Annotated in this window: 48 protein-coding genes and 1 tRNA gene; 26 read left to right on the top strand and 23 right to left on the bottom strand. The window is 63.1% G+C overall.

Features of this window, described 5'->3' with window-relative positions; genetic code table 11:
* A partial coding sequence (locus EOB49_RS15645) for a GTP-binding protein (RefSeq protein WP_164781690.1) occupies nt 1-549 on the bottom strand: 549 nt, incomplete at its 3' end.
* 196 nt (nt 550-745) lie between these two features.
* Here EOB49_RS15645 and EOB49_RS15640 point away from each other — a divergent pair.
* Nucleotides 746-1,477 carry an intradiol ring-cleavage dioxygenase gene (locus EOB49_RS15640; RefSeq protein ID WP_127381481.1) on the top strand — a complete coding sequence of 244 codons (732 nt, stop codon included), beginning with the start codon at nt 746-748 and terminating at the stop codon, nt 1,475-1,477.
* Here the strand turns inward: EOB49_RS15640 and EOB49_RS15635 are convergent.
* A complete protein-coding gene (locus EOB49_RS15635; RefSeq protein ID WP_127266502.1) occupies nt 1,441-1,626 on the bottom strand; it encodes a hypothetical protein in 186 nt (61 codons plus the stop codon). The two genes, EOB49_RS15640 and EOB49_RS15635, sit on opposite strands and share 37 nt — an antisense overlap.
* Before the next feature lie 66 nt (nt 1,627-1,692).
* Between EOB49_RS15635 and EOB49_RS15630 the strand changes: the two genes are divergently transcribed.
* Complete coding sequence (locus EOB49_RS15630; RefSeq protein ID WP_127319448.1) at nt 1,693-2,163, top strand: MarR family winged helix-turn-helix transcriptional regulator; 471 nt, start codon at nt 1,693-1,695, stop codon at nt 2,161-2,163.
* Nucleotides 2,164-2,187: 24 nt separating this feature from the next.
* Here the strand turns inward: EOB49_RS15630 and EOB49_RS15625 are convergent, their stop codons facing one another.
* Nucleotides 2,188-3,057 carry an AraC family transcriptional regulator gene (locus EOB49_RS15625; protein WP_127381480.1) on the bottom strand — a complete coding sequence of 290 codons (870 nt, stop codon included), beginning with the start codon at nt 3,055-3,057 and terminating at the stop codon, nt 2,188-2,190.
* 48 nt (nt 3,058-3,105) lie between these two features.
* On the opposite strand from EOB49_RS15625, the gene EOB49_RS15620 reads away from it, so the two are divergent.
* The 6 genes from EOB49_RS15620 (at nt 3,106) to EOB49_RS15595 (ending at nt 8,039) form a co-directional block, all read left to right on the top strand.
* Nucleotides 3,106-3,513, top strand: coding sequence for a DUF2000 family protein (locus EOB49_RS15620; protein ID WP_127331396.1), 408 nt, complete (start codon nt 3,106-3,108; stop codon nt 3,511-3,513).
* Between the two features lie 192 nt (nt 3,514-3,705).
* Nucleotides 3,706-4,590, top strand: a complete 885-nt coding sequence (locus EOB49_RS15615) for a DMT family transporter (protein ID WP_164748949.1) — start codon at nt 3,706-3,708, stop codon at nt 4,588-4,590.
* A 77-nt stretch (nt 4,591-4,667) separates the two neighbouring features.
* Complete coding sequence (locus EOB49_RS15610; protein ID WP_081738944.1) at nt 4,668-5,690, top strand: LacI family DNA-binding transcriptional regulator; 1,023 nt, start codon at nt 4,668-4,670, stop codon at nt 5,688-5,690.
* Nucleotides 5,687-6,670 carry a 2-hydroxyacid dehydrogenase gene (locus EOB49_RS15605; protein ID WP_127381479.1) on the top strand — a complete coding sequence of 328 codons (984 nt, stop codon included), beginning with the start codon at nt 5,687-5,689 and terminating at the stop codon, nt 6,668-6,670. Before EOB49_RS15610 ends, EOB49_RS15605 begins: the two co-directional genes overlap by 4 nt.
* A 147-nt stretch (nt 6,671-6,817) precedes the next feature.
* Nucleotides 6,818-7,489: an outer membrane protein gene (locus EOB49_RS15600; RefSeq protein ID WP_127319440.1), complete on the top strand. Its 672-nt coding sequence runs from the start codon at nt 6,818-6,820 to the stop codon at nt 7,487-7,489.
* A gap of 145 nt (nt 7,490-7,634) precedes the next feature.
* The gene (locus tag EOB49_RS15595) at nt 7,635-8,039 is read left to right on the top strand and encodes a hypothetical protein (protein ID WP_127381478.1); all 405 of its coding nucleotides are present in this window, start codon (nt 7,635-7,637) and stop codon (nt 8,037-8,039) included.
* Here EOB49_RS15595 and EOB49_RS15590 read toward each other — a convergent pair whose 3' ends face one another.
* On the bottom strand, nt 8,040-8,813 hold the full coding sequence (locus EOB49_RS15590; RefSeq protein ID WP_127381477.1) for a gamma-glutamyl-gamma-aminobutyrate hydrolase family protein: 774 nt from the start codon (nt 8,811-8,813) through the stop codon (nt 8,040-8,042).
* Between the two features lie 263 nt (nt 8,814-9,076).
* On the opposite strand from EOB49_RS15590, the gene EOB49_RS15585 reads away from it, so the two are divergent.
* Complete coding sequence (locus EOB49_RS15585; RefSeq protein WP_127381476.1) at nt 9,077-10,186, top strand: TRAP transporter substrate-binding protein; 1,110 nt, start codon at nt 9,077-9,079, stop codon at nt 10,184-10,186.
* 84 nt (nt 10,187-10,270) lie between these two features.
* Here the strand turns inward: EOB49_RS15585 and EOB49_RS15580 are convergent, their stop codons facing one another.
* The 4 genes from EOB49_RS15580 to EOB49_RS15565 form a co-directional block, all read right to left on the bottom strand.
* On the bottom strand, nt 10,271-11,299 hold the full coding sequence (locus tag EOB49_RS15580; RefSeq protein ID WP_164781691.1) for a zinc-dependent alcohol dehydrogenase family protein: 1,029 nt from the start codon (nt 11,297-11,299) through the stop codon (nt 10,271-10,273).
* Nucleotides 11,300-11,317: 18 nt separating this feature from the next.
* Complete coding sequence (locus EOB49_RS15575; protein WP_174800303.1) at nt 11,318-13,102, bottom strand: TRAP transporter large permease subunit; 1,785 nt, start codon at nt 13,100-13,102, stop codon at nt 11,318-11,320.
* On the bottom strand, nt 13,099-13,683 hold the full coding sequence (locus EOB49_RS15570) for a TRAP transporter small permease subunit (protein ID WP_127266510.1): 585 nt from the start codon (nt 13,681-13,683) through the stop codon (nt 13,099-13,101). The genes EOB49_RS15575 and EOB49_RS15570 overlap by 4 nt, the downstream gene beginning before the upstream one ends.
* A gap of 186 nt (nt 13,684-13,869) precedes the next feature.
* Complete coding sequence (locus EOB49_RS15565) at nt 13,870-14,775, bottom strand: branched-chain amino acid ABC transporter permease (RefSeq protein ID WP_127381474.1); 906 nt, start codon at nt 14,773-14,775, stop codon at nt 13,870-13,872.
* Between the two features lie 149 nt (nt 14,776-14,924).
* On the opposite strand from EOB49_RS15565, the gene EOB49_RS15560 reads away from it, so the two are divergent.
* The 10 genes from EOB49_RS15560 (at nt 14,925) to EOB49_RS15515 (ending at nt 27,052) form a co-directional block, all read left to right on the top strand.
* A complete protein-coding gene (locus EOB49_RS15560; RefSeq protein WP_127381473.1) occupies nt 14,925-15,536 on the top strand; it encodes a CGNR zinc finger domain-containing protein in 612 nt (203 codons plus the stop codon).
* Nucleotides 15,529-16,065 (top strand): hypothetical protein, encoded by a 537-nt coding sequence (locus EOB49_RS15555; protein WP_127381472.1) that lies wholly within the window; start codon nt 15,529-15,531, stop codon nt 16,063-16,065. Before EOB49_RS15560 ends, EOB49_RS15555 begins: the two co-directional genes overlap by 8 nt.
* 219 nt (nt 16,066-16,284) lie before the next feature.
* Nucleotides 16,285-19,779 carry an indolepyruvate ferredoxin oxidoreductase family protein gene (locus EOB49_RS15550; protein WP_127381471.1) on the top strand — a complete coding sequence of 1,165 codons (3,495 nt, stop codon included), beginning with the start codon at nt 16,285-16,287 and terminating at the stop codon, nt 19,777-19,779.
* Nucleotides 19,780-19,923: 144 nt separating this feature from the next.
* Nucleotides 19,924-22,236, top strand: coding sequence for an EAL domain-containing protein (locus tag EOB49_RS15545; protein ID WP_127267398.1), 2,313 nt, complete (start codon nt 19,924-19,926; stop codon nt 22,234-22,236).
* 150 nt (nt 22,237-22,386) lie between these two features.
* The gene (locus EOB49_RS15540) at nt 22,387-23,166 is read left to right on the top strand and encodes a hypothetical protein (protein ID WP_127267397.1); all 780 of its coding nucleotides are present in this window, start codon (nt 22,387-22,389) and stop codon (nt 23,164-23,166) included.
* A gap of 119 nt (nt 23,167-23,285) precedes the next feature.
* Complete coding sequence (locus tag EOB49_RS15535) at nt 23,286-23,435, top strand: DUF3096 domain-containing protein (RefSeq protein WP_013528205.1); 150 nt, start codon at nt 23,286-23,288, stop codon at nt 23,433-23,435.
* Between the two features lie 210 nt (nt 23,436-23,645).
* Entirely contained in the window at nt 23,646-23,870 is a 225-nt protein-coding gene (locus EOB49_RS15530; protein ID WP_127267396.1) for an aa3-type cytochrome c oxidase subunit IV, read from the top strand.
* An 84-nt stretch (nt 23,871-23,954) separates the two neighbouring features.
* Complete coding sequence (locus EOB49_RS15525) at nt 23,955-25,223, top strand: Re/Si-specific NAD(P)(+) transhydrogenase subunit alpha (RefSeq protein WP_127381470.1); 1,269 nt, start codon at nt 23,955-23,957, stop codon at nt 25,221-25,223.
* Nucleotides 25,220-25,648 (top strand): proton-translocating transhydrogenase family protein, encoded by a 429-nt coding sequence (locus EOB49_RS15520; protein WP_206516855.1) that lies wholly within the window; start codon nt 25,220-25,222, stop codon nt 25,646-25,648. Before EOB49_RS15525 ends, EOB49_RS15520 begins: the two co-directional genes overlap by 4 nt.
* Nucleotides 25,649-25,654: 6 nt before the next feature.
* Nucleotides 25,655-27,052: an NAD(P)(+) transhydrogenase (Re/Si-specific) subunit beta gene (locus EOB49_RS15515; RefSeq protein ID WP_127323044.1), complete on the top strand. Its 1,398-nt coding sequence runs from the start codon at nt 25,655-25,657 to the stop codon at nt 27,050-27,052.
* A 75-nt stretch (nt 27,053-27,127) separates the two neighbouring features.
* On the opposite strand, the gene EOB49_RS15510 is transcribed toward EOB49_RS15515, so the two are convergent.
* The 4 genes from EOB49_RS15510 to EOB49_RS15495 form a co-directional block, all read right to left on the bottom strand.
* Nucleotides 27,128-28,045: a hypothetical protein gene (locus EOB49_RS15510; protein WP_127381469.1), complete on the bottom strand. Its 918-nt coding sequence runs from the start codon at nt 28,043-28,045 to the stop codon at nt 27,128-27,130.
* A 230-nt stretch (nt 28,046-28,275) separates the two neighbouring features.
* Complete coding sequence (gyrB, locus tag EOB49_RS15505; RefSeq protein WP_127381468.1) at nt 28,276-30,747, bottom strand: DNA topoisomerase (ATP-hydrolyzing) subunit B; 2,472 nt, start codon at nt 30,745-30,747, stop codon at nt 28,276-28,278.
* A gap of 161 nt (nt 30,748-30,908) precedes the next feature.
* Nucleotides 30,909-33,527 (bottom strand): caspase family protein, encoded by a 2,619-nt coding sequence (locus EOB49_RS15500; protein WP_127381467.1) that lies wholly within the window; start codon nt 33,525-33,527, stop codon nt 30,909-30,911.
* A gap of 91 nt (nt 33,528-33,618) precedes the next feature.
* Nucleotides 33,619-34,188, bottom strand: a complete 570-nt coding sequence (locus EOB49_RS15495; RefSeq protein WP_127381466.1) for an NADPH-dependent FMN reductase — start codon at nt 34,186-34,188, stop codon at nt 33,619-33,621.
* 205 nt (nt 34,189-34,393) lie between these two features.
* Between EOB49_RS15495 and EOB49_RS15490 the strand changes: the two genes are divergently transcribed.
* Entirely contained in the window at nt 34,394-35,767 is a 1,374-nt protein-coding gene (locus EOB49_RS15490; RefSeq protein ID WP_127270315.1) for a cytochrome P450, read from the top strand.
* Between the two features lie 27 nt (nt 35,768-35,794).
* Here EOB49_RS15490 and EOB49_RS15485 read toward each other — a convergent pair whose 3' ends face one another.
* The 8 genes from EOB49_RS15485 to EOB49_RS15450 form a co-directional block, all read right to left on the bottom strand.
* Nucleotides 35,795-36,772 carry a complex I NDUFA9 subunit family protein gene (locus EOB49_RS15485; protein WP_127322889.1) on the bottom strand — a complete coding sequence of 326 codons (978 nt, stop codon included), beginning with the start codon at nt 36,770-36,772 and terminating at the stop codon, nt 35,795-35,797.
* A gap of 93 nt (nt 36,773-36,865) precedes the next feature.
* A complete protein-coding gene (locus EOB49_RS15480) occupies nt 36,866-37,318 on the bottom strand; it encodes a DoxX family protein (RefSeq protein WP_127270318.1) in 453 nt (150 codons plus the stop codon).
* A gap of 197 nt (nt 37,319-37,515) precedes the next feature.
* Nucleotides 37,516-37,797 (bottom strand): hypothetical protein, encoded by a 282-nt coding sequence (locus EOB49_RS15475; protein ID WP_127270320.1) that lies wholly within the window; start codon nt 37,795-37,797, stop codon nt 37,516-37,518.
* Nucleotides 37,798-38,037: 240 nt separating this feature from the next.
* Nucleotides 38,038-39,039: an Ldh family oxidoreductase gene (locus EOB49_RS15470; RefSeq protein WP_164749058.1), complete on the bottom strand. Its 1,002-nt coding sequence runs from the start codon at nt 39,037-39,039 to the stop codon at nt 38,038-38,040.
* A gap of 132 nt (nt 39,040-39,171) precedes the next feature.
* The gene (locus EOB49_RS15465) at nt 39,172-39,981 is read right to left on the bottom strand and encodes an ABC transporter permease (protein WP_027039831.1); all 810 of its coding nucleotides are present in this window, start codon (nt 39,979-39,981) and stop codon (nt 39,172-39,174) included.
* The gene (locus tag EOB49_RS15460; RefSeq protein WP_206516821.1) at nt 39,981-40,694 is read right to left on the bottom strand and encodes an ABC transporter permease; all 714 of its coding nucleotides are present in this window, start codon (nt 40,692-40,694) and stop codon (nt 39,981-39,983) included. Before EOB49_RS15460 ends, EOB49_RS15465 begins: the two co-directional genes overlap by 1 nt.
* Nucleotides 40,695-40,850: 156 nt before the next feature.
* The gene (locus EOB49_RS15455) at nt 40,851-41,651 is read right to left on the bottom strand and encodes a transporter substrate-binding domain-containing protein (protein WP_023811511.1); all 801 of its coding nucleotides are present in this window, start codon (nt 41,649-41,651) and stop codon (nt 40,851-40,853) included.
* 54 nt (nt 41,652-41,705) lie between these two features.
* The gene (locus EOB49_RS15450) at nt 41,706-42,521 is read right to left on the bottom strand and encodes an ABC transporter ATP-binding protein (RefSeq protein ID WP_127320830.1); all 816 of its coding nucleotides are present in this window, start codon (nt 42,519-42,521) and stop codon (nt 41,706-41,708) included.
* 213 nt (nt 42,522-42,734) lie between these two features.
* On the opposite strand from EOB49_RS15450, the gene EOB49_RS15445 reads away from it, so the two are divergent.
* The 4 genes from EOB49_RS15445 to EOB49_RS15430 all read left to right on the top strand — a co-directional run bounded on the left by EOB49_RS15445 (nt 42,735) and on the right by EOB49_RS15430 (nt 46,718).
* A complete protein-coding gene (locus EOB49_RS15445) occupies nt 42,735-43,607 on the top strand; it encodes a dimethylarginine dimethylaminohydrolase family protein (protein WP_127320829.1) in 873 nt (290 codons plus the stop codon).
* Entirely contained in the window at nt 43,604-44,251 is a 648-nt protein-coding gene (locus EOB49_RS15440; RefSeq protein ID WP_245463571.1) for a TetR family transcriptional regulator C-terminal domain-containing protein, read from the top strand. The genes EOB49_RS15445 and EOB49_RS15440 overlap by 4 nt, the downstream gene beginning before the upstream one ends.
* The gene (locus tag EOB49_RS15435; protein ID WP_127320827.1) at nt 44,248-45,825 is read left to right on the top strand and encodes a 5-guanidino-2-oxopentanoate decarboxylase; all 1,578 of its coding nucleotides are present in this window, start codon (nt 44,248-44,250) and stop codon (nt 45,823-45,825) included. Before EOB49_RS15440 ends, EOB49_RS15435 begins: the two co-directional genes overlap by 4 nt.
* Nucleotides 45,826-46,010: 185 nt before the next feature.
* A complete protein-coding gene (locus tag EOB49_RS15430; RefSeq protein WP_127320826.1) occupies nt 46,011-46,718 on the top strand; it encodes an SDR family NAD(P)-dependent oxidoreductase in 708 nt (235 codons plus the stop codon).
* Between the two features lie 99 nt (nt 46,719-46,817).
* On the opposite strand, the gene rpsA is transcribed toward EOB49_RS15430, so the two are convergent.
* From rpsA to aroA, 3 genes are all read right to left on the bottom strand, one after another.
* On the bottom strand, nt 46,818-48,515 hold the full coding sequence (gene rpsA, locus EOB49_RS15425; RefSeq protein WP_013528183.1) for a 30S ribosomal protein S1: 1,698 nt from the start codon (nt 48,513-48,515) through the stop codon (nt 46,818-46,820).
* 208 nt (nt 48,516-48,723) lie between these two features.
* Nucleotides 48,724-49,374, bottom strand: coding sequence for a (d)CMP kinase (gene cmk, locus EOB49_RS15420; protein ID WP_127320824.1), 651 nt, complete (start codon nt 49,372-49,374; stop codon nt 48,724-48,726).
* A gap of 214 nt (nt 49,375-49,588) precedes the next feature.
* Nucleotides 49,589-50,947, bottom strand: a complete 1,359-nt coding sequence (gene aroA / locus EOB49_RS15410; RefSeq protein WP_127381465.1) for a 3-phosphoshikimate 1-carboxyvinyltransferase — start codon at nt 50,945-50,947, stop codon at nt 49,589-49,591.
* A gap of 206 nt (nt 50,948-51,153) precedes the next feature.
* On the opposite strand from aroA, the gene EOB49_RS15405 reads away from it, so the two are divergent.
* Together EOB49_RS15405 and EOB49_RS15400 are read left to right on the top strand one after the other, a co-directional pair.
* On the top strand, nt 51,154-51,543 hold the full coding sequence (locus EOB49_RS15405; RefSeq protein WP_013528180.1) for a TIGR02300 family protein: 390 nt from the start codon (nt 51,154-51,156) through the stop codon (nt 51,541-51,543).
* A gap of 172 nt (nt 51,544-51,715) precedes the next feature.
* Nucleotides 51,716-51,791, top strand: a tRNA-Ala gene (locus EOB49_RS15400).
* Nucleotides 51,792-52,035 lie beyond the last annotated feature (244 nt).

Here is a 52,035-nt window from a genome sequence, read left to right as displayed (position 1 = left end):
CTTTGCCGCCGGATTGATGGCGCGGATCGTCGCCTCGACCTTGGCGAGCTCTTCTGATGTGACGAGGTCGGTCTTGTTGAGCACGACGACGTCGGCGAAGGCGATCTGGTCCTCGGCTTCCCTGGAATCCTTGAGCCGCAGCGGCAGGTGCTTGGCGTCGACCAGCGCCACCACCGCGTCGAGCCTGGTCTTGGAGCGCACGTCGTCATCCATGAAGAAGGTCTGCGCCACCGGCACCGGATCGGCGAGCCCGGTGGTCTCGACGACGATGGCATCGAAGCGGCCGGGTCGGCGCATCAGGCCCTCGACGACACGGATCAGGTCGCCGCGCACCGTGCAGCAGACGCAGCCATTGTTCATCTCGTAGATTTCCTCGTCGGATTCCACGATCAGGTCGTTGTCGATGCCGATTTCGCCGAACTCGTTGACGATGACGGCGTAGCGCCTGCCGTGGTTTTCCGACAGGATGCGGTTGAGCAGCGTCGTCTTGCCGGCACCGAGATAGCCGGTGAGAACGGTTACGGGGATCTGCGTCTGTGCGTCGCTCATGGCTTGCCTCGAATTATCTGGGCCTCGGAAATTCGGCCTGAGAAAAGGGAATGTCGGCTCCATATAGGATGTGCGCCGGGCTTTTGCACGGGGCAAACCGATGGGCCAAACCGGCTTGCTGCATTGCCGAATCGTTGGCGAAAGCCGTTGTGATCGCCTAGATCAGGGCGACAGAGGCCAATTCGAGAGGCAAGATATGTCCGGCAAGCCATCCTCGTTCTTAATGAGCCGGCGCCAGGCGCTCGGTTTGATCGCGGTCACCGCCGGCGGTGGTGTCTTCCTGCCCGCCGCCGCGATAGCAGACCAGACTTCACCCTATGCCGGACTGGCCTTGTTCGAAAACGGCGCCGGTGTCTGCACCATCACGCCCGAGGCGACCGAGGGACCGTTCTATTTCGATCCGAAGCTAGAACGCGCCGATGTCACCGAAGGCAAGAAGGGCATTGCCCTTGATGTGCGGCTGCAGGTTGTCGACGCGGGCTGCCGCCCGCTTGCCGGCGCTCGTGTCGACATCTGGCATTGCGACGCGCAAGGCGCCTATTCCGGCTATCCCGGACAGGGTGATGGCCGCGATCTCGACACCTCGGGCCAGACCTTCCTGCGTGGTTGGCAAAGGACCGACGCGAGTGGCATCGTTTCCTTCGCCACGATCTATCCCGGCTGGTATCGCGGCCGCACCACCCACATCCATTTCAAGGTCTTTCCCGACGACAGTTCGGTGATGACCGGACAGTTGTTTTTCCCGGACAGCCTCAGCGAGCAGATTTTCACCACGGCCGCACCCTACAACGACCGGTCGGGCGAGCGCGACACCTCGAATGCCGCGGACGGCATAGCCAGGCGGGCCGGACCGCAATCGCAGGCTGCGCTGCGCGAGCTGGAGGATGCCTATCAGGCGCTGATGATCATCGCGGTGAAGTCCGGCTGAGCGGCGGTCACTCCATCACTTTGCTCGCGGCGAAAATTCCGGCTGGGAATTCGTTTGTCATCTAACTGAAATAAACATCTGGCATTAGCCACGGCGGACACCACAATGCTTGCCGGCAAAGCTGTTTGAAGCTCCGGAATCTTTTTCATCGTCGATTGCCAACCGGCCGGCTGCCTCTATGCTGCCCGCACCGGTACGGCCGAAGAGGGATGACCATGGCCAAGGCGGATAAGACTGCGACAATGAGCCGGCTGCATTCGGCGGCAAGGCTGGCAAGAACGGCGCTGGCGGCCCGGCTTCTGGCGCACGGCTTCTATGCCGGCCAGGATCAGATCATGCTGGCGCTCGACCGTGAGGACGGCCAGACGCCGGGCAATCTTGCCGGACGCCTCGGCGTGCGCCCACCTACCATCACCAAGACAATCAACCGGCTGCAGGCCCAGGGTTTTCTGGAAAAACGCGCCTCCTCGGCCGACGCCCGTCAGGCGCATATTTTCCTCACCGACACCGGTCGCGACATCATTCACGCCATCGAGAAATCGGTGAAGAAGACCGAAAAGCTGGCGCTGAAGGGTCTCGACAAGAAGGACCAGAAGGCACTGTTCAAGCTGCTTGCCCGCATCGAGGCCAACCTCTCGAACGTGGAACTGGTGCTCATCGACGACGACGCCGAGTCGGACGACTGACCGGCGGATTGTTGCGGCAGGCGATCAAGCCGCCGCGGCAGAGCCCTGGATCAGCGACGACCAGCGTCCCGGTGTCATGCCGAACGCCTTCTTGAATTGCCTTATGAAATGGCTCTGGTCGCTGAAGCCGGCTTCGACCGCGATCTGTGCCAACGGTTCGCCGGCGGCGATCATCCGCCGCGCCCGCTGAAGCCGGCGCATCACCAGGAAGCGATGTGGACTGGTGGAGAAAGCGGCACGGAAATGCCGTGACAAGGCATAGCGATCAAGCCCGGTTACAGCTTCCAGTTCGCCGGAACGCACCGGCCGGTTCAGGTTTTCCGTGAGATAGTCGCGCGCCAGAGCAGCCGCCCGCCACGCCGTCCTGGTCATCGGCTTCGCCGACTGGCCGCCATGCCGGATCAGGCTTTGCATCAGTTCCGTCAGGAAGTCGTCGACGAACAACTCGTCGAGTTCCTGCTCCAGCGGACCCAGCGCCGAAAGCAGCGTTGCGCAGAAGGCGGCGTCCGCCACCACGCCATCCCTGACAAAAGGCAGCGACACGCCGCCAAGGCAGTCGAGCATCAGCGACGGTTCCAGATAGAGCATTCGGTAGCGCAGTCCGTCCTCGGTGCCGGCGCCGCCGTCATGCAACTCGTCGGGATGCAGCACGATGATCTGGCCCGGAAGGCTGTGGCGCGCAGCGCCGAGATAGCGAAACGTCTGCACACCGTGCAGCGTCACCCCGATCGCATAGGTGTCGTGGCGATGCAGGTCGAACGCGCTGCCATGGAAGCGCGCCTCGATCCGCTCCATGCCTGCGGGATCGGGGGCGGAGATGATACGGTTTTCCGCCGCATCGATGCACAAACGTCCAAGACCCTTGAAGGCCTGGCTGTCTAGATCGTGCGACATCGTCTCCTTCAGCCTCGCATTGGGGCACAACCGAATGGCCAATGTCTCATGTTCGATACGAAATTTGCAATCGTGCTCAGGGAAGATCTGCCGGTCTGGCAGAAACTCAACGTCACCGCTTTCCTGACCAGCGGCATCGTCGCGCAGTTTCCCGATATCATCGGTGAACCCTATCGCGACCGCGCCGGCAATCTCTACAACCCGCTGTCGATCCAGCCGGTCATCGTTTTGTCCGCCGACCAGACGACGCTGGGCACCATCCACCGGCGCACGCTGGAGCGCGGCGTGACCACCTCGCTCTATGTCGAGGAAATGTTTTCGACCGGCTTTGACGCGGCGAACCGCGCCGTCTTCGCCGAATTCGCGCCTGAAGACGCCAAGGTGGTCGGGATCGCGCTTCGCGCCGACAAGAAGCTGGTCGACAAGATCACCAAGGGCGCCCGCATGCACGCCTAGCCAGGGCACTACGCCTGCCGGCGGCTCTTGTTGTGCCAGCAGGCTTTCATGTCGCGGCAGTCGACAATTGGCTTGCCGGGAGCCGGCAATTCCCGCAAAGGTGGGCTCCAGCCCAGCTTCCCACCCGGCCTGCAAGTGAGTGCTCCCCAAAGACATGTAGAAAGCGCGACGCCCCCGGTGGCGATCGTGTGCATGCTTTCCACCTATGTCTTCTTCACCTTCCTCGACACATCAAGCAAATACCTCGTCCTTGCCGGCGTTTCCGTGCTGGTCGTTGCCTGGGTGCGCTTTGCCGTGCATGTCGTGCTGGTCGGCGCGCTGCTGCGCGGCTGGCGCCAACCGGTGCGGTTTCGTCCGGTCAACCTGCCGGCGCATATCCTGCGCGGCGCGTTCCTGTTCGGATCGACCATATTCAATGTCCTGGCGCTCAAATCCCTGCAACTGGCGGAGACCACCTCGATCTATTTCTTCGGGCCGATGGTGATCACGGCACTGGCCGGTCCGCTGCTTGGCGAGTGGGCCGGCTGGCGGCGCTGGCTGGCCATCCTGGCGGCCTTTGCCGGCGTCCTCATCATCACCCGGCCGGGCGTTGGCGTTTTCGGCATCGGACATCTCTTCGCGCTCGGCTCGATGCTGTCGAACTGCTTCTACGTCATCATGACGCGCCGCATGTCGGCGACCGAGACATCGGAGAGCCTCATCCTGTTTTCGGCGCTGGCACCGGCGCTGTTGCTTCTGCCCCTGCTGCCGTTTTCGTTTTCCCTGCCGCATGACGGTTGGCACTGGTTCGTGCTGCTGATGCTCGGCGTGTTCGGCGGCGTCGGTCACTGGCTGCTGGTCCAGGCCTACCGGCTGGCGACAACCACGGCTTTGGCGCCCTATCCCTATTCGCAGATGGTGTGGATGATCATTTCCGGCTGGATCGTCTTCAAGCAGTTTCCCGACCGCTGGACATTGGTCGGCGCCGCCATCATCGTCGCCAGCGGTCTCTACATCGTCCATCGCGAGCATAGGCTTCGGCTGCGGAGCCGCGCGGCCTCGGATGTCGAGGCCGAGGCGTTGGCAAAAAAACTTTGATTTGCCCCCGATCGGTGGCATAACGCCGCCTTTAAACAGTTTAGGTCTGGAAGTTCAGGTCCGGGGAGCACACGTCGCTGGCACAAAAAATCAAGCTTTCGACGATCGCGGATGCGCTCGGCGTGTCCACGGCCACGGTCTCGCTGGCGCTGCGCGACAGCCCTCTGGTTGCCGGTACCACGCGTGACCGCATCAAGGAACATGCCCGCGCCATCGGCTATATCTACAACCGTCGCGCCGCCAGCCTGCGTACCTCGCGTTCCGGCATTGTCGGCGTCGTCGTCCACGACATCATGAACCCATTCTTCGCCGAGATCCTGCGCTCGATCGAAAGCGAGCTCGACCGCAGCCGGCAGACCTTCATCCTGTCCAATCATTATGATCAGCTCGAAAAGCAGCGCACCTTCATCGATACGCTTTTGCAGCTCGGCGCCGACGGCGTCATCATGTCGCCGGCCATCGGCACGCCGGCTTCCGACATCCTGATGGCCGAGGAGAACGGCCTGCCGGCTGTGCTGATCGCGCGCACCGTCGAGGGTGCCGACGTGCCGGTCTTTCGCGGCGACGACTCCTATGGAACAGGCCTCGCCACCAACCACCTGATCTCGCTCGGCCACAAGCGCATCGCCATGATCGGCGGCACCGACCAGACCTCGACCGGCCGTGACCGCTACCAGGGCTATGTCAACGCGATGGAGGCGGCCGGGCTGGAAGTCAGGCCGTCATGGCGCATCGCCGGCCCACGCACCAAGCAGGCCGGCTTCGAGGCCGCCGGACAGTTCCTGGCGCTGAAGGACAGACCGACGGCTGCCTGCTGCTGGAACGACCTTGTCGCCATCGGCCTGATGAACGGCATTGCCCGTGCCGGCCTTGTGCCCGGCGTCGACATCTCCGTTACCGGCTATGACGACCTCGAAGAGGCGGCGATCGCGACGCCGGCCCTGACCACCGTCTGGAACGGCCAGCGCGAGGTTGGCCGCCGCGCCGCCAGCGCGTTGCTCGACAAGCTCAACGGCCAGACGGTGCGGCCCTCGCAGGAATTGATCAAGCCGGAACTGCATGTGCGTCAGTCGACCGGCAAGCCGGTGGAGCGTGCATGACCAAGGCCGAACAGTTGCAGACCGTCGCCATCCTGGTGCCGGGCGATTTCAACGACCATGCGGTCGACCGCATCAACCGTACGTTCAGGCGTGTCAGAATAGAACGCGCGGATCCGTCCCTCATCACCGACGAGATGCGCAATGATGTGCGCGGCATTGCTTCATTTGCCGGCATCAACGCGGCGATGATGGATGCGCTGCCCAACCTCGAACTCATCGCCTCCTTCGGCGTCGGCTATGATTCGGTCGATGTCGGCCATGCCCGAGCGAAGAACATCATGGTCACCAACACGCCCGACGTGTTGACCGAGGAGGTCGCCGACACCACGATCGGGCTGTTGATTAACACCATCCGCGATCTGCCGCGTGCCGAAACCTGGTTGCGTGACGGCAACTGGGTGCGCAAGGGCAACTATCCGCTGAGCCGGCTGACCTTGCGCGGGCGCAGTGTGGGTATTTTCGGCATGGGCCGCATCGGCCAGGCCATCGCCCGGCGTCTGGAAGCTTTTGGCTTGCCGGTCGCCTACCACAACCGGCGCCGTGTCGAAGGTCTTCCCTACCAGCACCATGCGACCCTGAAAGGGCTTGCCGAGGCCGTCGATACGCTGATTTCGGTCGCGCCGGGGGGCGCCTCGACTGAGAAGGCGGTCAATGCCGAAATCCTGTCGGCACTTGGCGCCAACGGCGTCTTCGTCAACATCGGCCGCGGCAGCACGGTTGACGAGGCGGCGCTTGCGGCAGCCCTTGCCACCGGCACCATCGCCGCCGCCGGCATCGACGTCTTTGCCGACGAACCGAACGTGCCCAAGGCGCTGCTCGACGCGCCCAACACCTCGCTGTTGCCGCATGTCGGCTCGGCCTCGGACCACACCCGCCGCGCCATGGCGGATCTCTGCGTCGACAATCTGGTGTCCTGGTTCACCGAGCGCCGGCCGCTGACGCCGGTGCCGGAGACGGCGCATATAAGGGTCAGGACCTAGCGAGATAGGCCGAATAGGCGGCGAAACGTGGCTGATCTGCAACCATAGGTCGGAAATCGGTGCTTCTGACACTTCGGCATCCTGATACGCGCTTGATACGCGGCTGAAGGAAGGTACTCTGCCGACAATCAAAGAGCGGGGCGCTACGTGAAAATTCTTCTTCTTGCATCGACAATGCTTGTCGTCGTTTCAGGCAACGCTTTCGCTGCCGATGCGCTCGTCTCAGCTCCCGTTGCCTACGATTGGACCGGCGCCTATGTCGGCGCTCAGATCGGGTATGGCTGGGGAGATGTCGACAGCCACGATTCCGAGATAGGCAGCGGCTTTTCCGATTGGTCTGATTCGTGGAAATCCAACGGCGTGCTCGGCGGCATTCACCTCGGCTACAATCAGGCCTTCGATTCATATGTTCTCGGTGTCGAAGGTGATATCGAGGGCTCAGGAGCGAGCGGTTCAGTGGATTCGGTGTTTGCTGGCACCATCAAGACCAAAATCGACGTCCAGGGTTCGCTGAGGGCGCGCCTTGGCTATGCAATGGGACCGGCCCTCCTCTACGCCACGGGTGGCCTGGCCGTGGCTCACTTCCACACCAATTACGACGATGGCGCAACGACCGACAGTACATCCAACACGAAGGCGGGTTGGACTGTGGGCGCCGGCGTTGAATATGCTTTCTCGCCAAAATGGACGACGCGGGTTGAGTATCGTTACAGTGATTTCGGCACGTTCACCGACAATCCAGCGACTGACAGCGGCTTCAATTATCCGACCGATGTAAAGACCCAGGCTGTCCGCGTCGGCTTCAGCTACAAGTTTTGATATAAACTAGTCGATGTTGGGGGGCGGGAGTAATGCCGCCACTGTCCCGGGACGCACGCCTTTGTTCGGCGGGCCACACCTATTAACGCCAGCTTAACCCTTTGGAAACATTCTCCATCCTGTCCGTGTGCGTGGATGAAGAACGATGAAAACGCTTTCCGTATTGATCGCTGCCGCAGCGCTGTTTGGCGCCGTTCAGTTGTTTCATGCCGGCAGCGGGGAAAGCGTGGCCAACGAGGCCGCCCCGTCCAACAGCTACAGGCTGGTCGCCAATGGCGATGAGGCGGTCTGTGCAGTCAGCCGCGGGGCCGAAATTTCGGACGGTTTGTCGCTGCTCACCGTTGCTCCCAAATGCCGCCGGCTCTTGCCAGGCATAGAGCAGGCGAAGTTCTGGCGCGAGCAAAACGACGGCACTGTCGCCTTCAGCGCCAATGGCACCGATCCAATCGTCACCTTCGCGGCTGCCGATGGCGACGGCTACGAATCCTATGCCCCGGCGCTACCATTGCTGTCGCTGGCGGCCATAGGCGATAAGAAATCTGGTGACTGATTATTCCGCTGCGGCCCGCGCGCCAGCCTTCGCTGCGGCGTGCAGCCGAACCGCATCGCCGAAGGCCCGGAATATTTTCACCGAATTGCTGTCCGACTTGACCCAGTATTCCGGGTGCCATTGCACGCCGACGGCGAAGGCGCGGGCGTCGCGCACCGAAACCGCCTCGACCGTGCCGTCGGTGGCGACGGCCTCGACCTGCAGCTTCGAGCCGAGCCGGTCGATGGCTTGGCGGTGCAGCGAATTGACCTTGATGTCGCCGGCACCGAACACACCGGCCAGGCAACTGTCAGGTTTGATCGAAATGGTCTGGTGGATGGCGAAGCGTTCGTCCTGCTTGTCGCTCACCGGCGCGCGGTGGTCGAGCGAGCCCTCGCGCTCCTGGATCTCCGTGCCGAGCGTGCCGCCCAGCGCCACGTTCAATTCCTGGATGCCGCGGCAGATGGCGAGCAGCGGCACGCCGCGTTCGATCGCCCGGCGGATCAGCGGCAGCGTCGTGGCGTCGCGCGCCGGATCATAGGGGCCATTGGCTTCGCTGGCGTCGCCGCCATAGAGCGAGGGATGCACATTGGATTTCGAGCCGGTGACCATGACGCCGTCCACCGACGACAGGAGCTCGTCGAAGTCGAGCCGGTCGCCAAATGACGGCACCAACAGCGGGAACACGCCGGCGCCGGTGATCGCCGCTTCCAGATCTTGCTGCGGGGCGGCATGCCAGGTGTAGTTGTCGAACTGACGGACGTCGGTCGATATGGCGACGAGCGGCTGATGCATTTTGGCTCTGTGTTCCATCTGGGCAAGGGATACCTGCCGCTAAAATAGGCGATCCCCGGTTGTTTTTCCATGCCAAGTTTCGGCGTGTCGCATGGGCCACGAAACGGCCTGTTAGACTATAGTTGCAGGGTAGCTGGGCTTCGCCGTCAAATCGGGTCGGCCTGCTGGACTCGACTTCTTGCCTGTGTATTGTCTTGAACGAACCGACACGGAAACCGAGGATTTCCTGACGTCGGCCTGTTGATCCAAAAGGGAGGAACTTCATGGATCGTCGTTCATTCATTCGCAAGGCCGGTGTCACCGGCGTCGGTGCCGTGGCGGCCGCGGCCACGCTGGCAGCGCCTGCAATCGCCCAGTCCAATCCCAAGGTGACATGGCGGCTGGCGTCGTCCTTCCCGAAGTCGCTCGATACCATCTATGGCGGCGCCGAGGTGTTCTCGAAGATGCTGTCGGAAGCCACCGACGGTAACTTCCAGATCCAGGTCTTCGCCGCCGGAGAGCTGGTGCCAGGCCTGCAGGCCGCCGACGCCACCACGGCCGGCACGGTCGAAGCCTGCCATACGGTGGCATATTATTACTGGGGCAAGGACCCGACATGGGCGCTCGGTGCGGCGGTTCCCTTTTCGCTCAACGCACGTGGCATGAATGCCTGGCATTACCATGGCGGCGGCATCGACCTGTTCAACGAGTTTCTCGCCACGCAGGGCCTTTTCGGCCTGCCGGGCGGCAACACCGGCGTCCAGATGGGCGGCTGGTTCCGCAAGGAAATCAACACGGTGGCCGACCTTTCCGGCCTCAAGATGCGAATCGGCGGTTTTGCCGGCAAGGTGGTGCAGAAGCTCGGCGTCGTGCCGCAGCAGATCGCCGGCGGTGATATCTATCCCGCGCTGGAGAAAGGCACCATCGACGCGGCCGAATGGGTTGGTCCCTATGACGACGAGAAGCTCGGCTTCTATAAGGTCGCGCCCTATTATTACTATCCCGGCTGGTGGGAGGGCGGCCCGACCGTCCACCTGATGTTCAACAAGGCGAAGTACGAAGAACTTTCGCCGACGTACAAGTCGCTGCTGCACACTGCCGCGCAGGCGGCCGACGCCAACATGCTGCAGAAATACGATTATCTGAACCCTGCGGCGGTGAAGCGACTGGTGGCCGGCGGCGCGAAACTGCGCCCGTTCAGCCAGGAGATCATGGCCGCCTGCTTCGAAAAGGCCAACGAGGTCTATACCGAAATGGAAGCCTCCAACGCCCCGTTCAAGAAGATCTGGGAATCGATCAAGGGCTTCCGCAAGGAGCATTATCTCTGGGCGCAGGTGGCCGAATACAATTACGACACCTTCATGATGGTCCAGCAGCGCAACGGCAAGCTGTAGTCGGCCGGACTTCTGCTCAAAAGCTCTCTGGGCGGAACCCGCTCAGGGAGCTTTTCTGTATATACCGGAGGCGAAACCGGCGATTCAGCCTCGGCGCGGCATCACCAGAACCTTGACCTCGCCGGGCGCCGGCGGATTGGCGATCACCGCTGGCGCTTCTTCAAGCGACACCTGCCTGGAGATCAGCCTATCGATCTCGATCGTGCCGGAAGCAATGAGTTCGGCGGCGCGGCGATGGGTGTAGGGATTGAGGAAGGAACCGAGCACCTTCAGTTCCCGGAACAACAGGTCAAACGGCTCGAATTCCGCTTTCATGCCTTGCGGCGTCACGCCGACGATGACGACGGTGCCGCCGGCGCGGGCCAGCCGCATCGACTGCTCGACGGTCTCTCGCACGCCCGCACATTCGAAGACGACGTCGACACCGCCTGGCACCAGCCCCACCGGTCCGGCGATGGCATCGATGACATCGGCGGTGGTTGGATCGATCGTCATTGTCGCGCCGAGGTCCTCGGCGAGGGCGCGCCGCGAGGCTTGCCTGGTCGACAGGACGATGGTCGTGGCTCCCGCCAATCTTGCCAGCTGCACGGTGAGCAGGCCGATCACGCCGCCGCCAAGCACGACCACCGAGCTGCCCGGTTTGATCCCGGCAAGGTCGACGCCGTGCAGGCAACAGCCGAGCGGCTCGCAGAACGCGCCGTGCATGGGATCGAGACCCGCAGGCAGGACGAAAGCCTGCTTCTGCGGCAAGGCAAGGTATTCGGCAAAGCCGCCGTCGCGATGAATTCCGATGGCGCGCAGATTGCTGCAGAGATTGATTTGTCCCGCGTGACAACGCGCGCAGCGCCCGCAGGCGATGTTGGGGTCGCCGGTGACACGATCGCCGATGGCAAAACCCGAGACCGATTTTCCGATCGCCTCGACGAGACCGGAGAACTCATGGCCGGGCGTCACCGGCGGCGTGCACGGAAATTCGCCGTGAAACAGATGCCGATCCGTGCCGCAGACGCCGCAGGCTTCGATGCGCACCAGTAGCTCATCCGCACCGATGTCAGGCATGTCGACGTCGCGCAGCGTGATGCCGCCCACTGCTTCCAGCCGCACCGCTTTCATGGTTTTGACCATGCCGGTTCAGTTGAAGCTTGGCGGTTGCGACAGGTCGGGCTGTGGCGTTGCCGGCTTGGCCGGCGGCGCGTCGCCGAAGCTCGGCGGCTGCGACAGATCGGGGGCGGCGGGAGCCGTGCCGCCGCCGGCAGGCGCTGCGCCATCCGCCGGCGGCGTGCCGAGCGGCGACAGGCCGGGCATCTCCGGCACCTGGTAGTCGATCGTGCCCGGATCGACGGTCGTTCCCTTGTAGTGCATCACCATTTGCGGGAAGGCGATGGTCAACCCGATCATGATCACCTGGATGCAGACAAAGGGCACCGCGCCCCAATAGATCTGTCCGGTGGTCACCGGCGCGATTTGTTTGCCGGTGAGACGATCGAGATAGGGCACGCGCGCAGCCACCGAACGCAGGTAGAACAGCGCGAAGCCGAAGGGCGGGTGCATGAAGCTGGTCTGCATGTTGACGCCCAGGAGCACGCCGAACCAGATCAGGTCGATGCCGAGCTTGTCGGCGGCGGGCGCCAGCAGCGGTACGATGATGAACGCCAATTCGAAGAAGTCGAGGAAGAAAGCGAGGAAGAAGACGAGCATGTTGACGCCGATCAGGAAGCCGACCTCGCCGCCCGGCAGCGACGTCAAAAGGTGCTCGACCCAGATGTGGCCGTTGACGCCGTAGAAGGTCAGTGAGAACACCCGTGCGCCGATCAGGATGAAAAGCACGAAGGACGATAGCCTTGTCGTCGAGGCCAGTGCCTGCTTGACGACGTCAAGCGACAAGCGCCCCTTTGCCGCCGCCATGATCAAGGCGCCGACGGAACCCATGGCGCCGCCTTCGGTCGGCGTGGCGATGCCCAGGAAGATGGTGCCCAGCACCAGGAAGATCAGCGCCAGCGGCGGGATCAGCACGATGATCACCTGCTGCGCGAGCCTGGACATCATGTTGAAATTCAGGCGTTTGTCGGCAATGGCGACGATGTAGATGAACAGGACTCCGGCAGTCGCGCCGAGAATGTCGGCATTGTCGCCATGCGCCGGCGCCAGATAACGATACGCCGCGTAGGAGACCGCTAATGTGACCAGCAAAGCCACCAGCAGCGACATCACGCCATGGCCGAGTGTACGGGCCTCGAGCGGCAGCGCCGGCATCGAGTTCGGCCGGATGATCGACATGATCAGGATATAGGACATATAGAGGACGGTGAGCACGAGGCCGGGGATCAGCGCGCCGGCATACATGTCGCCGACCGAACGGCCGAGCTGGTCGGCAAGCACGATCAGCACCAGCGACGGCGGGATGATCTGGGCAAGCGTGCCGGAGGCGGCAATGACACCGGATGCGAGCCGGCGGTCATAGCCATAGCGCAGCATGATCGGCAGCGAGATCAGGCCCATGGCGATGACGGAAGCCGCCACCACGCCGGTGGTCGCCGCCAAGAGCGCGCCGACGAAGATCACCGCATAGGCAAGGCCACCGCGGATTGGCCCGAACAGCTGGCCGATCGTGTCGAGCAGGTCTTCGGCCATACCCGATCGCTCGAGCACGATGCCCATGAAGGTGAAGAACGGAATGGCCAGCAGCGTGTCGTTCGACATCACCCGGCTGCCGTAGAAATTATCCGGCAATGCGTGCAGGAGCGGCCAGGCGAGGTTGATCGATCCTCCGGAATAAGGCGACAGCAGCACGCCGATGAAGAAGAACATCAAGCCGTTGGCGGCCAGGGAAAAAGCGACGGGGTAGCCGATCAGCAGGAAGATGATCAGCGAAGCGAACATGATCGGCGCCATGTTCTGCGCGATGAACTCCATCACGAGCGCACCTCGTCGGCCAGCGCCTTGGCTTCGAGTTCGGCCTGTTCATGCACGGAAATGAACGGATTGGGATCGTCCATGTCGCCGCGCATGATGGCGATCTTCTTGATGATCTCGGAGATGCCCTGCAGCGCGAGCAGGAAAAAACCGACGAGCAGGATGGCCTTGGCCGGCCAGATGATCAGACCACCGGAATTGTTGGACATCTCGCCGCTGCGAAACGACAGCGACACATAGGGCACGAAATAGATCACCATCAACGTCACGAACGGCATCAGGAAAAAGAGATGCCCGAGCAGGTCGATCCAGTGCTGCACGCGGCGTGAAAACAGGCCGTAGACGACGTCGATGCGGATATGTTCGTTCTGCTTCAGCGTATAGGCGGCGGCCAGCATGAAGGCGGCGCCGAACAGATACCATTGCAGTTCGAGCCAGGCGTTCGAGGATATGTCGAACACCTTGCGGATAATGGCGTTGGCGGCGCTCACCAGGATCGCCAGCAGGATCAGCCACGATATCCACTTGCCGATGAATTCGTTGGCGCGATCAATTGTCCTGGATAGAGCAAGAAGCCCTGCCATGCATTCCTCCCTTGTACCGGAGGCGTGCCGGCTTCCCCCTTTTGTCCGTCACGCCGCGTGGTCCAACGGTATGCCGCGCGTGGACTGACGGGTCAACAAGGATAGAGGGAGCAAATATCATCGCATGGCAGACAGTGCCCAATACCGGCGATCTGCCCTGGCGTCATGCAACCAAAGTCTGACGTTTCAGGCGATTTTGCCGGTGTCGCGGCCGGCGCCGATCAGGATCAGCGTCGTGACCAGGAACAGATACATCCACGCGTCGCGCCATTCGACCGGGAAATAGCCGGCCCACAGCGATTCGGCCATGCCGAAGGCGGCCGCGCCGAGTGCCGCGCGCAATGGCGAGAGATAGCCGCCGACCGCCGTCACGAACAGGATTTTCAGGCCGTAGACGAGGCCCGAGCCGAAGCTGACATTGCCGTAATAGAGCCCGGCCATCACACCGGCCAGCGCGGCGCAGAAGCCGCCGGACAGCACCGCGTGCCGGAACACCGCGCGTACGTCGACGCCGCACATCGCGGCTGCCTTGGGGTCGTCGGAGACGGCGCGCCAGCGCCGTCCGAAGCTCGACCGGGCAAATGCCCAGCTGGCCAGCGCGATTGCCGCCACCACCACGGCGCAGTCGATGAGCTGGATGAGCGTCAGCGTTGCCGTGAAGGTGGCGCCCTGCGCGAAAACGACAGGCTGCGCCAGCATCGGCGGGAGCCACAGATCATGCGTGTCGGCGGCGATGCGGCTCGCTTCGGACAGCAGCAGCAGGATGCCGAGCGTCGTCACCACAATTGCATTGGGCGTGCGGTCGGCCAAAGGTTCGAAGACACTGCGAGACAGCACGTGGCTGATCAGCGCGGCATAGAAGAACGCAGCGACGACGCCGAGCGCCACCGCCGCCAGCAGCGTCAGCCACAGCATCTGATAGCCGAAGGCGGCGGTCAGGATCATCGTCTGGCCGCAAAAGGCGAACAACGCGCCATGGGCGAGATTGGTGCGGTGCAGGATGCCGTTGGTCAGCACATAGCCAAAGGCAAGCAGCGCATAAAGCGCACCCGAATGCAGCCCGTTCAACACCTGCTGAAAGAAATAGAGCATGCAAAACCTCGAAGCATGCCGCCCAAAAGAGCGAAGCGGTCCTGGCCAACGACAGGCTCAAAAAGGCTGCGGAGACCACCGCATCCCGGAGTGAGGTTGCATCGCTGAATCTAACTTGTCAAATACGATTTATAGGTTAGATTTTCGCCATGACGGTATCCTGGACCCCGCACCGCTTCACCGGCGGCCTGCTTGCGCTCGACACGGCGAACACCGTCGTGCTGCGCGGCGATCCGGAGCGGACCTTCGACCGCTTCGACGATCCCGCCGAGATTGCCCGCTTCGCCGATGCGGCGAGCCGCTTTCGCGCTGCCGAACTTGGCGACCGGCCGTTGGCGGTATCTTCGGCGGTGGCGATCGCACCCGTCGTGCTGTCGATCCGCGAGGCGACTGACCGGCTGTTTCGTGGAGCGGTATCGAAGGGCGCGGTCGCCACCGCCGATCTGCCCGGATTCCTGAGCGCCTGCGCCGAGGGTCTTGCCGGCAGCCGGACCGAGATCGGTGCGCCGGGAAGGCCGTTCGGTGATCCCCTGACGCCGATCGCCTTCGAGGCGGCGCTGGCGGTTTCGGCGCTATCGCTTCTGCGCGACGACACCGTCGCAAGGCTCAGGATCTGTCCCAACTGCACCTGGCTGTTCGTCGACAGAAGCCGCAATTCCAGCCGCCTTTGGTGCGACATGGCGGTGTGCGGCAACAGGCGAAAGGCAAGCCGTCACTACCACCGCCGTCGCATGGCGGAAAATGAGGTCAGGAATGCGTAGCGGCCTTTCCCGTTCGATCCTTGTCGGCGCGGCACTCATCGCGGCCGTTGCGCTGGGCGCCTGCCGCGACAGCGGCAATGACGAAGGCAAGCTGTTCGAGATTTCCGGTAAGATATTCGTCTTCAACTACCGCCTCGCAAGGGCGACTTATGTCGTGACCCTGCGGCCGCTGAAGCCGATGGGAGAGGGCCAGGTCGCGGTCGCCAGCTTCCAGGATCCCGCCGGCGGCGCGCCTCTGGTGGTCGAGCAGAAGGTCTGGCCGAAGCTCGACAAGGTGACGCTGGAGAGCCCGGCACTGACCTGCGTCGTCAAGAACAAGCCCTATGCGATTGCCATCAGCATCAAGGGCGCCGACGGCGCGGTCCTGCAGAAGATCGATACCACGCTGATGTCGACGGAAGACCAGTCGATCCTGCCCGACCGGCCGCTGGTCATCGACCAACTCTACACCGCCAATCCCGATCTCGTCGGCCGTCCCGACGGCAAGCTGCCGGGCGAACCGAAGCCGGATTGCTCAAAGGGCGGCTGACGGGTCGAGGCCATCCGGGCCGCAGCTGAAATTTTCGTGCGCCGGGCAATGTCCGTGGATCGGTTTCATACCCGATTCAGGATGGCCGCGGACTGTTCGTTGCGCGCTGCCTGGCATCTGCGATTTTGTTTGACCTGCCTTGCAAGGGGAGAAAGGATGCGTCATCCGACCCCGACGTTGGCTGCCTGCCCCGCGTGGCCTCCGCAGAGGAAATGCCTGATGACGCTGCACGACGTCGCGCTCGACGACAAGTTCGATCTCGCAAAGGAGCGCATCTTCCTGTCCGGCGCGCAGGCGGTCATTCGCATGCTGCTGATGCAGCGCGAGCGTGATCGCCGCGCCGGCCTGAACACGGCCGGCTTCGTCTCCGGCTATCGCGGTTCGCCGCTCGGCGGCCTCGACATGCAGCTTTGGAAGGCGAAGAAACAGCTCGCCCAGGCTGACATCGTCTTCCAGCCGGGTCTCAACGAGGAGCTTGCCGCCACCGCTTGCTGGGGAACGCAGCAGACGGAACTGCTGGGCGAGGGCACTCATGACGGCGTCTTTTCGGTCTGGTACGGCAAGGGACCGGGTGTCGATCGCTCAGGCGACGTGTTCCGCCACGCCAACCTCGCCGGATCGTCGAAGCATGGCGGCGTGCTTGCGCTGATGGGCGATGACCATATGGCCGAATCCTCGACCAATGCGCACGCCACCGAATTCCTGTTCGTCGACACGATGGTGCCGATCCTCAACCCGGCCGGTGTCCAGGAGATCATCGATTACGGGCTCTACGGCTTCGCCATGTCGCGCTTTGCCGGTACCTGGGCGGCGATCAAATGCGTCAAGGACAACATCGAATCGACGGCCTCGGTCGATGCCTCGCTCGAGCGGCTGAACATCGTCGTGCCGGATTTCGACATGCCATCAGGCGGTCTGAACATTCGCCACGAGATCGATATGCTCGGTCAGGAGGAGCGGCTGCATGAGTACAAGCGCGCCGCGGCTTCCGCCTTCATCCTTGCCAACGGGCTGAACCGCATCGTCTATTCGGGCGGCCGCAACCCGAAGATCGGCATCATCACGCTGGGCAAGAGCTATCTCGATGTCCGTCAGGCGCTGGAGGACATCGGCATCGACGAGGCGGCCGCCAACCGCATCGGCGTGCGGCTGTTCAAGGTCGGCTGCCCCTGGCCGCTCGACCTGCATCACATCGCCGATTTCGCCCGCGGCCTCGACACCATTGTCGTCGTCGAGGAGAAGCGCTCGCTGATCGAAGTGCAGCTGCGCGAAAGCCTTTATGGCACTGCCACCCAACCGGTCATTATCGGCAAGAAGGACGAGCGCGGCGACTGGCTGTTTCCGGCCAAGGGCGCGCTCGATCCCAACGAGATCGCCATTGCGCTTGGCGAGAGGATCGTCAGGACCATCGGCCCGTCCGAAGAGATTTCGGCGCGGGTGGCGAAGCTGCGCCAGTTCCAGGCAATGCTCACCGAGGCCACCGACATCGGCTCGCGCACGCCGTTCTTCTGTTCCGGTTGCCCGCACAATTCATCCACCAAGGTGCCGGACGGCTCTATCGCCGCGGCCGGCATCGGCTGCCACTTCATGGCGCTGTGGATGGACCGCAACACCGTCGGTTTCACGGCCATGGGCGGCGAGGGCGCGCAATGGGTCGGCCAGGCGCCGTTCTCCAAGCGCGAGCACATCTTCCAGAATCTTGGCGACGGCACCTACAACCATTCCGGTACGCTGGCGATCCGCTTCGCGCTGTCGAGCGATGCCAACATCACCTACAAGATCCTCTACAATGACGCCGTCGCCATGACCGGCGGCCAGCCGCACGAAGGCGGCCTGACCGTCGACATGATCGCCAGGCAGGTGCGCGCCGAAGGCGTCGACCGCATCGCCATCGTCACCGATGAGCCCGGCAAATATGCCGGCAAGGCCGAATTCCCGGCCGGCGCCACCATCCATCACCGCGATGACCTCGATCTCGTCCAGCGCGAGCTGCGCGAGGTCAAGGGCGTTTCGGTGCTGCTCTACGACCAGACCTGCGCCGCCGAAAAGCGCCGCCGCCGCAAGCGCGGCACCTTCCCCGATCCCGACAAGCGGGTCTTCATCAACGAGCTGGTCTGCGAGGGCTGCGGCGATTGCGGCGTGCAGTCGAACTGCGTCTCGATCCAGCCGGTCGAGACCGAATTCGGCCGCAAGCGCAAGATCGACCAGTCGAGCTGCAACAAGGATTTCTCCTGCGTCAACGGCTTCTGCCCGTCCTTCGTCACTGTGCACGGCGCCAAGATCCGAAAGGCCGAGGGCCTTGCCGGCAAGGCCGATCCGCTGGAAGGCGTGCCCGTGCCGGCGCAATTCCCGCTTGGCGAGCAGGGTTGGGCGGCGATCATCGACGGCGTCGGCGGCACGGGCGTCGTCACCGTAGGTGCGGTGCTTGGCATGGCGGCGCATCTCGAGGACAAGGGCTGCGGCATGATCGACATGGCCGGCCTCGCCCAGAAGGGTGGCTCGGTGTTCACGCATGTCCGCATCGCCCGCACCCCGGACGACATCCATGCCATCCGCGTTTCGGCCGGCAAGGCCGATCTGGTGCTTGGCTGCGATCTCGTCGTGTCGGGCGCCAAGAAGGTGCTGACCGCGGTGCGCGAGGGCCACACCATCTTCGTCGCCAACACCGCCGAGATCATGCCTGGCGAATTTGCACGCTCGGCGGATTTTTCGTTGCCGATAGAGCGGCTGAAAAAGGCGATCCGTGCGGCCGCGGGCGACGACAAGGCGCATTTCTTCGACGCCACCCGCACCGCCACGGCACTTTTCGGCAACTCGCTCGGCGCCAACATGTTCATGCTCGGCTTTGCCTTCCAGCATGGCGGCCTGCCGCTATCCGCCGAGGCGGTCGAGAAGGCGATCGAGCTCAATGGCGAAGCCGTGGCGATGAACGTCGCCGCGTTCCGCTGGGGACGTCGCGCTGCCCATCAGCCGGAATTCGTGCGCGGCCTCGTTGCCCAGCCGGGTCCAGCCGTGGCTGGAAAGGCCGGCCCGGGCACGGATGTCGTCGAGACTCTGGACAATATCATCGCCCACCGCGTCGCCTTCCTGACAGCCTATCAGAACGCCGCCTATGGCAGGCGTTATGCCGAAAAACTGGCCGTTTTGCGCGCCGCTGAAGCGAAGGCCATACCCGGGTCGACCACGGTATCGCAGGCCGCCGCCAGGAACCTGTTCAAGCTGATGGCGATCAAGGACGAATACGAGGTGGCGCGGCTCTATACCGACGGCTCTTTCGCCGCCGAACTGGGCAAGCAGTTCCAGAGCTACGAAAGGCTCGAATTCCACCTCGCGCCGCCGATCATGGGCCGTCGCGGCAATGACGGAAGCCCCCGGAAATCGAGCTTCGGCCCGTGGATGATGAAGGGTTTTCGCCTGCTGTCGGCGATGAAGGGCCTGCGCGGCACCGCCTTCGACCTGTTCGGCTATACCGCCGAACGGCGCATGGAGCGGCGGCTCCTGGCGCAGTATGAGGCGGATCTGGAGCTCATCGCCGGATCGCTGGCCCCGGCCAGGGTCGATGCGGCGGTTGCGCTGGCCTCGGTGCCGGCCCTGATTCGCGGCTATGGTCACGTCCGTCGAGCCAGCGCCGACAAGGCCTCGAGCGAACGCCAAAGGCTGCTCGAACGCCTGTCGAGTACGCTGGCGCGGCCGAAACTTCAGGCCGCGGAATGATCGATACGCCTTGTTTACCTGAACGACAGTTTCCTTGCTTTCCGTAACGTCACCCGGCTTGACGGCAGGAGCGGCGGGGCCTCTCTAAATCTTTCTTAAGGCGGATGTGGCACTGCTTGGCTCCCCAGGGTTGGGATTCAGGCGTTGAATCTGATAAAGAAGAACGAGATCCCGGTCGACGTCTACATTCCGTTCGTGGAAACCTTGTTTCGCGACGGGTTGACGCTTTCGATAGGATTCTTTGCCCAAACCCTGCTGGTCGTGCTGGTTTACTGGAAAACCATGGATCCGGCCTATCTCGCGGTCACACTCGGACTGCTGGCCGTCGCCTTCCTTCGTCTTCGCAACATCAGGAAATATCGTCACGCTCCTTCGCCTCAAAATTGGGAAGAGGCGCGTCGCCGCGAGAACGACTACATACTGTACGGCTCGATGCATGGCTTCATGCTTGGTGCCTTCTGCTTTGTCGGCATCTATCTTGCCTATGACCCGTTCGCGGAAATAGCTGCCGTCTGCGTGACGCTTGCCTCCGCCACGTCTATTGCTGGCCGCAACTATGGTTCGCCGAGGATGGTCGTGATCTTCATTATGACCATGACTTGGCCGATCTCGCTGGGCTTCATCCTGCGGGGCGATCCCTATCACTTCATTCTCGGCCTGCTTTCGGCGCCATTTCTTTTTGCCATCAAGCGCTTCGCCGATCTGGTCCGCGAGGTGCTCTTCGCCGCCCTGTCCGAGGAAAAAAAGGCCAATCGCATCGCCCAGCGCTTCAACCGAGCGCTCAACACCATGTCGCACGGCCTTGTCATGCTCGGCCCGGACGGCCGCGTCGCGGTGGCCAATGCCGAGGCCGCGCATCTGATGTCGCTCAAGTCGCCCGACGCGCTGCTCGGCCGGTCGATCCATGGTCTGTTGATGCGCGGTGTCGCCGGCGGCATGCTGGCGCCCAAGGATTGCCGCTACATCGAGGCCCAACTGACGCGTGCCCTGCGCGAGGGCCGCGACCGCAAGGTGCTGGTTTCCCTCGCCAACGGCCAGCATTACGAGTTCTCGGCTCGCGAAGGCAGCCAGGAACTGGGCGTCATCACCTTCGAGGACGTCACCGCCCGTGTCGAGGCGGAAGACAAGATCCGCTTCATGGCACGTTACGATAACCTCACCGGCCTTCCCAACCGCGCCTATTTCCATGAACTGGTCGGCGAGGCCATGGTATCCGGCGATCGCGATCGTCTCTGCGGCCTTGCGGTGCTCGACCTCGACGATTTCAAGAGCGTCAACGACACGCTTGGCCATCCGATCGGCGATGGCTTGATCTATGCCGTTGCCGAGCGGCTTGCCGCCATTGCCAGGCAAGATATCACGGTCAGCCGTTTCGGTGGCGACGAGTTCATGATCTTCTTCGACCGCGTCGAGGACGAGAGCCATCTGACCAGCCAGCTCGACGAGATTTTCGCCGGCCTGCAAGGGGAAGTCGACGTCGCCGGTCACGGGCTGCGCATTCAGGCCAGCGGCGGCGCGGTGCTGTCACGGGTCAAGGATACCGATGTCGACGCCATGATCGTCAAGGCGGACCTGGCGCTCTACAAGGCCAAGGAGCTCGGCAAGAACAGCTGGCGGCTGTTCGAAGCCTCGATGGATGCCGCCTTCCGCAACCGTCAGCTGATGAAGGCGGACCTGCGTACAGCCGTGGAAAGCAAGGGCTTGAGGGTGGTCTATCAGCCGATCGTGGCGATGAGCACCATGCGTATCGCCAGCTGCGAGGCGTTGTGCCGGTGGGATCATCCCGATCTCGGGCCGATCTCGCCCAGCATCTTCATTCCTTTGGCCGAGGAAATGGGCATCATTTCCGAGATCAGCACATTCGTGCTGCAGGCAGCCTGCGCCGAATGCGCCAAATGGCCGGACCAGACCAGCGTCTCGGTCAATCTCTCGGCCAAGGATTTCCGCAACCGCGACGTCATCCAGAAGGTTCGCGATGCGTTGGCCGGCTCCGGCCTCGCCGCCTCCCGGCTCGAGATCGAGGTCACCGAAACGGCGCTGCTCGACGACAAGTCGCTGACGCGCCAGTATATCGAGGAGCTGAAGCAGATCGGCGTACGCATCGCGCTCGACGATTTCGGCACCGGCTATTCGAGCCTGAGCTATCTGCACAAACTGCCGCTCGACAAGATCAAGATCGACCGCTCGTTCCTGATGGACGTCACCCAGAACCCCCGTTCGCTCGAGCTGCTCAAGGGTATCGTCAACCTATCGCGGCCGCTGGGGCTTTCGGTCACCGTCGAGGGTGTAGAGACCTTCGAGCAGCTCAAGATACTGGCGCTGCAGGTCAAGCCCGACCTTGTCCAGGGGTTCCTGTTCGGTTCGGCGCTCAGCGCTTCCGGCATCGAGACCATGTCGAATACGGTATGGCCCTTCGCCAAGGACATCAATACAGCCAAGAGAGCCGCACGCCGCTGACCGGTGCCGGGAAGAATGTCGCCCTTTCATAAAAATTTACGGATCGTTAACGTTAATGATCGGTAAACGACGTGTGCTCCATTTTCATCTTTTACATCTCAGGGTCCCGTCGTAGGTTGAACTGCGGCGGAAACTTACGAGGGTTTGAGTATGGATGTGCAGTTGGAAGCGCTTGGCCATGTGGCGGGCGGGGGTGAAGAAAATTCGCCCGACAGCATGTCGAGTTTCGCCCGCAATGTTTCAGCGATGCTTGAGCGGACGGAATATCGCCGCTGCGACAAGGGAGAGGACCTCGAAGACATCTATAGGTTACGCTACAAATCCTATCGCTTGAATGATATGGTGCCGGAAAACCCGGAACATATTGTGCATGACGAGCTCGACGAAGCTGAAAATTGTTCCAAGTTCGGCGTCTATATTGACGGCATCCTGGTCTCCACGGTGCGCATTCATCATGCCTGCCGGGCTACGCCGCAATCGCCGTCTACAACTGTCTACGGCGACATCCTGCGCCCGATGCTGGCTGCCGGGGCGCACTTTGCCGATCCGAGCCGCTTTGCTGCCGACCCAGACTGGTCGAAGGTCTATCCGCAGATCCCGTACCTGACGCTGCGCCTTGCCGGAATGGCCTGCTTCTACTTCGACGCACCTTACTGTCTCTCGACTATCCGGCCCGAACATGCGGGTTTCTACCGTCGTATCTACTGTTCTGAGCAGATCGGCGAGCTGCGCGACTATCCAGGCCTGAACTACAAGGTCGTGCTTTATCGCGCCAATGTCGCTGCCATTCGCGAGCGGTCGTTCTCGCGCTTTCCATTCTTCCGATCCACATCTCTGGAGCAGCGTATGCTGTTCGAGACACCTGGTGCTGGAGAATTGGCGCCGCTGACCATCCTGCCGACTGCCAAATATTTTCGCGAAGCCGCCTGAGATTAGGCGTTTCGCAGAACCACTGGAGCTTTCCGGCCGGATACGCGTTCTGATGGCTCGGCGCCTTGTCGTCCTCGCCATTGGTCGCCGAATCCACGGATATGCCAAAGGAACCCGTCATGACCATTTCCACACTTGCGCTCACCCCGCTTATCTCGCTGATCGCCGGCGTGCTGATCCTGGTCATGCCAAGGCTGTTGAACTACATCGTCGCGCTCTATCTGATCGTCGTCGGGTTGCTCGGGCTATTTCCGCATCTAGCCGGCTGAGGGCGCCGGCTTAGGCCACGCAAGCGTCTGCCTTCGAAGCATCTTTCCGCATCAAGCATCAGAATCCAGCGATCGGACTCCGTCGCGCGTTGGCAGCCGGCTTCAACCTTTCCTTGAGGCAGTTGTCCGCTGTTGTGCGGCAATAGCGCCATTGCTCTCGGCCCGGCTTTTCGCTATGTGCCTGAAAGATGTCTTCGAAGGGGTATTCCTATGGCTGATCACTCGCCGACCGGTCCTGTCGAACTGGGCGCGAAGATGGACTATGCCGAGCATGACCGCACCTATGCGGGCTTCCTCGCGCTGGCCAAATACGGATCGCTTTTCTGCGGAGCCCTGCTTCTGGCGATGGCCTTCGGCTTCTTCGCGGGCGGCTTCTTCTCGGCGACCATCCTGTTCGTGCTGATTATGGCCGTCGGCGCCTTTATCCTCCGATAGACTTTCCGACACCTTGTCCACGGCGCCGCCGCGAGGCCGGCCGGCGTCTTGCGGGAAATAGCTTCCGGCCGAAAGGATCATGCGGTGGGACAGACGGTTTTCATCCCTCGTGAGCTCGATGCCAACGAGCCGCGCGTCGCGGCCTCGCCCGACACGGTGAAACGGCTGGCGGCGTTGGGCTTCGACGTCGTCGTCGAGGCCGGTGCCGGTCTGAATTCGCGCATCGTCGATGCCGATTATGCGAGCGCCGGCGCCGCCATCGGCAAAGCTTCCGATGTCGCCAAGGCCGATGTCGTGCTGAAGGTGCGCCGGCCCGGTGATGCCGAACTGAAGAGCTACAGGCCCGGTACAGCGGTCATTGCCATCATGGATCCCTATGGCAATGATGCCGCTGTGGCAGCCCTGGCCAAGGCTGGCGTCACCGCTTTCTCGATGGAATTCATGCCACGCATCACGCGCGCCCAGTCGATGGACGTCTTGTCCTCGCAGGCCAATTTGGCCGGCTATCAGGCGGTGATCGACGGGGCTTCGGAATATGATCGCGCGCTGCCGATGATGATGACGGCGGCCGGCACGGTGCCGGCGGCGAAGGTCTTCATCATGGGCGTCGGCGTTGCCGGCCTGCAGGCTATCGCCACCGCGCGTCGCCTTGGTGCGGTCGTCACCGCAACCGACGTGCGCCCCGCCGCCAAGGAACAGGTCGCCTCGCTCGGCGCAAAGTTCCTTGCGGTCGAGGACGAGGAATTCAAGGCGGCCGAGACGGCAGGCGGCTACGCCAAGGAGATGTCTAAGGAATACCAGGCCAAGCAGGCGGCACTCACATCAGAGCACATCGCCAAGCAGGATATCGTTATCACCACGGCGCTGATCCCCGGCCGACCGGCGCCGAAGCTGGTCTCAGCGGCCATGGTCGCCTCGATGAAGCCAGGCTCGGTTCTCGTCGATCTGGCGGTTGAGCGCGGCGGCAATGTCGAGGGCGCTGAAGCCGGCAAGGTTGTCACCACGGCCAACAATGTAAAAATCGTCGGCCATCTCAATGTGCCCGGCCGCATCGCGGCGTCGGCCTCGCTGCTTTATGCCAGAAACCTGTTTGCCTTCCTGGAAACGCTGGTCGACAAGACGACCAAGACGCTTGCCTTCAACCGGGACGACGATCTGGTCAAGGCAACGATGCTGACCGACGGCGGCAAGGTGGTTCATCCGGCATTCGTGAAGGCTGACCAGCAGCCCCATGTCGAGCCGGCGGCGATCCCGGCCAAGACCATGGTCGCCGACGCTTCGCCCAAGAAAGCCGCGCCCAAGAAGGCGGCCGCCTCCAAGTCGCCCTCGTCGAAGCCGAAAGGGATCGCGTGATGGACCAGACCCTGCAGAAAGCCCTCGACCAGCTCGACCAGGCTTCCGCCGCCGTCCGGCTGGCGGTGCAAAACATGGCGACCGCGCCTGGTGGTGCCGACGCGGCGGGTGATGCGGCGCATGCGCTGTCCGGCGGTGCCATCGATCCCTTCGTCTTCCGCTTCGCCATCTTCGTCCTGGCGATCTTCGTCGGCTACTACGTCGTCTGGTCGGTGACCCCCGCGCTGCACACGCCGCTGATGGCCGTCACCAACGCCATCTCCTCGGTCATCGTCGTCGGCGCGCTGCTTGCCGTCGGCATTGCTGCTTCCGGCGTCGCCGCCGGCTTCGGCTTCGTCGCGCTGATGCTGGTGTCGGTCAACATCTTCGGCGGCTTCCTCGTCACCCAGCGCATGCTGGCCATGTACAAGAAGAAGGACAAGTAGAGCGCCATGAACGCCAACTTCGCGTCCTTCCTCTACCTCGTCTCCGGCGTCCTGTTCATCATGGCGCTGCGCGGCCTGTCGCATCCGACCACCAGCCGCCAGGGCAATCTCTACGGCATGATCGGCATGGGCATCGCCATCGCCACCACGCTGGCGCTGGCAACCCCCTCGGCCGGCCGCTTCGGCCTGATCGTGCTCGGCCTGGCCATTGGCGGCAGCGTCGGCGCCGTCACCGCGCGCCGCATCGCCATGACTTCGATGCCGCAGCTGGTCGCCGCCTTCCACTCGCTGGTCGGCCTCGCTGCCGTCATGGTGGCGGCCGCCGCCATCTATGCGCCGGAAAGCTTCGGCATCGGCACGGATGGCGACATCCACGCCCAGGCGCTGATCGAGATGAGCCTTGGCGTCGCCATCGGCGCCATCACCTTCACCGGCTCGGTCATCGCCTTCCTCAAGCTCGATGGCCGCATGTCCGGCAAGCCGATCATGATCGGTGGACGCCACTTCATCAACGCGGCACTTGCCATCGCGCTCGTCGTGCTGATCGTGCTGCTGGTCACCACCGAGTCAAAGCTGGTCTTCTGGCTGATCGTTGCGGCATCGCTCGTCCTTGGCGTCCTTCTCATCATCCCGATCGGCGGCGCCGACATGCCGGTCGTCGTCTCGATGCTGAATTCCTATTCGGGTTGGGCGGCCGCTGCACTCGGCTTCACGCTCGGCAATCTGGCGCTGATCATCACCGGTGCGCTGGTCGGCTCATCCGGCGCGATCCTGTCCTACATCATGTGCAAGGGCATGAACCGAAGCTTCATCTCGGTCATTCTCGGGGGCTTCGGCGGCGAGACGGCAGCGGCCGCCGATGACGGCATCGAACGCACGGTCAAGCAGGGTTCCGCCGACGATGCCGCCTACCTCATGATGAACGCCCAGAAAGTCATCATCGTGCCGGGCTACGGCATGGCGGTTGCCCAGGCGCAGCACGCACTGCGCGAAATGGCCGACAAGCTTAAGGCCAATGGCGTCGACGTCAAATACGCCATCCATCCGGTCGCCGGCCGCATGCCCGGCCACATGAACGTGCTGCTCGCCGAAGCCAATGTGCCCTACGACGAAGTGTTCGAACTCGAGGACATCAACTCGGAATTCGCGCAAGCCGATGTCGCCTATGTCATCGGCGCCAACGACGTCACCAACCCGTCCGCGCGAGACGACAAGTCGTCGCCGATCTACGGCATGCCGATCCTCGACGTCGACAAGGCGCGCACCTGCCTGTTCGTCAAGCGCTCGCTCGGCTCCGGCTATGCCGGCATCGACAACACGCTGTTCTACAAGGACGGCACCATGATGCTGCTCGGCGATGCCAAGAAGATGACCGAAGAGATTGTCAAGGCCATGGATCACTGATTTCGCCACGGCGACTGACCCAAAAGCAAGAGCCCGGCGCAAGGCCGGGCTTTTGCTTTTCAATGCTGAGCCGCTTCAGCGGCTGGTGAGAAAAACCGCTTCCTCATCGTCGCGCTGCTTGCCCCCAAGGGCCGCGGCAGCACTGGCGATGAAAGCGCCGATGGCTAGCGAGAGCGCACCAAGCAGCGCAAAGGTAGCGCCAGCCTTCCTGGCGGTGTCGGCAGCCTCCTGCGCCTTGACCTTGGCGTCCTGAGCCCTGGCGATGATCGCATCCACCCGCGCCTTGGCATCTGCTTCCGAAAGACCGGTGCGGGCGGCGACGAGTTGCGACAGATAGGTCTTGTCGTCTGCCGAAACCTCGCCTGCCGCCGCACCGGCGATCAGGATGCGCGAGGCCTGCCCGGTCGCGGCGGTATCGCTGTCCGGATTGGCGGCAGCCAGCCTGCCCGGATCGGCCGGACGGAACAGTGAATCCACAAGGTAGGATGTCGCATTGTCGACCGATGCGCTGCCGGCATTGGCCGAAGCCCCCGCCGATGCACCCATGGCAGCGCCAGACGCCACGGTGGACACCGCTTGCACGCCTGAACCGATCGCTGCGGAAAGGGCGGAGCCAAGCACGCCGACGACGAGCAAAGTGGCCAGCGCCCAGGCAAGAAAGCCGTGTGCGGTGTCCCGGAAATAGACCTCATCGGTGTGGATGCCGACCCATTTGGTGCGCAGCCGCCCGGCAAGATAGCCTCCGAAACCAGAGGACAGCCATTGCACGATGACAAGCCAGACGGCGGTGGATGCCGCGAAGGTGGTTACCGACGCGCCGGATCCCGACCATGGCGACACCATGGTCAATCCCAGCCCCGAACCGAGCAGCATGAGGATGAAGGTCAACGTGGAAGCCGCGAAGGCACCGGCGATGATCGGTCCCCAACTGACGGCGGTGGAGGAGGATTCTGTTGAAGTGGAAACGTCGACAGCCGATAGGGTGGACTGCATGGAAGCCCCCTACCGTACGAACAGCATGATCAGAATGATGATCGGGATCGGAATACCGAGCAACCAGAGCAAAATGCCGCGTCCCATGAAGGCCTCCTGTAAGAAATTGTGACCGATGTTGTCACAATGTCCCGCAGGGACTTCCGTTCCGGCGCGTTGTAAAATGATTTTGTTGCCGCCGGTGGAACAATGGCGCGCCGCAGCGCGCCAATTCAGATTTAACGTCCAGATCAGATATCCAGATTGGCGACCGACAGCGCGTTGTCCTGGATGAACTCGCGCCTGGGTTCGACCTCGTCGCCCATCAGCCGCGAAAACAGCGAATCCGCGTCGGTCGCGTCATTGACCTTGACCTGCAGCAGCGAGCGCACGTTCGGGTCGAGCGTGGTTTCCCACAGCTGTTCGGCGTTCATCTCGCCGAGACCCTTGTAGCGCTGCATTGTCAGGCCCTTGCGGCCGGTCGCAAAGACCGCATTGAGCATCGCCAGCGGCCCCGAGATGGTTTCGGAGACATCCTTGCGGCGCAGCACCGGCGGCGACCCGTAGACTTCGCTGAGGCGCTGTGCGTAGCGGTCGAGCTGGCGTGCGTCGGCCGAATTGATCAGCGCCAGGTCGAGATGCGCGTATTCCTTGACGCTGCGCACCGTGCGCTCGAACACATAGCCGCCGACACCTTCATTCGAGGTCGACATGCGGCCGGTCCAGCCGCGCTCGGTGTCCTCGGCAATGATGTCGAGGCGTTTTGCAATCCGCTCCGCCATGGCGTTGGCGCGGCCGAGATCGGTGAACACGTCCGGGTTGAGCCCGCCGGCGATCGCCGCCTGTTCGACGACGCCTCTGTTGTAGCGCGTGTGCAGGCCGTTGATCAGCTGGCGCACCGCCAGTGCGTCGTCGATGGCTCCGCGCAGGTCCTGCCCGATGCGAACCTCGCCCGAGCCGAGCGTAAGCGATGCTTCCTCCAGTCCCGAGCCGATCAGGAACTCTTCGAACGCGCTCTCGTCCTTGATGTATTGCGAGCTCTTGCCGCGCGTCACTTTGTAGAGCGGCGGCTGGGCGATATAGAGATGGCCGCGCTCGATCAGCTCCGGCATCTGCCGGAAGAAGAAGGTCAGCAGCAAGGTTCTGATATGGGCGCCGTCGACATCGGCGTCGGTCATCAGGATGATCTTGTGGTAGCGCAGCTTGTCGGCGTTGAACTCGTCCTTGCCGATCGAGGTGCCGAGCGCCGTGATCAGCGTGCCGATCATGTCGGAGCCGAGCATACGGTCGAAGCGCGCCCGCTCGACATTGAGGATCTTGCCGCGCAACGGCAGGATCGCCTGGTTCTGGCGCGAACGCCCACCCTTGGCCGAGCCGCCGGCGGAGTCACCCTCGACGATGAAGATTTCGGACTTCGCCGGGTCGCGTTCCTGGCAGTCGGCCAGTTTGCCGGGCAGGGAAGTGACGCCGAGCGAGCTCTTGCGGGTGATATCGCGCGCCTTGCGCGCCGCTTCACGCGCCGCCGCCGCCTGGATGACCTTGTCGACGACCACCCTGCCTTCGCTCGGATGTTCTTCAAGCCAGGTGCCGAGCGCTTCGTTGACCAGGCCTTCGACGACAGGACGGACTTCCGACGAGACCAGCTTGTCCTTGGTCTGCGAGGAGAATTTCGGATCTGGAACCTTGACTGAAAGCACCGCCGTCAGGCCTTCGCGACAATCGTCGCCGATCAGCGAGACCTTTTCCTTCTTGGTCAGGCCGGAGGATTCGCCATAGCCGGTGATCTGGCGCGTCAGCGCGCCGCGAAAGCCGGCCAGATGCGTGCCGCCATCGCGCTGCGGGATGTTGTTGGTGAAGGCCAGCACGTTCTCGTGGTAGCTGTCGTTCCACCACATCGCCACTTCGACGGTGATCCCGTCGCGCTCCGCTCGGATGGCGATCGGCTTGTCGATCAGCGGTTTCTTGACCCGATCGAGATATTTGACGAATTCTTCGAGGCCTCCGTCATAGTGCAGTTCATGGCGCACGACATCGGCGTGACGGGCATCGGTCAAAATGATGCGCACGCCGGAATTGAGGAAGGCAAGCTCACGCAGCCGGTGTTCCAGCGTGCCGAAGTCGAATTCGACCATGGTGAAGGTCTCGGCCGACGGGAAGAAGGTGATCTGGCTGCCGCTGCGGCCCTCATAGGTGCCCGGCTGCTTGTCCTGCTCATAGCTGCCGGTCGCCTTCAGCGGCGCGTCGGCATTGCCATGCGTGAAACTCATCTCGAAGATCTGGCCGTTGCGGCGGATTTTCAGCTTCAGCCACGCCGACAGCGCGTTGACCACCGAGACGCCGACGCCATGCAGGCCGCCCGAGACCTTGTAGGAATTCTGGTCGAACTTGCCGCCGGCATGCAGCTGCGTCATGATCACTTCGGCCGCCGAAATGCCTTCTCCGGTGTGGATATCGGTCGGAATTCCGCGGCCATTGTCGATCACGGTGACCGAACCATCGGGGTTGAGCGTCACGGTGACGAGATCGGCGTGACCGGCCAGCGCCTCGTCGATGGCGTTGTCGACCACTTCATAGACCATGTGATGCAGGCCCGAACCGTCGTCGGTATCGCCGATATACATTCCGGGGCGTTTGCGGACAGCATCCAACCCCTTCAAAACCTTGATGGAATCGGCGCCGTATTCGGCTTCAGCGCCGTTATTGTTGTCGATCTGATCGCTCATGAAAACCTGTTGTCTGGATGCCGCTTGCACGGCGCGAAAAACCCGCTCCGAATCGCGCCTCTGATATGCACCAGATATAGGCGCAAAAGGCGGTTTTTCCAAGGTTTGCAGGCATTTCACGGGGAATGAGCCGGCTGTCCATGGCAGCCTCCCGTCAGGCCCTATTTCACTTTGGCCAGCCGGTCCCTGAGAAACTTGATCATGAACTTGTATCGCGGCGCCAGCCGCCCGCTGCGGTCGAGCTCCAGCGTCATGTCCAGCGCCTGCGAAAGCACCGTCTTGGGGTTCTTGGCGACCTGAGCGTAGTCGATCATGGCAACCACCAGGTCGCGCTGCCAGGTGGCGTTGTTCGGGTCGGACCGGGCGAGCTTCTGGCGGATGTCGAGACTGTCCTGGAAAGCCTGCCGCGCGCCTTTGACGTCGCGCTGCTTGGCCTTGAGCATGCCGATCTCGGACAGGGTGATCGACAGGTCGCGTTGCCAGTCGGCATTGGCAGGGTCGAGCTTGGCCAGCCGGTCGGCGATAGCGAAACTGTCTGTATAGGCCTTGAGTGCTCCGGCGCGGTCGCCCTGTATCGCCAGAATGCCGGCGACCTTTTCCAGGCTGACCGAGAGGTCGCGTTGCCAGTCGGCGTTGGCAGGGTCACTGGCCGCCAGCACGCGGGCTATCGAGAGGGCTTGCCTATAGGCGGCGAGGGCTGCCGGCCATTCCTCTTGATCGCTCAGCGCATTGCCCATCTTTGCGTTGCCGACAGACAGGTCGCGCTTCAGCTCACTGTTGTCGGGGTCGCGGCCCACTAATTGTTCGACGATCGCATGGCCCGCTTTATAGGACGCGAGTGCGCCCGCCGCATCGCCGCGCTCGCGCTTGAGGTCGCCGATCGTATCATGGCTGACCGACACATCGCGCTGCCGTTCGGCATCCTGCGGCTTCTTTTCGGCCAATGCCAATCGGATATTCAGGCTCTCCTCGTAGGCCATCTGGGCGTTGTCCAGTTGCCCCATGACCCGAGCAAGGCCGCCGATCTCGTCATAGCTGATCGTCAGGTCGCGCTGCAGTTCGGCGCGCTCCGGCTCGTTGTCGGCAAGCTGCTTCTTGACCGACAAGCCTTCCTGGTAGATCTGCGAGGCCCCAGCCAGATCGCCTTGCGTCACAAGCACATTGCCGATCTTGTCGTCGGCCATGGCGAAGTCGCTGAACCATGACAGCCGATCGGGTTCGGCAGCGGTCAAATCCCTGAGCATGGTTCTGGCGGTCCGATAGTTTTCCAGCGCTTCCGGCAGGTCTCCTTGCGCCAGCTTGATGTTGCCGAGCTTGATGTGGCTGACGGCAAAATCGCGCTTGACGCTCGGGTCGGTTTCCCGGGCCGAACGCAGCTCGAGATTGGACACCAGCGCTGCAAAGGCGCGGCCTGCCGCATCGGTGTTGCCGACAAGGGTGTAGAGCTTGCCGAGCTCGTCCAGCGTTCGGATCTGGCGGTCGGCCTGGTCCAGGGTCAGATCGGTTTGCCCGGCCTCGCCGTAGAGGACCAGCACCGATTCATAGTCCTTGATGGCCGTGGCATAGTCGAGGTCGGCACGCGCCGCACCGCCCGACAGGAAACGCGTCGCCGCCTCGGACAGCGTGCGGTTGACGAAGTTGGCCTTCAAGGCGTTGCGCGAAACATTGTCGATTTCGGCGGCCTTTGCGAGGATGGCGCGAGCCCCATCGAAGGCGCCGAGCGAAAGCTGCTCCTCGGCCTGCCGGCGCAATTCCGTCACCTGCGGATCATCGGAGGCCAGCGTCCTCATTTCGCCGCGCACCTTGACGAAGGCGTCGGCCGCCTCGCGCAACCGGGCATTCAGGCTGTCCGCCGAAAGGTGGCTGGCGTCGGAGCTGATCAACACGCCGTAGAGAGGCGCCAGCGGCATGTCGGCATCGCTGGCGACCTGCTCGACCTCACCGCGCATTTCCGGCGTCACGTCGGCCATGGCAAGCAACAGGCGCTCGCGCTCCGGCAATTGTTGCTTGGCGGCCGCGGCAAAAAACAGCTTCGGCAGGCCGCTCTCGACGTAAGGCAGCTGTTTGCCCCGCGACAAATCGTAGACCTCCTGCTGCACCAGCGTCAGCACCGAGCGGATCTCGAGCCCGTCGGTGCCGAGATATTTGGTCAGCGCTGTCGTGAAGGGCGAGTTCTGGCCGGTGCCGTCGGCAGCCGTCTCGCCCGGTGCGGCGGAGAAGGCGAACAGGATGTTTTCGGCGCGGCCAATCCGGCCGAGACCCGGCTTCACCTTGTCGGAGACATCCTTTGCCAGCGATGTCGCGCCGCGCCCTTCACCGCTGCTTCCCGAAAAGGGATCGCTGCGGCAGGCGTCGAGCATGATCAGGCCGACCTTGGCCGTGGCGGCCACGCTGTCGCGCACCTCTTCCAGCGGCAGGCTGGTCTTCTCCAGCGCATCGAGCGAGGAGGCGTCGGCATCGATCGGGAGCAGCCGGTTGTCGCCCGAGATTTCCACGCCGTGGCCGGAGAAGTAGACCAGCGCCACGTCGGCGCCTTTGGCATCCAGGCGAAAATCGTCGAGCGCGCGGCGCATTCGCCGCAGGTCGCGATTGGTTTCGAGGATGACCTCGAAGCCGAGCTTCTTCAGCGCCGCTGCCATCGCCTCGCCGTCATGGACCGGATTGGCGAGCGGCCGAACCAGGCGGTAGCCGTCCTCGGCTATGATCAAAGCCACGCGTCGCTCAGCCACCGCGGCGGCGGTGCTCATGAGCATCAGCAGCAAGGCAAAAAGCAAGCGCAAGTCGAACCGCCCCCCGGCTTGTCCATTTGCGCAAACATTCCACCTCTTTATGCCATGAGCAAGCCGGGCTTTTTGCGGAAGACCAGCGTTTTCAGGCAACCCGCATAGGCTTCAAAGCCTCGCTCCAGCGCAACAGCTCGTCGAGCATGGTTTTGGCTCCGCCCTGCACCTGTTCGCTGGCGTTGAAAGCGCCGTTCTCATCGAGCAGTTTCTGGTACATCGGCAGCGCGACGCCTTCCGAGATCGGCATGACGCCGACCGATGTCAGCAACGGCTTCAGCGCTTGCGCCGCGCGCAGGCCGCCGGAGACGCCGCCATAGCTGAAAATGGCTGCAGGCTTGTACTTCCATTCACGCGAGAGATAATCGACCGCGTTGACGATCGCCGGCGCCACGAAATAATTGTATTCCGGCGCCACGAAGACGAAGGCGTCGGCGGCATCGATCGCTTTCGACCAGGCCTTGGTATGGTCGTTCTTGTAATTGCCGAGCCTTGGATGGTGCGGTTCGTCCAGCACCGGAAGCTTGAACGTATCGATGTCGGTCAGTACCGGCTCGAATTTTCCATGCTCGCGCGCGAACGTCTCCAGCCACTCGGCAAAAACCGGTCCGGCGCGGCCTGGCCGCGTGCTGCCGATGATGATGTTCAACTGGTGCTTCAAGGCGGGCTCCTAGGTCTGGCGGTATCTGTTGGTGACCTACGGCAGGGCACGGCCGCGGACAAGGCGGCACCGCCATGGAGGCGGTCACAATCGGCTGAACGGATCGCCTGCCGTGACGCCTCGGGCTGCATATTTGCGCCTGCCGTTCGGTCACATGGACGCCCGCATTGCCAGCCACTACATTGGGGTATCAGCGGAGCAGCCCATGGACATCCAGCCCGCCCCTTTCATTCCCCCGGCGCCGAAGCCGCGCACCACGCCGCCCTCGACGCTGGAGATGATCCGCATCGTCTACCGCAACCCGCTCGAATTGTGGGGTGAGCACACCTACAACGAGCCGTGGATCTCGGCCAGTGGTGTTGGTGGACATCTGATCGTCGCCAATGATCCCGGCCTGATCCGCCATGTGCTGGTCGACAACGCCAGGAACTACAAGATGGCGACGGTGCGTCAGAAGATCCTGCGGCCGATCCTGCGCGATGGCCTGCTGACCGCCGAGGGCGAGGTCTGGAAGCGGTCGCGCAAGGCGATGGCGCCGGTGTTCACGCCGCGCCACATCTTCGGCTTCGCCCAGCCGATGCTGAGACGCACGCTGGACTTCGTCGCCCGCTACGAAGACGGCGGCACGTCCGACATCGCCCATGACATGACGCTGCTCACCTACGACATCCTGGCCGAGACGCTGTTTTCCGGCGAGATATCAGGCGAGCCCGGCAGTTTCGCCAACGAGATCGACCGCCTGTTCGAGACCATGGGTCGCGTCGATCCGCTCGATCTGTTGCGCGCGCCCGACTGGCTGCCGAGGCTGACCCGTATCCGCGGCCGCAAGACCATGGCCTATTTCCGCAAGATCGTCACCGATACGGTCAAGATGCGCGAAGCGAAATTCAAGCGCGACCCCGATGCCGTGCCGCAGGATTTCCTGACGCTGCTGCTCAAGGCCGAGGGACCCGACGGGCTGACGCGGGCCGAGGTCGAGGACAACATCATCACCTTCATCGGCGCCGGCCATGAGACGACGGCGCGTGCGCTGGGCTGGACACTGTATTGCCTGGCTGAATCACCGTGGGAGCGCGACCGGGTCGAGCAGGAGATCGACCAGGTGTTGGCGCGCGAGCCCGATCCGACGAAATGGCTCGATGCCATGCCGTTCACGCGTGCGGCTTTCGACGAAGCGCTCAGGCTGTATCCGCCGGCGCCGTCGATCAACCGCGAGCCGATCGAACCGGAAATGTGGAAGGATCTTCATATCCCCAAGCACGCCGCGGTGCTGGTGATGCCTTGGGTCGTGCATCGCCACAGGAAACTGTGGGACCGGCCGGATGCCTTCCTGCCGGAGCGCTTCCATCCGGGAAATCGCGAAAAGATCGACCGCTTCCAGTATCTGCCGTTTGGCGCGGGTCCGCGCGTCTGCATCGGCGCCAGCTTCGCCATGCAGGAGGCGATCATCGCGCTGGCGATCATGCTGTCGCGCTTCCGCTTCGACACGACAGCCGAAACCAAACCCTGGCCGGTACAGAAACTGACCACGCAGCCGCAAGGCGGTCTGCCGATGCGGGTCACGCCGCGACAGGCATGAGACACAGCTTCAGACGGTTGTGATAAATCAAGCAGCAGGCTTGCGTTGCTGGAACTGGCCGGCGGCGCGGTAGCGCCAGAGATAGCTCGGCAGGATCGTCGCGATCGATTGCGGCTGGACGCCGAGCCCTGCAAGCGTCCTGTTGGTCTTGTTGGCGGCGTCCGAAACGATGTTGTGCTCGCGCAACTGCGTCACCTGGTCCTTGGTCAGCAGCGGATTGGGCAACAGACCGAGGATCGAGGCCTGGATGTTGGCCACCCACCACGGCACCGGCACCAGCAGCCGCTTGCGCTCGATCACGTCGAGCAGCTCTTCCATGCACTGCTTGAAGGTGAGCACCTTCGGTCCACCAAGTTCATAGATCTGGCCGCCATCCACCTTGCCGTCGACCGAGCGCGCCACCGCTTCGGCCACGTCGCCGACATAGACCGGCTGGAATTTGGTCTGGCCGCCGCCGATCAGCGGCAGCACCGGCGAATAGCGCGCCATGTTGGCGAAGCGGTTGAAGAAGCCGTCTTCGGGTCCGAAATTGATCGACGGCCGGAAGATCACGGCGTCCTTGATCGTCTCCAGCACAGCCTTTTCGCCAAGCGCCTTGGTGCGCGCGTAGTCTGATTCGGAGTCCAGATCGGCGCCAAGCGCAGAAATGTGGGTCAGGCCGGCGCCGACCGAGCGTGCGGCCTCGGCCACTGCGCGGGCGCCGAACTCGTGCACGGCGGAGAATTTCTGCCGGCCGCTCTCATGCAGGATGGCGACCAGATTGACGACGTGGTCGGCGCCCTGCACGGCGCGGTCTACCGACCAGCGCACGCGCACATTGGCCTGCACCGGCTGGATCTGGCCGACATTGCCAAGCGGCTGCAAATGGCCGGCAAGATCGGGCCGCCGGCAGGCGACCCGGATGCGATAGCCGCGCTTGGCCAACGCGCGCACGACATGGCGGCCGACAAAGCCTGACCCGCCAAAGACGACGACGAGCTTTGGGGTCTGCAGGATTTCGGTCATGGCTGGCTCCGGCGCTCGCAAGCTTGGCTGAAGCCGTTTCATAATCCGTTTCGTGCCAAAGGCAAAGGGCGACGCGTCGTCGCTATCAGCCTGTCAGAACGCTTTGCCCATACGGGCGTCGACCGAATGGCGGTTGCCGCCGCGAATGACGAAAAAGAGCAGGATCGCCGCCCAAAGCAGCGACTTTTCCGCGCCCGAATAGCCTTGGTCCATCGTGACCCAGTGGAACCAGACCGTGACCAGCAGCACGAACAGGCCGGCAAAGGCGGCCGGCCGCGTCAAAAACCCGATGGCAATGAAGATGCCGCCGAAGAATTCAGTGCAGGCCAGAAGCAACGACCACAACGCGCCCGGATAGAAACCGAGACCCTCGACCATCTCGGCAGCGCCGAAAGGATTGGTGATCTTCTGCGAACCATGGATGGCGAAAAACCCGCCGGCGACGACGCGAAGAACGGTTTCGGCACCATCGTGCAGAGCCGCGTAAAACCTGCCAAGGACCGGGATGACAAGGGCGTTGCGGGGGTTGTCCGTGCTTGCCGACATTATAGCTCCTCTGTTTTGCTCAATCAGCGCAAACGGCCGGTCGGGTCGGCCGAAGTCAAATAAACAAAAGTTGACCAAAACAAGAATGTTTTATTCATTGTGCGATCAAAACGCAGAAAACCCCGCCGAAGCGGGGTTTTCCGGGTGACATCCATGCGAAGTCAGGGGCCGACGGAGCGGCCTGACCTGAGACGGTATCAGGAGGGCGTGAAGCAAGTACGCCCACCCCAGCCCTGAACATCCGACATGGTGCCACCAACCTTCTTGCAGGCGGCGACGAAATCGGCGCTGCAATTGGCGAATTTTGCATGGCCGTTCTTGCAGTAATGGTCTTCGGTGGCGCCGCCGCTCGGGGCGGCGATGACACCCGGGCTGGTCGGCTTGGCCGGCGCGGCCTTCAGGGTGGCTGCCTGTGTGGCACCCATGAACGAGCCGAGCAGAAGGACGGCGGTCAGCATGGTGATCTTGGTGTTGGTCATGACAATTTCCTTTGATTTGGGTTGAGGTTTCCGAGGCGCGAAGGACCGGCCTTCGCGTGATGCAGGCTTTCGATTTCGGTTTGCTGCTTCCCCCGGTGTGGATCGGGCAAGCTCGCCTTGCCCTGGACAAAGCTGGGTCGCAGCAAGGCGCGGAAAGGTTCAGCAGCGCGCAAAGAAAATCGCACCGCGCCGCGCCTGCGGCGGGCAGATTTCAGATAACTATTTGATATAAAAAACTATTCAGGAAGAATAGCGTGCGGCGAATTCGGAAATGCGCTGCACCACCGCCTTGGATGCCGTGATGCCCCGCGCTTGCGCCTTCTCGGCGGCCTCTGCGCGGGCACGACCGGGCACATGCACACCGAAGCGCCGCCGCAGCCGGTCGAGCTGGTCCTTCATCCGCTGCTCGAAATCCGGATCGAGCAGCTTGGGTTCGATAGCAAGCACGAATAGTCCCGTGCCGGGGCTGTCCGGCCCGCCGCTGAACCATGGCGCGTCGAGCGACCAGTTGGCGCCCGACAGGCCCGCCGCCAGCACCTCGACCATCAGCGCGATGTTGGCGCCGCGCTGGCCGCCGAAGGCGAGCATTGCGCCCTTCATGGCGGCGGCGGGATCGGTGGTCGGGTTGCCGCTGGCGTCCAGCGCCCAGCCTTCCGGGATTGTCTTGCCCTCCTCGGCCGCTTTGCGGATGTTGACGAAAGCGGTGGCGCTCGACGACTGGTCGATGACCAGCGGCGCCCCGTCGGCGGCGGGGGCGGCAAACGACATCGGGTTGGTGCAGTAGACCGGCTTGACCGAGCCCGAGCCGGCAAGCACGGCCGGGCCGTTGGTGGCGGCGAACGACACCAGCCCGAGTGTTGCCAGCCTTCCGGTGAAATAGCCGAGCGCGCCGCATGTATAGGCGTTCTTCTGCGAGAAGATGGCGACGCCGAACAGTTTTGCCGCCTTGGCGAGGTCGTCGATGGTGCGGTCGAAGCCGGTATGCGCCAGCCCCCGGCGTGCATCGGAGAGATAGACCGCAAGCGCCGGCCGGGTGATCACCGGGTCGGCATTGCCGTCGATGCGTCCGGCTTCCAGCGCCTCGAGATAGTCGATGAAATGCGACAGACCGACCGAGGAAAGCCCTTCGGCCTCGGCTGATATGATCGAAGCAGTGAGCGATTGTGCCGCTTCCTCATTGGCGCCAGCGCCAAGTGCCGCCATCCGGCACAGTCCTTTTGCCTGGTCGAGACTGAGTTGCATGATGGCAATCCTAGGGGAATAGGGGAGTAAGGGAATAGGGGAATAGGGGAATGGTGAGCAGTGAATAGCGAATGGGGATGGAATTGTGAACGTGAATAGTGGCTGGCTACTCCCCTACTCCCCTACTCCCCTCTAGCCAATCTTGTTGGGGATCCTGGCCTCTATCCTGCTGAAGGCGAAGACCAGAATACCGGTGATCGTCATGTAGATCAGCGCCAGCAGCAGCAGGGGTTCGTAGGTGAGGTAGGTGTCCTGCCGTACCTTGGACGAAACGGCGAAGATGTCGATGACGCTGATCGTCGCCACCAACGGCGTCGACTTCAATTGCAGCACGGTCTCGCCGGTCAGCGTCGGCAGCGCCCGGTAGATGGCCTGCGGCAGCCAGATCCGCCGGAATGCCTTCCAGCGGCTCATGCCAAAGGCACGCGCCGCCTCCAGTTGTCCCTTGGGCACGCCGGCAAAGGCGCCACGCATCACCTCGCCCTCATAGCCGGCGAAAGACAGGGTCAACGCCAGCACGCCATAGGGCCAGGCTTGCCTGAGATATGGCCACATCCAGGATTCGCGGATCCACGGATATTGCGGGAACAGCGAACCCAGGCCGTAATAGAGCAGCCAGAGCTGGATCAGCAGCGGCGTGCCCCGGATCACCGTGCAGAACACCTTGGCAGGCGCGGCGAACCAGAAGGAGCCGGCGGCTTGCGCCAGCCCGAGCGGCACGGCGAGCAGAAAGCCCAGCACGCAGGTGACGGCCAGGATCCACAGCGACCGCCAGATGCCGATCAAGCCCATTTCATAATATTGCGGCAGCCAGTCCCAGCGCATGAAAAAGGCAGCCGACAAAACAAGGCCCAGTGCGATCAGGATCAGCACGATGCGGTGCGGCTGCAGCCACAGCGATGTTCGCGCGACGACGTTGATGATGGCAGCCTCGTTGGCCATCAGCGCGCCTCCTTGAGCGAAGGCATGCCGCGCCGCGACCAGGTCTCGACCCGGCCGATGACGAGGTTGGAGAACAGCGACAAAAGCAGATAGAGCACGCCCGCCGCGAAAAAGAAGGTGAAATAGGCTTTGGTGACACCCGCCGCCTGCCGCGTCGCCAGCGCCAGTTCGTAGAAGCCGACGACCGCCAATAGCGCGGTATCCTTGGTGGCGATCAGCCAGAGATTGGCGAGGCCCGGTATGGCGAAGGGCAGCATTGACGGCAAGGTGATGCGCCGCAACAGCAGGCCCGGAGACATTCCATAGGCGCGGGCGGCCTCGATCTGGCCCTGCGGAATAGCCAGTATCGCGCCGCGTATCACCTCTGTCGAATAGGCGCCCTGGACGAAGCCGAGCACGGCGATGCCGGCGGCAAGGCCGCTCACATCGACGCGCTGATAGCCCATGGCCGTCAGCGCCTGATTGATCAGGTCGGTTCCGGCGTAATAGAGCAGCAGGATCAGCACCAGTTCGGGCACAGCCCGCACGATGGTGGTGTAGACCGCCAGGAGATCGCGCACCACCGGCCCGCCATAAAGCTTGCCGTAGGCGCCGCCGGTGCCGATCAGAAGGCCGAGGCACGTGGCGCCCAGCGCGATCTCGATTGAGTGCAGCAGCCCGACCAGAAGCGTCCCGCCCCAGCCTGGCGGGTAGGGCGAGAGAAGCTCGGTGATGCCGGCCGCGGAGGCCGAAAGAAGTGCGTCGATCAGCGTCGCCCCCGAAGTGCTGGCCAACCGCCGACGGCTGTGTCGGCGGCAAACATGCCTGGGAAAGATCGGGCAGGTGGGGCATGGCGCTGACGCCATGCCCCACGGCTCATGCGAGGGTCGTCAGTTCGACTGCGCGCCGCCGCCGCCGTAAATGTCGAAATCGAAGTATTTCTTCGAGATCTCGTCATATTTGCCGTTGGCGCGGATCGCCTTGATGCCGGCGTTGATCTTGCCCTTCAGTTCGGTGTCTTCCTTGCGCACGCCGGCGCCGACGCCCGGTCCGAGCACTTCGTCGTCCGGAGCGACCATCCCCTTCAAGTCGCAGCAGGCCTTGCCCTGGTCGGATTTCAGGAATTCGCCAAGCGCGATGGAATCGGCCTGAACCGCATCGAGGCGGCCGGCGGCAAGATCGTTGTTGGCTTCGTCCTGGGTCTGGTATTCCTTGATCTCGGAGGCTGTGCTGCCAAAATGTTTCTTGGCGTAGACAGCGTGCACCGTCGAAACCTGCACGCCGACGATCTTACCCTTGAGGTCGTCCGGGGCGGAGCCGAATTTCTGGTCCTTGGGGCCGATGATCGCGGTCGGCGTGTTATAGTACTTGTCCGAGAAATCGATCGTCTTCGCGCGCTCGGCGGTGATCGACATCGAGGAGACGATGAGGTCGATCTTCTTGGTCGTCAGTGCCGGGATGATGCCGTCCCAGGCGACCGGAGTAATGACGCAATCGAGCTTCTCCTCGGCGCAGACTGCATCGATGAAGTCGATCTCCCAGCCAACCCATTTGCCCGAAGCATCGGGCGAGGTGAAGGGCGGATAAGGCTCGGCGGCGACGCCGATCTTGACCGGATCGGCCTTGGCCACGCCCATGGCTGCGACGCCGAGCAGCAGCGCTGCGGCGAATGTCTTCAGAACGGTCTTCATTTCATGACTCCCAGCTTGTTGTTGGTTCCCGGTTTTCTTCCGTCCCGGCCTGTCCTAGCCGATGTTGCGGATGAACTGCTTCAGCCTTTCGGATCTGGGCGCGCCGAAGATCTGCTCGGGCGGGCCTTCTTCCTCGACCAATCCATTGTAGAGATAGACGACATGCGTCGCGACCTCGCGGGCGAACTTCATCTCGTGGGTGACCAGCACCATGGTGCGGCCTTCGCGCGCCAGGTCGCCGATCACCTTCAGCACTTCACCGACCAACTCGGGATCGAGTGCGGAGGTGGGCTCGTCGAACAGCATGACGCGCGGATTGATGGCCAGCGCACGGGCGATCGCCGCGCGCTGCTGCTGGCCGCCCGACAGATAGGCCGGATAGACGTCGCGCTTTTCGGCCAGACCGACACGGGCGAGCAGTTTCTCGGCCTCGCCGATCGCCACATCGCGCTTGACGCCAAGCACATGTACGGGAACCTCGATGACGTTTTCGATCAGCGTCATGTGGCTCCAAAGGTTGAAGTTCTGGAACACCATGCCGAGCTTGGAGCGGATGCGCTCGATCTGCTTGCGGTCGGCCGGAATGGTGTGGCCGTGGCTGTCGGCCTTGAGCTTGATCTCCTCGCCATTGACGCGAATGATGCCGCTGGTCGGGTTTTCCAGGCAGTTGATGCAGCGCAGCAGGGTGGATTTGCCGGAGCCCGAGCCGCCGATGATTGCGATGACCTCGCCGTCGCGCGCCGACAGCGAGACGCCCTTCAGCACATGCAGCTCACCGAACTTCTTGTGCAGGTTTTCGACGTGGATGGCTTCGGCGGCGCCGTCATGCGCCTTGCCGGATTGGACTGTGGCAGCTTCCACCACGCTCACTGGGTGACCTCTATAGGGTCGGTGGCGGTTCGTCGAACGTCTATCCGGCTAATCAACATATACGCTGTACTGCCCCGCTCCAGACTTCAGCATGGACCCAACGGCGCGAGCCCGTCAATCCTGCTTATTACGGCACTTGCGAGCTTGTTGTGCAAGTGTATAAATAGCCTTCCATGAAATTTTCTCGATTTTTTTCAGCGAAAAAGGACTTCGATGAGCGCTTTCGGATCACAGTCCATGGCGGCGCCGCTGCGCCGCGTGCTGATGCGGTCGGCGGCCAACGCCATGCGCAATGCCGACAGGGCTGCTTGGCACTATGGCCCGGGTTTCAATCCGGCGAAAGCGGCATCGCAGCACGCGCTCCTTGCTGAACTGGTGGCGGCTTCCGGTGCCGAAATCGAATGGATCGAGGACACGGCGGATGGACTTTCGGATTCGGTGTTCACGCACGACCCGTCGCTGATGACCGATCGCGGCGCGCTGATCCTGTCCATGGGCAAGCCGTTGCGCGCCAGGGAGCCCCCGCTGCATGAGGAAACCTACCGAAGGCTGGGTATTCCAATCCTGGGCCGCGTCGAGGTTCCTGGCCAGGTCGAAGGCGGTGATTGTGTATGGCTCGATGCCCGCACGCTGGTGATCGGGCGCGGTGTCCGCTCCAACCAGGAAGGCATCCAGCAGGTTTCCAACCTGCTGACGCCGCTGGGCGTTTCCGTCTACGGCTTTGATCTGCCGCTGTGGCAAGGCGAAGAGGCGTGCCTGCATCTGATGTCGGTGATCAGCCCGCTGGCCGACGACCTCGCACTGGTCTATTCACCGCTTTTGCCGGCCCCGTTCTATCAGATGCTGAAGGCGCGCAACATCCGGCTGGTCGAAGGCGACGCCGAAGAGTTCGCGGCTTCCAACGGCCTTAGCCTGAACGTGCTGCCGACCAGCCCACACAAGGTCATTGCCGTTGCAGGCTTTCCAAAGACCAAAGCCGCGATGGAAGCCGCCGGCTGCACGGTCGAAATCTTCGAGGCGGATGCGCTCTGCATCGCCTGCGAGGGCGGGCCGACATGCCTGACGCGACCGATCCTGCGCCAATGAATATGCCATCCCGCCGCAGGTTCCGTCGCGAGGGCGAGGAGCGGCGGCGGCAGGATCTGATCGAGGCCACTCTGGACAGCGTGGCGGAACATGGCCTGCAGGGCGCCACCTTGCGCACCATCGCATTGCGTGCCGGCGTCACCGCTGGGCTGATCCGGCACTATTTTCCCGGCAAGGAAGAATTGCTGCAGGAAGCCTATGCAGCGCTGATGGGCCGCATGACCGAGCAGGCGAAAGCGGCTTTGGTCATGGAGGATGCCTCGCCTCGCCAGCGCCTTGCGGCTTTCGTCACCGCCAACCTCAATGCGCCGATCATCGATGCGCGGGTGTTTTCGCTCTGGGCAACCTTCATCGGCCGCGCCAGAGCGGATCCGACCTTGGCCCACGCCCACCGCGAAGGCTACCTTGGTTTTCGCAATGAGGTGGAGGCGGTTGTGGCTGAGGTGCTCGCCGCCGAACGGCGCAATCCGGACGCAAGCCAATTGCGCCACCATGCCATCGCGATTAATGCGATCATCGACGGACTCTGGATCGAAGGCTGCCTGGCCGGCGAGATGTTCTCGACCGGCGAATTGGCGGCGATCGGCATCAAGACTGTCGAGGCCGAACTAGGCCTCGCGCCGGACGGGGAGGAAAACCAATGACGACACTCGGCGAAGCCCTCATCTCGCTGCTTGAAGCGCATGGCGTCGACACGGTGTTCGGGATTCCGGGCGTCCACACGGTCGAGCTCTACCGCGGGCTGGCGCGCTCGAATATCCGCCACGTCACGCCGCGTCACGAACAGGGCGCCGGCTTCATGGCCGATGGCTATGCGCGCGCCAGCGGCAAGCCGGGCGTCGCGTTTGTCATCACCGGACCGGGACTCACCAACACCATCACCGCCATGGGGCAGGCACGCGCCGATTCGGTGCCGATGCTGGTCATATCAGGCGTCAACGCCACGCCGACGCTGGGCAAGGGGCTGGGCCATCTGCATGAGTTGCCGGACCAGCGCGGCATGATGGAGAAGGTGGCGCTGTTTTCGCAGCGCGTTACCGAGGCCGGCGAATTGCCCGGTGCCCTGGCGCAGGCCTTTGCCCTGTTTTCATCGGCCCGGCCCGGCCCGGTGCATATCGAGATCCCGACCGACGTCATGGTCAAGTCGGCGGATGGCATCGCTGCCATGCTGAGCAATGTGACCCCACCCGCGCCGGAAGGTGCCGCAATTGCCAGCGCGGCCAAACTCATCGGTGCCGCGCGCCGCCCGCTGATCCTGGTCGGCGGCGGCGCCAAACGCGCCGAAGCGCCACTGCGGCGTCTGGCCGAGCGGCTGGGAGCGCCGGTCGTCCAGACCACCAATGCGCGCGGCCTGCTGCATGGTCATCCGCTTTGCGTGCCGGCCAGTCCCAGCCTGAAGACAGTGCGGGCGCTGATGGCCGATGCCGACCTGGTCATTGCCGCCGGCACCGAATTCGGCCCGACTGACTATGACGGCTATAGCGATGGCGGCTTTGTCCTGCCCGCCAATCTGATCCGCATCGATATCGGCGCCGACCAGCTTGCCCGCCGCCCGGCAAACGTTTCGATCCAGGCCGATTGCGCCGAGGCGCTCGAAGCGCTGCTTCTGCAGACGGGCCATATCCCGGCAAGCGAAGGTGGGCCGACACGCGCCGCCGCCGCCCGGGAAGCAGCCTTTGCCGAACTCAATCCAACACTGCAGGCACAGGTGCGCGCCGTCGAGATGATCCGCGACGCCTTGCCGGGCGCGCTCATCGTCGGCGATTCGACGCAGCCGATCTATGCGGCCAACCTCTATTACGACCACGACCGCCCAGGCGGCTGGTTCAATGCCGCCACCGGCTTCGGTGCGCTCGGCTATGGCGCCCCGGCGGCGATTGGCGCGGCCTTTGCGATACCCGATGCGCCGGTTGTCTGCCTGACCGGCGACGGCGGCTTCCAGTTCACGTTGCCGGAGTTGGGCGCCGCGCTCGATGCGCGGGCGCCGGTCATCTTCATCGTCTGGAATAACAGAGGCTACCGCGAGATCGAAACCTCGATGCTCGATGTCGGTGTCGAGCCGGTCGGTGTATCGCCGGCGCCGCCGGATTTCTGCAAGCTGGCCGAGGCCTATGGCATCGGCGCCGAACGGCTTGCCGACATCGAGGCTCTCGCGGACGCGTTGAAGCGCGCCCGGGCCACCGGACTGCCGCGCGTCATCGAAATCACGGTTGACTGAAGGACGGTGCTACGTATTTCCCGTCTCGCCGGCCCTGAACCACGGCCGGCCGGTGGGCGGACGCATGCAAAGACGCGACAACTGCCATGTCGAGATGTCAATTGAGTGACGGGGCAAAAGGCGCGACGCTTCGCGTCGGCGGCACAGAAACGACCTAACGATAAAAAATGACAGGAGCGTCCAAGATGACGGAAACACTTGAAGGCAAGCATATCGTCGTGACCGGTGGAACCGGTGCGCTCGGCGGTGCGGTTGTCGGCAAACTGCTGAGTGACGGCGCGATCTGCCATGTGCCCAATGCCCATGCCGCCGCACCAGCGCATTTTCCCTTCGCCGCGCATGACCGTGTCCAGTTGGTGCACAATGTCGACCTCTCGGACCCCGCCAAGGTCGAGGCGTTCTACAGTCAGGTTCCAGGCCTGTGGGGCTCGATCCACCTGGCCGGCGGCTTCACCGCCGCACCGGTGGAAAAGATCGAGTCGGCGTCCTTTGCCGAGATGATGGACACCAATGCACGCACCGCCTTCCTGTGCTGCCGCGCCGCGATTCGCTCAATGCTGTCGTCGGACACGGCGGGCCGCATCGTCAACGTCACGGCGCGCGCCGGGCTCGATCCCCGGCGCGGCGCTGGCATGGTCGCTTACGCCGCCAGCAAGGCGGCGGTTGCCGCGATGACGGTGGCGATGGCCGAAGAGCTGAAGCACAAGGGTATCCTGGTCAATGCCGTGGCGCCGTCGACGCTCGATACGCCGGCAAACCGTGCCGACATGCCGGATGCCGATGTCACCAGATGGGTCAGCCTCGAAGCCGCCGCCGAGGCCATCGCCTATCTTGCCTCGCCGGCCAATCAGGCGATGAGCGGCACGCTGGTGCCGCTTTACGGCAGGGCGTAACCTTCCAACCTTTACCTCGGTCAAAGAAAAACCCCGCCGGATCGCTCCGGCGGGGTTTTGTTTTCGAGCCTCTGCGAAGGGCTTCGCGGTGCGAAGGCCTTAGCTGCCCTGCTTCTTCAGCGCGGCACCCAGAATGTCGCCCAGCGAAGCGCCGGAGTCGGTCGAGCCGTACTGAGCGACCGCTTCCTTCTCTTCGGCGATTTCCAGCGCCTTGATCGAGACCTGCAGCTTGCGGGTCTTCTTGTCGAAGGCGATGACGCGGGCATCGACCTTCTGGCCGACGGTGAAGCGCTCGGGGCGCTGCTCGTCGCGGTCACGGCTCAGATCGGAGCGCTTGATGAAGGTCTCGATGCCGCTGTCGACCAGCCGCACTTCCAGACCGCCATCCTTGACGCCGATGACTTCGCAGGTGACGACCGCGTTCTTGCGCAGTTCGCCTGAAGTCGCCGCTTCGCCGACCGTATCCTTGGCCAACTGCTTGATGCCGAGCGAGATACGCTCCTTGTCGATGTCGACATCGAGCACCTGCGCCTTGACCATGTCGCCGCGATTGTACTCTTCGATGACCTGCTCGCCCGGACGGGTCCAGTCGAGGTCGGAAAGGTGCACCATGCCGTCCACGTCGCCTTCGAGGCCGATGAACAGGCCGAACTCGGTCTTGTTCTTGACCTCGCCCTCGACCTGGCTGCCGACCGGATGGCTCGAGGCGAAAGCCTGCCACGGATTCTCGAGCGTCTGCTTGAGGCCGAGCGAGATGCGGCGCTTGGCCGGATCGACCTCGAGCACCACCACGTCGACTTCCTGGGTCGTCGACAGGATCTTGCCGGGATGCACGTTCTTCTTCGTCCACGACATTTCCGAAACGTGGATGAGACCCTCGATGCCCGGCTCCAGCTCGACGAACGCGCCGTAGTCGGTGATGTTGGTGACAGTGCCCTTGATCTTCTTGCCGATCGGGAACTTGGTGCCGATCTCGGACCACGGATCGCTCTCGAGCTGCTTCATGCCGAGCGAGATGCGGTGGGTTTCCTGGTTGATGCGGATGATCTGCACCTTGACGGTCTGACCGATGTTGAGGATTTCGGTCGGATGGTTGACGCGGCGCCATGCCATGTCGGTGACATGCAGCAGGCCGTCGATGCCGCCGAGGTCGACGAACGCACCATAGTCGGTGATGTTCTTGACGACGCCTTCGACAACCTGGCCTTCTTCGAGGTTCTGCACGATTTCCGAACGCTGTTCGGCGCGGCTCTCTTCGAGCACGGTACGGCGCGACACCACGATGTTGCCGCGGCGGCGATCCATCTTGAGGATCTCGAAGGGCTGCGGGTTGTGCATCAGCGGGGAGACGTCGCGGATCGGGCGGATATCGACCTGGCTGCGCGGCAGGAAGGCCACGGCGCCGTCGAGGTCGACAGTGAAGCCGCCCTTGACCTGGTTGAAGATGACGCCTTCGACGCGCTCACCCTTGGTGAACTTCTCTTCGAGACGGACCCAGCTCTCTTCGCGGCGGGCCTTCTCACGGGAAAGCATCGCTTCGCCAAGCGCGTTTTCGATGCGCTCGACATAGACTTCGACGGTGTCACCGACCTTGAGGGTGGTGTCCTTGCCCTTGACGCCGAATTCCTTCAGCGGCACGCGGCCTTCGACCTTGAGGCCGACGTCGATGATGGCCATGTCCTTTTCGATCGCGGTGATCGTACCCTTGACGACCTGACCTTCGCCGGAATGGCCTGTGGTAAATGATTCTTCGAGCAGGCTCGCGAAATCATCGCGAGTGGGATTTGCAGCTGACATTGTTTCTCCTGGAGTGCCCCGCATCTAGAAGCGGGACGGGCGCCGTAGGTTAGCGTTGCGTTGGCCTGCCGGCGTTCCGGGCTACAAAAACCCTGGGCCGCTCTTTAAGCGGCAATTCCGGCGCATGAAGAATGCTGGCAGGCTGGTTCGTGCCCGATATGGGTATTTTCTTCGCCTCCGACAACGGAAATACGAGGGAAAACCCGGATCAGGCCTTGTCTCTCTTGGCCAGCACGTCGTCTATGATCGCCATGGCTGCAAGAAACGCGGCTTCTATAGCCATTTCGCTGGTATCAAGCAAGTGCGCGTCGGCCGCCGGCTTCAACGGTGAGTCCGCTCGACCCATGTCGCGCTCGTCGCGACGCACGATATCGGCGAGAATCTCGATGAAATCAGCGGTCCCGCCGATGCTCTCGATCTCGGCCAGCCGGCGCTGCGCCCGCACCTCGGCGCTGGCCGTCACATAGAGTTTGATGTCGGCGTCGGGGCAGACGACGGTGCCGATGTCGCGCCCGTCGAGCACCGCACCCGGCGGCGTCTTGGCGAAGCCGCGCTGCTTTTCGACGAGGATGCGCCGCACCGTCGGATACACCGCGACCTTGGAGGCAGCCTCGCCGACGGCATGCGCCGACAAGACCGCCCGGTCGAGCTTTGCCAAGTCGACCTGGCGGGCCGCGGTTTCGGCGGCTGAGACATTGTCGAGCGGCAGCGCGTGCTGGATCAGCGCATAGGCGACGGCGCGATAGGTGAGACCGGTGTCGAGCAGGTTCAGCCGGTAATGGTCGGCCAACCGCCGGGCGAGGGTGCCCTTGCCGGCGCCGGCGGGGCCGTCGATGGCGATGGTGAAGACATGTGTCATTTGCAGACCGCCGAAAGGGTTGGTCTGTCCTGCCGGACATCTCCCCCACAAGGGGGGAGATCGGCCGTTATCGCGGCCTCCGCTAATTGTCTACGTTGCAGAATTGGGCGAGGCGCAAAGCGTGCCAATCTCCCGCCTTGTGGGGGAGATGTCCGGCAGGACAGAGGGGGGCGCTGGCCCGCCGACGTACCAAGGCTATTGGTTGCCACGACCGTCACCCAATCTCCGCGCCCAGCCCCATCATCAGCCCCATGAATTCCGGAAAACTCGTCGCGATCATCGCCTGATCGTCGATGGTAACAGGCTTTTCGGTCGCCAGCCCCATCACCAAAAAGCTCATGGCGATGCGGTGGTCGAGATGGGTTTGCACGGTGGTGTCCTGACCGTTGGGGTGGCCGCCAAGGCCCTTGCCGCCCGGTTTTCCGCGCACGGCGAGCGAGGCCTCGCCCTCGGTGCAATCGACGCCGTTGAGCTTCAGCCCGTTGGCGACGGCCGACAGCCGGTCGGACTCTTTCACGCGCAGCTCCTCCAGCCCCTGCATCAGCGTCTCGCCCTCGGCGAAGCTGGCAGCGACGGCGAGCACCGGATATTCGTCGATCATCGACGGCGCCCGCTCGGGCGGCACGGTGACGCCCTTGAGCTCGGAATAACGCACCCGCAGGTCGGCGACATCCTCGCCGCCGGCATTGCGCGGGTTGAGGATTTCGATGTTGCCGCCCATCTCCTGCAGCGTCAAAAGCAGGCCGGTGCGGGTCGGGTTCATCAGCACGTTTTCTATTGTGATCTCCGAACCCGGCACGATCAGGGCGGCCACCAGCGGGAAACCGGCCGAGGACGGGTCGCCCGGCACGGCGATGGTCTGGCCGGTCAGCCTGCCCTGGCCTTCGATGAAGATGTGGCGCACGCTGCGCTCGTCGGTTTCGACCGACAGATTGGCGCCAAAACCCTTCAGCATCTTTTCGGTGTGGTCGCGTGTCATCACCGGCTCGATCACCGTGGTGATACCCGGCGTGTTCAGCCCGGCGAGCAGCACCGCCGATTTCACCTGCGCCGAAGCCATCGGCACGCGGTAGGTGATCGGGGCGGCGTGCTTTGGCCCATGCAGCGTGATCGGCATGCGGTCGCCTGGCGTCGCCTTCAGCACCTGCACGCCCATCTGGCGCAAGGGTTCCAGCACGCGGCCCATCGGCCGGCCCGACAGCGAGGCGTCGCCGATGAAGGTCGTCTCCATGTCATAGGTGCCGACAAGGCCCATGGTCAGCCGCGAGCCGGTGCCGGCATTGCCGAAATCGAGCGGGCCTTCCGGTTGCAGCAGCGCGCCGTTGCCGGTGCCGCGGATCACCCACTCGTCGCCATGCTTCTCGATATGTGCGCCCATTGCCTTCATGGCCGCACCCGTGCGCATCACGTCCTCGCCTTCGAGCAGGCCGGTGATGCGAGTCTCCCCGGAGGCGAGGCCGCCGAACATGAAGGAACGGTGCGAGATCGACTTGTCGCCCGGCACGCGCGCGATGCCGGAAAGGGCTGGCGATTGGCGGGCGGTGGCCGGCTTGGGGGCGGCGGCGTGAGACATGGAATTTCCCTGGACGGAATGCCGGCAGGCCGGCGCTTTTCATTTGTTGCGGCGGTCTCGTATCACGGCGGGCCGAAATGGTCATCCCCCATGGTCGTCACTGACGCGAGGCCTTTCAATGCATGGTTTTGTGACGCCGGCTTTTCGCTTTGACAGCGCTGCAAACTGTGGTTAAGGGGACCACTCTTTTATTGACGAGGCTTGCCGTGGCAAAAACCGAACTTGGCACAAAACGTATCGACCCGGAGACGGGCCGAAAATTCTACGACCTGAACAAGGACCCGATCGTCTCGCCATACACTGGCAAGACCTATCCGCGTTCCTATTTCGAGGAAGGCAAAATTGCCGCTCTCGAGGAGGAAGAGGAAGTGGCCGAGAAGGAAGTGGACGCCGAGGAAGAAGAAGGCGTTGAGGTCGTCTCGCTCGAAGAGGCTGATGAGGACGTCAAGGGCGACGACCTGCCGGATCTTGGCGACGACGAGGACGACGTCGATCTCGGCGACGACGAAGATGACACCTTCCTTGCCGACGAAGAGGAAGAAGACGACGATGTCGCCGACATGATCGGCGTCGGCGACGACGACGACGAGGTCTGATCGGCCTTGAAAGCGGGCGTTTGCGGGCTTTCGAGGCCTGTGAAGAAAAAGCGGCTCTCGAAGGCTTGATATCTGAGAAGGGCGGGGTTAGAAGCCGCCTGCACTAACGGCGCGGTCTCCAACCCGCGCCGGATCTCTTCGCCGGAAACGGCGCCGGTTGACTGCCGGAAGTGGGGCCATAGCTCAGTTGGGAGAGCGCTTGAATGGCATTCAAGAGGTCGTCGGTTCGATCCCGATTGGCTCCACCAAACAGTCCCTCTGCAATTCGCAGCCAATGAATGTGCCGCACTGCGGCCATTGCGCTTGATGGCCAGTTCAGGCAACGCCGCTGAAAGCGCCTCCATCAACGGAACGAACGAGCCATTTATCGAGAGCAGCTGCTCGCCGGACAAAGTCTTCACTGTTCATGGAGCGCTTAGAGACTGAAAGCCAATCCGATCACCACTCGGCGAAGGAGCCGTCCTTATGGCGCCAGATCGGGTTGCGCCAGCG

This window comes from Mesorhizobium sp. M7A.F.Ca.MR.148.00.0.0 (assembly GCF_003997735.1).
Taxonomy (GTDB): domain Bacteria; phylum Pseudomonadota; class Alphaproteobacteria; order Rhizobiales; family Rhizobiaceae; genus Mesorhizobium.
This window is presented reverse-complemented; position numbering and strand designations above follow the sequence as displayed.

Coding starts and splice junctions, on each gene's coding strand:
- EOB49_RS15640 (WP_127381481.1), top strand. CDS start 746: ATGTCCGGCAAGCCATCCTCGTTCTTAATGAGCCGGCGCCAGGCGCTC.
- EOB49_RS15635 (WP_127266502.1), bottom strand. CDS start 1,626: ATGAAAAAGATTCCGGAGCTTCAAACAGCTTTGCCGGCAAGCATTGTG.
- EOB49_RS15630 (WP_127319448.1), top strand. CDS start 1,693: ATGGCCAAGGCGGATAAGACTGCGACAATGAGCCGGCTGCATTCGGCG.
- EOB49_RS15625 (WP_127381480.1), bottom strand. CDS start 3,057: ATGTCGCACGATCTAGACAGCCAGGCCTTCAAGGGTCTTGGACGTTTG.
- EOB49_RS15620 (WP_127331396.1), top strand. CDS start 3,106: ATGTTCGATACGAAATTTGCAATCGTGCTCAGGGAAGATCTGCCGGTC.
- EOB49_RS15615 (WP_164748949.1), top strand. CDS start 3,706: ATGCTTTCCACCTATGTCTTCTTCACCTTCCTCGACACATCAAGCAAA.
- EOB49_RS15605 (WP_127381479.1), top strand. CDS start 5,687: ATGACCAAGGCCGAACAGTTGCAGACCGTCGCCATCCTGGTGCCGGGC.
- EOB49_RS15595 (WP_127381478.1), top strand. CDS start 7,635: ATGAAAACGCTTTCCGTATTGATCGCTGCCGCAGCGCTGTTTGGCGCC.
- EOB49_RS15590 (WP_127381477.1), bottom strand. CDS start 8,813: ATGCATCAGCCGCTCGTCGCCATATCGACCGACGTCCGTCAGTTCGAC.
- EOB49_RS15585 (WP_127381476.1), top strand. CDS start 9,077: ATGGATCGTCGTTCATTCATTCGCAAGGCCGGTGTCACCGGCGTCGGT.
- EOB49_RS15580 (WP_164781691.1), bottom strand. CDS start 11,299: ATGAAAGCGGTGCGGCTGGAAGCAGTGGGCGGCATCACGCTGCGCGAC.
- EOB49_RS15570 (WP_127266510.1), bottom strand. CDS start 13,683: ATGGCAGGGCTTCTTGCTCTATCCAGGACAATTGATCGCGCCAACGAA.
- EOB49_RS15565 (WP_127381474.1), bottom strand. CDS start 14,775: ATGCTCTATTTCTTTCAGCAGGTGTTGAACGGGCTGCATTCGGGTGCG.
- EOB49_RS15560 (WP_127381473.1), top strand. CDS start 14,925: ATGACGGTATCCTGGACCCCGCACCGCTTCACCGGCGGCCTGCTTGCG.
- EOB49_RS15555 (WP_127381472.1), top strand. CDS start 15,529: ATGCGTAGCGGCCTTTCCCGTTCGATCCTTGTCGGCGCGGCACTCATC.
- EOB49_RS15550 (WP_127381471.1), top strand. CDS start 16,285: ATGACGCTGCACGACGTCGCGCTCGACGACAAGTTCGATCTCGCAAAG.
- EOB49_RS15540 (WP_127267397.1), top strand. CDS start 22,387: ATGGATGTGCAGTTGGAAGCGCTTGGCCATGTGGCGGGCGGGGGTGAA.
- EOB49_RS15535 (WP_013528205.1), top strand. CDS start 23,286: ATGACCATTTCCACACTTGCGCTCACCCCGCTTATCTCGCTGATCGCC.
- EOB49_RS15530 (WP_127267396.1), top strand. CDS start 23,646: ATGGCTGATCACTCGCCGACCGGTCCTGTCGAACTGGGCGCGAAGATG.
- EOB49_RS15515 (WP_127323044.1), top strand. CDS start 25,655: ATGAACGCCAACTTCGCGTCCTTCCTCTACCTCGTCTCCGGCGTCCTG.
- EOB49_RS15510 (WP_127381469.1), bottom strand. CDS start 28,045: ATGCAGTCCACCCTATCGGCTGTCGACGTTTCCACTTCAACAGAATCC.
- gyrB (WP_127381468.1), bottom strand. CDS start 30,747: ATGAGCGATCAGATCGACAACAATAACGGCGCTGAAGCCGAATACGGC.
- EOB49_RS15490 (WP_127270315.1), top strand. CDS start 34,394: ATGGACATCCAGCCCGCCCCTTTCATTCCCCCGGCGCCGAAGCCGCGC.
- EOB49_RS15485 (WP_127322889.1), bottom strand. CDS start 36,772: ATGACCGAAATCCTGCAGACCCCAAAGCTCGTCGTCGTCTTTGGCGGG.
- EOB49_RS15480 (WP_127270318.1), bottom strand. CDS start 37,318: ATGTCGGCAAGCACGGACAACCCCCGCAACGCCCTTGTCATCCCGGTC.
- EOB49_RS15475 (WP_127270320.1), bottom strand. CDS start 37,797: ATGACCAACACCAAGATCACCATGCTGACCGCCGTCCTTCTGCTCGGC.
- EOB49_RS15470 (WP_164749058.1), bottom strand. CDS start 39,039: ATGCAACTCAGTCTCGACCAGGCAAAAGGACTGTGCCGGATGGCGGCA.
- EOB49_RS15465 (WP_027039831.1), bottom strand. CDS start 39,981: ATGGCCAACGAGGCTGCCATCATCAACGTCGTCGCGCGAACATCGCTG.
- EOB49_RS15455 (WP_023811511.1), bottom strand. CDS start 41,651: ATGAAGACCGTTCTGAAGACATTCGCCGCAGCGCTGCTGCTCGGCGTC.
- EOB49_RS15445 (WP_127320829.1), top strand. CDS start 42,735: ATGAGCGCTTTCGGATCACAGTCCATGGCGGCGCCGCTGCGCCGCGTG.
- EOB49_RS15440 (WP_245463571.1), top strand. CDS start 43,604: ATGAATATGCCATCCCGCCGCAGGTTCCGTCGCGAGGGCGAGGAGCGG.
- EOB49_RS15435 (WP_127320827.1), top strand. CDS start 44,248: ATGACGACACTCGGCGAAGCCCTCATCTCGCTGCTTGAAGCGCATGGC.
- EOB49_RS15430 (WP_127320826.1), top strand. CDS start 46,011: ATGACGGAAACACTTGAAGGCAAGCATATCGTCGTGACCGGTGGAACC.
- rpsA (WP_013528183.1), bottom strand. CDS start 48,515: ATGTCAGCTGCAAATCCCACTCGCGATGATTTCGCGAGCCTGCTCGAA.
- cmk (WP_127320824.1), bottom strand. CDS start 49,374: ATGACACATGTCTTCACCATCGCCATCGACGGCCCCGCCGGCGCCGGC.
- aroA (WP_127381465.1), bottom strand. CDS start 50,947: ATGTCTCACGCCGCCGCCCCCAAGCCGGCCACCGCCCGCCAATCGCCA.